50 protein-coding genes and 1 tRNA gene (2 of these 51 cut by a window edge) are annotated in these 57196 nt (G+C 64.6%); 30 read left to right on the top strand and 21 right to left on the bottom strand.

The window, feature by feature from the left end:
* Nucleotides 1-1595: the 3' portion of an isoleucine--tRNA ligase gene (ileS, locus tag QGV54_RS15645; RefSeq protein WP_281019775.1), read on the top strand. Its footprint begins 1192 nt before the window's first position; only the last 1595 of its 2787 coding nucleotides appear in the window; the start codon falls outside the window, past its left edge; it ends in the stop codon at nt 1593-1595.
* A 131-nt stretch (nt 1596-1726) separates the two neighbouring features.
* Nucleotides 1727-2314 carry a LysE family transporter gene (locus QGV54_RS15640; RefSeq protein WP_281019776.1) on the top strand — a complete coding sequence of 196 codons (588 nt, stop codon included), beginning with the start codon at nt 1727-1729 and terminating at the stop codon, nt 2312-2314.
* Nucleotides 2315-2455: 141 nt separating this feature from the next.
* On the opposite strand, the gene QGV54_RS15635 is transcribed toward QGV54_RS15640, so the two are convergent.
* The 3 genes from QGV54_RS15635 to QGV54_RS15625 are packed head-to-tail and all read right to left on the bottom strand — an operon-like array spanning nt 2456 to nt 5105.
* Nucleotides 2456-3805 carry an ATP-binding protein gene (locus QGV54_RS15635; protein WP_281019777.1) on the bottom strand — a complete coding sequence of 450 codons (1350 nt, stop codon included), beginning with the start codon at nt 3803-3805 and terminating at the stop codon, nt 2456-2458.
* A gap of 34 nt (nt 3806-3839) precedes the next feature.
* On the bottom strand, nt 3840-4532 hold the full coding sequence (locus tag QGV54_RS15630) for a response regulator (RefSeq protein ID WP_281019778.1): 693 nt from the start codon (nt 4530-4532) through the stop codon (nt 3840-3842).
* A gap of 24 nt (nt 4533-4556) precedes the next feature.
* Nucleotides 4557-5105: a MarR family transcriptional regulator gene (locus tag QGV54_RS15625; protein ID WP_281019986.1), complete on the bottom strand. Its 549-nt coding sequence runs from the start codon at nt 5103-5105 to the stop codon at nt 4557-4559.
* Between the two features lie 72 nt (nt 5106-5177).
* Between QGV54_RS15625 and QGV54_RS15620 the strand changes: the two genes are divergently transcribed.
* Together QGV54_RS15620 and QGV54_RS15615 are read left to right on the top strand one after the other, a co-directional pair.
* The gene (locus QGV54_RS15620; protein WP_281019780.1) at nt 5178-6065 is read left to right on the top strand and encodes a branched-chain amino acid aminotransferase; all 888 of its coding nucleotides are present in this window, start codon (nt 5178-5180) and stop codon (nt 6063-6065) included.
* A complete protein-coding gene (locus QGV54_RS15615) occupies nt 6062-6655 on the top strand; it encodes a hypothetical protein (protein ID WP_281019781.1) in 594 nt (197 codons plus the stop codon). Before QGV54_RS15620 ends, QGV54_RS15615 begins: the two co-directional genes overlap by 4 nt.
* 112 nt (nt 6656-6767) lie before the next feature.
* Here the strand turns inward: QGV54_RS15615 and clpB are convergent, their stop codons facing one another.
* On the bottom strand, nt 6768-9362 hold the full coding sequence (gene clpB / locus QGV54_RS15610) for an ATP-dependent chaperone ClpB (protein WP_281019782.1): 2595 nt from the start codon (nt 9360-9362) through the stop codon (nt 6768-6770).
* Nucleotides 9363-9617: 255 nt separating this feature from the next.
* On the opposite strand from clpB, the gene QGV54_RS15605 reads away from it, so the two are divergent.
* The 3 genes from QGV54_RS15605 to rpsU all read left to right on the top strand — a co-directional run bounded on the left by QGV54_RS15605 (nt 9618) and on the right by rpsU (nt 12069).
* The gene (locus QGV54_RS15605; protein ID WP_281019783.1) at nt 9618-10388 is read left to right on the top strand and encodes an MOSC domain-containing protein; all 771 of its coding nucleotides are present in this window, start codon (nt 9618-9620) and stop codon (nt 10386-10388) included.
* Nucleotides 10381-11568 (top strand): acyl-CoA dehydrogenase family protein, encoded by a 1188-nt coding sequence (locus QGV54_RS15600; protein WP_281019985.1) that lies wholly within the window; start codon nt 10381-10383, stop codon nt 11566-11568. The genes QGV54_RS15605 and QGV54_RS15600 overlap by 8 nt, the downstream gene beginning before the upstream one ends.
* A 297-nt stretch (nt 11569-11865) precedes the next feature.
* Nucleotides 11866-12069, top strand: a complete 204-nt coding sequence (gene rpsU / locus QGV54_RS15595; RefSeq protein WP_109794465.1) for a 30S ribosomal protein S21 — start codon at nt 11866-11868, stop codon at nt 12067-12069.
* Between the two features lie 229 nt (nt 12070-12298).
* Here the strand turns inward: rpsU and QGV54_RS15590 are convergent, their stop codons facing one another.
* Complete coding sequence (locus QGV54_RS15590) at nt 12299-13369, bottom strand: MBL fold metallo-hydrolase (RefSeq protein ID WP_281019785.1); 1071 nt, start codon at nt 13367-13369, stop codon at nt 12299-12301.
* 142 nt (nt 13370-13511) lie between these two features.
* Here QGV54_RS15590 and QGV54_RS15585 point away from each other — a divergent pair, with 142 nt between their 5' ends.
* The 3 genes from QGV54_RS15585 to QGV54_RS15575 are packed head-to-tail and all read left to right on the top strand — an operon-like array spanning nt 13512 to nt 15829.
* Nucleotides 13512-13805, top strand: coding sequence for a cupin domain-containing protein (locus QGV54_RS15585; RefSeq protein ID WP_281019786.1), 294 nt, complete (start codon nt 13512-13514; stop codon nt 13803-13805).
* A gap of 9 nt (nt 13806-13814) precedes the next feature.
* Nucleotides 13815-15014, top strand: coding sequence for an MFS transporter (locus QGV54_RS15580; RefSeq protein ID WP_281019860.1), 1200 nt, complete (start codon nt 13815-13817; stop codon nt 15012-15014).
* Nucleotides 15015-15040: 26 nt separating this feature from the next.
* Complete coding sequence (locus QGV54_RS15575) at nt 15041-15829, top strand: enoyl-CoA hydratase/isomerase family protein (protein WP_281019787.1); 789 nt, start codon at nt 15041-15043, stop codon at nt 15827-15829.
* Nucleotides 15830-15988: 159 nt separating this feature from the next.
* Here the strand turns inward: QGV54_RS15575 and QGV54_RS15570 are convergent, their stop codons facing one another.
* On the bottom strand, nt 15989-16360 hold the full coding sequence (locus QGV54_RS15570; RefSeq protein ID WP_281019788.1) for a zf-HC2 domain-containing protein: 372 nt from the start codon (nt 16358-16360) through the stop codon (nt 15989-15991).
* On the bottom strand, nt 16357-17007 hold the full coding sequence (locus tag QGV54_RS15565) for a sigma-70 family RNA polymerase sigma factor (RefSeq protein ID WP_281019789.1): 651 nt from the start codon (nt 17005-17007) through the stop codon (nt 16357-16359). Before QGV54_RS15565 ends, QGV54_RS15570 begins: the two co-directional genes overlap by 4 nt.
* Before the next feature lie 182 nt (nt 17008-17189).
* On the opposite strand from QGV54_RS15565, the gene QGV54_RS15560 reads away from it, so the two are divergent.
* Nucleotides 17190-19388: an FAD-dependent oxidoreductase gene (locus tag QGV54_RS15560; RefSeq protein ID WP_281019984.1), complete on the top strand. Its 2199-nt coding sequence runs from the start codon at nt 17190-17192 to the stop codon at nt 19386-19388.
* A gap of 48 nt (nt 19389-19436) precedes the next feature.
* Nucleotides 19437-19955, top strand: a complete 519-nt coding sequence (locus QGV54_RS15555; RefSeq protein WP_281019791.1) for an L-2-amino-thiazoline-4-carboxylic acid hydrolase — start codon at nt 19437-19439, stop codon at nt 19953-19955.
* A gap of 9 nt (nt 19956-19964) precedes the next feature.
* On the opposite strand, the gene QGV54_RS15550 is transcribed toward QGV54_RS15555, so the two are convergent.
* From QGV54_RS15550 to QGV54_RS15540, 3 genes are all read right to left on the bottom strand, one after another.
* The gene (locus QGV54_RS15550) at nt 19965-22265 is read right to left on the bottom strand and encodes a xanthine dehydrogenase family protein molybdopterin-binding subunit (protein WP_281019792.1); all 2301 of its coding nucleotides are present in this window, start codon (nt 22263-22265) and stop codon (nt 19965-19967) included.
* Nucleotides 22266-22276: 11 nt separating this feature from the next.
* The gene (locus QGV54_RS15545) at nt 22277-22726 is read right to left on the bottom strand and encodes a (2Fe-2S)-binding protein (RefSeq protein ID WP_281019793.1); all 450 of its coding nucleotides are present in this window, start codon (nt 22724-22726) and stop codon (nt 22277-22279) included.
* A gap of 69 nt (nt 22727-22795) precedes the next feature.
* Nucleotides 22796-23473: a TetR family transcriptional regulator gene (locus QGV54_RS15540; RefSeq protein ID WP_281019794.1), complete on the bottom strand. Its 678-nt coding sequence runs from the start codon at nt 23471-23473 to the stop codon at nt 22796-22798.
* A 175-nt stretch (nt 23474-23648) separates the two neighbouring features.
* Between QGV54_RS15540 and QGV54_RS15535 the strand changes: the two genes are divergently transcribed.
* Both QGV54_RS15535 and QGV54_RS15530 read left to right on the top strand, forming a co-directional pair.
* Complete coding sequence (locus QGV54_RS15535) at nt 23649-24656, top strand: DMT family transporter (protein WP_281019795.1); 1008 nt, start codon at nt 23649-23651, stop codon at nt 24654-24656.
* A gap of 83 nt (nt 24657-24739) precedes the next feature.
* Nucleotides 24740-25027 carry a hypothetical protein gene (locus tag QGV54_RS15530; RefSeq protein ID WP_281019796.1) on the top strand — a complete coding sequence of 96 codons (288 nt, stop codon included), beginning with the start codon at nt 24740-24742 and terminating at the stop codon, nt 25025-25027.
* 94 nt (nt 25028-25121) lie between these two features.
* Here QGV54_RS15530 and QGV54_RS15525 read toward each other — a convergent pair whose 3' ends face one another.
* Together QGV54_RS15525 and QGV54_RS15520 are read right to left on the bottom strand one after the other, a co-directional pair.
* A complete protein-coding gene (locus QGV54_RS15525; RefSeq protein WP_281019797.1) occupies nt 25122-26045 on the bottom strand; it encodes an OmpA family protein in 924 nt (307 codons plus the stop codon).
* A gap of 138 nt (nt 26046-26183) precedes the next feature.
* Complete coding sequence (locus QGV54_RS15520; protein WP_281019798.1) at nt 26184-27152, bottom strand: OmpA family protein; 969 nt, start codon at nt 27150-27152, stop codon at nt 26184-26186.
* Between the two features lie 236 nt (nt 27153-27388).
* Here QGV54_RS15520 and QGV54_RS15515 point away from each other — a divergent pair, with 236 nt between their 5' ends.
* The 4 genes from QGV54_RS15515 (at nt 27389) to QGV54_RS15500 (ending at nt 31470) form a co-directional block, all read left to right on the top strand.
* A complete protein-coding gene (locus QGV54_RS15515) occupies nt 27389-28612 on the top strand; it encodes a serine hydrolase domain-containing protein (RefSeq protein WP_281019799.1) in 1224 nt (407 codons plus the stop codon).
* Nucleotides 28609-30231, top strand: a complete 1623-nt coding sequence (locus QGV54_RS15510; protein ID WP_281019983.1) for an AMP-binding protein — start codon at nt 28609-28611, stop codon at nt 30229-30231. The genes QGV54_RS15515 and QGV54_RS15510 overlap by 4 nt, the downstream gene beginning before the upstream one ends.
* 60 nt (nt 30232-30291) lie before the next feature.
* Nucleotides 30292-30927 (top strand): peptide-methionine (S)-S-oxide reductase MsrA, encoded by a 636-nt coding sequence (msrA, locus tag QGV54_RS15505; RefSeq protein WP_281019801.1) that lies wholly within the window; start codon nt 30292-30294, stop codon nt 30925-30927.
* A gap of 138 nt (nt 30928-31065) precedes the next feature.
* Nucleotides 31066-31470, top strand: a complete 405-nt coding sequence (locus tag QGV54_RS15500; RefSeq protein WP_281019802.1) for a hypothetical protein — start codon at nt 31066-31068, stop codon at nt 31468-31470.
* A gap of 131 nt (nt 31471-31601) precedes the next feature.
* Here the strand turns inward: QGV54_RS15500 and gatB are convergent, their stop codons facing one another.
* The 3 genes from gatB to gatC are packed head-to-tail and all read right to left on the bottom strand — an operon-like array spanning nt 31602 to nt 34851.
* Complete coding sequence (gene gatB, locus QGV54_RS15495; RefSeq protein WP_281019803.1) at nt 31602-33080, bottom strand: Asp-tRNA(Asn)/Glu-tRNA(Gln) amidotransferase subunit GatB; 1479 nt, start codon at nt 33078-33080, stop codon at nt 31602-31604.
* On the bottom strand, nt 33077-34564 hold the full coding sequence (gene gatA, locus QGV54_RS15490) for an Asp-tRNA(Asn)/Glu-tRNA(Gln) amidotransferase subunit GatA (protein WP_281019804.1): 1488 nt from the start codon (nt 34562-34564) through the stop codon (nt 33077-33079). Before gatA ends, gatB begins: the two co-directional genes overlap by 4 nt.
* Complete coding sequence (gene gatC / locus QGV54_RS15485; RefSeq protein ID WP_281019805.1) at nt 34564-34851, bottom strand: Asp-tRNA(Asn)/Glu-tRNA(Gln) amidotransferase subunit GatC; 288 nt, start codon at nt 34849-34851, stop codon at nt 34564-34566. Before gatC ends, gatA begins: the two co-directional genes overlap by 1 nt.
* 202 nt (nt 34852-35053) lie before the next feature.
* Between gatC and QGV54_RS15480 the strand changes: the two genes are divergently transcribed.
* Nucleotides 35054-36970, top strand: a complete 1917-nt coding sequence (locus QGV54_RS15480; protein ID WP_281019806.1) for a nucleoside-diphosphate sugar epimerase/dehydratase — start codon at nt 35054-35056, stop codon at nt 36968-36970.
* A gap of 58 nt (nt 36971-37028) precedes the next feature.
* On the opposite strand, the gene QGV54_RS15475 is transcribed toward QGV54_RS15480, so the two are convergent.
* The 4 genes from QGV54_RS15475 to QGV54_RS15460 form a co-directional block, all read right to left on the bottom strand.
* Nucleotides 37029-37691, bottom strand: coding sequence for an MIP/aquaporin family protein (locus QGV54_RS15475; protein ID WP_281019807.1), 663 nt, complete (start codon nt 37689-37691; stop codon nt 37029-37031).
* A 15-nt stretch (nt 37692-37706) separates the two neighbouring features.
* Complete coding sequence (locus QGV54_RS15470) at nt 37707-38219, bottom strand: arsenate reductase ArsC (protein WP_281019808.1); 513 nt, start codon at nt 38217-38219, stop codon at nt 37707-37709.
* Nucleotides 38220-38364: 145 nt separating this feature from the next.
* Complete coding sequence (locus QGV54_RS15465) at nt 38365-39087, bottom strand: transglycosylase SLT domain-containing protein (protein WP_281019809.1); 723 nt, start codon at nt 39085-39087, stop codon at nt 38365-38367.
* Between the two features lie 229 nt (nt 39088-39316).
* Nucleotides 39317-40192, bottom strand: coding sequence for an N-formylglutamate amidohydrolase (locus QGV54_RS15460; RefSeq protein WP_281019810.1), 876 nt, complete (start codon nt 40190-40192; stop codon nt 39317-39319).
* Between the two features lie 159 nt (nt 40193-40351).
* Here QGV54_RS15460 and QGV54_RS15455 point away from each other — a divergent pair, with 159 nt between their 5' ends.
* The 4 genes from QGV54_RS15455 (at nt 40352) to QGV54_RS15440 (ending at nt 43111) form a co-directional block, all read left to right on the top strand.
* Nucleotides 40352-40744 carry a response regulator gene (locus QGV54_RS15455; protein WP_281019811.1) on the top strand — a complete coding sequence of 131 codons (393 nt, stop codon included), beginning with the start codon at nt 40352-40354 and terminating at the stop codon, nt 40742-40744.
* A gap of 95 nt (nt 40745-40839) precedes the next feature.
* Nucleotides 40840-40914 (top strand) — tRNA-Gly (locus tag QGV54_RS15450).
* A gap of 223 nt (nt 40915-41137) precedes the next feature.
* Nucleotides 41138-42205 carry a hypothetical protein gene (locus QGV54_RS15445; RefSeq protein WP_281019812.1) on the top strand — a complete coding sequence of 356 codons (1068 nt, stop codon included), beginning with the start codon at nt 41138-41140 and terminating at the stop codon, nt 42203-42205.
* Between the two features lie 21 nt (nt 42206-42226).
* Nucleotides 42227-43111 (top strand): IS1595 family transposase, encoded by an 885-nt coding sequence (locus QGV54_RS15440; RefSeq protein ID WP_281019982.1) that lies wholly within the window; start codon nt 42227-42229, stop codon nt 43109-43111.
* Between the two features lie 99 nt (nt 43112-43210).
* Here QGV54_RS15440 and QGV54_RS15435 read toward each other — a convergent pair whose 3' ends face one another.
* Entirely contained in the window at nt 43211-44077 is an 867-nt protein-coding gene (locus tag QGV54_RS15435) for a hypothetical protein (RefSeq protein ID WP_281019981.1), read from the bottom strand.
* 122 nt (nt 44078-44199) lie between these two features.
* Between QGV54_RS15435 and QGV54_RS15430 the strand changes: the two genes are divergently transcribed.
* The 5 genes from QGV54_RS15430 (at nt 44200) to QGV54_RS15410 (ending at nt 50054) form a co-directional block, all read left to right on the top strand.
* The gene (locus QGV54_RS15430) at nt 44200-44628 is read left to right on the top strand and encodes a hypothetical protein (protein ID WP_281019980.1); all 429 of its coding nucleotides are present in this window, start codon (nt 44200-44202) and stop codon (nt 44626-44628) included.
* Nucleotides 44629-44792: 164 nt separating this feature from the next.
* Nucleotides 44793-46757 (top strand): acetyl-CoA carboxylase biotin carboxylase subunit, encoded by a 1965-nt coding sequence (locus QGV54_RS15425; protein WP_281019814.1) that lies wholly within the window; start codon nt 44793-44795, stop codon nt 46755-46757.
* Between the two features lie 96 nt (nt 46758-46853).
* Nucleotides 46854-47330 carry a MarR family transcriptional regulator gene (locus QGV54_RS15420; protein WP_281019816.1) on the top strand — a complete coding sequence of 159 codons (477 nt, stop codon included), beginning with the start codon at nt 46854-46856 and terminating at the stop codon, nt 47328-47330.
* A complete protein-coding gene (locus QGV54_RS15415; RefSeq protein ID WP_281019817.1) occupies nt 47327-48493 on the top strand; it encodes an HlyD family secretion protein in 1167 nt (388 codons plus the stop codon). The genes QGV54_RS15420 and QGV54_RS15415 overlap by 4 nt, the downstream gene beginning before the upstream one ends.
* Nucleotides 48477-50054 (top strand): DHA2 family efflux MFS transporter permease subunit, encoded by a 1578-nt coding sequence (locus QGV54_RS15410; RefSeq protein WP_281019818.1) that lies wholly within the window; start codon nt 48477-48479, stop codon nt 50052-50054. The genes QGV54_RS15415 and QGV54_RS15410 overlap by 17 nt, the downstream gene beginning before the upstream one ends.
* A gap of 4 nt (nt 50055-50058) precedes the next feature.
* Here QGV54_RS15410 and QGV54_RS15405 read toward each other — a convergent pair whose 3' ends face one another.
* Nucleotides 50059-51492, bottom strand: a complete 1434-nt coding sequence (locus QGV54_RS15405) for an MFS transporter (protein WP_281019819.1) — start codon at nt 51490-51492, stop codon at nt 50059-50061.
* Nucleotides 51493-51633: 141 nt separating this feature from the next.
* Here QGV54_RS15405 and QGV54_RS15400 point away from each other — a divergent pair, with 141 nt between their 5' ends.
* Both QGV54_RS15400 and QGV54_RS15395 read left to right on the top strand, forming a co-directional pair.
* Nucleotides 51634-53835 carry a hypothetical protein gene (locus QGV54_RS15400; protein ID WP_281019820.1) on the top strand — a complete coding sequence of 734 codons (2202 nt, stop codon included), beginning with the start codon at nt 51634-51636 and terminating at the stop codon, nt 53833-53835.
* Nucleotides 53836-53842: 7 nt separating this feature from the next.
* A protein-coding gene (locus QGV54_RS15395) for a hypothetical protein (protein WP_281019821.1) crosses the window boundary here: on the top strand, nt 53843-57196 show its 5' portion. 1491 nt of this gene lie beyond the right edge of the window; only the first 3354 of its 4845 coding nucleotides appear in the window; its start codon is at nt 53843-53845; its stop codon lies beyond the right edge, outside the window.

The raw sequence follows: 57196 nt of genomic DNA, 5'->3' as shown, positions 1-57196 counted from the left end.
GCGGCCTGCTGGCGCATGGCAAGATCGTCCATTCCTATCCGCACAGCTGGCGCTCCAAGGCACCGCTGATCTTCCGCAATGCGCCGCAGTGGTTCATCTCCATGGAGAAGAACGGCCTGCGGGAGACCGCGCTGAAGGCCATCGACGAGACCGCCTTCTATCCGGCCTCGGGCCAGCGCCGCCTGCGGGACATGATTGCGCGCCGGCCCGACTGGCTGCTGTCGCGGCAGCGTGTCTGGGGCGTGCCGATCACCGTGTTCGTCGACAAGCGCACCGGCGAGCCGCTGCGTGACCCGGCGGTGAACGCCCGCATCGTGGAGGCGATTGCCCGCGACGGCTGTGACGCCTGGTTCGAGTCCGATCCGTCCGTCTTCCTCGGTCCGGACCATGATCCGGACAACTTCGAGCAGGCGCGTGACATCCTGGATGTCTGGTTCGATTCCGGCACCACGCATGCGTTCTGCCTGGAGAAGCGCGACGACCTGCGGTCCCCGGCGGACCTCTATCTGGAAGGCTCCGACCAGCACCGCGGCTGGTTCCATTCGTCCCTGCTGGAGAGCTGCGGCACCCGTGGCCGCGCGCCCTACAAGGGAGTGCTGACCCACGGTTTCCTGCTGGACGAGAAGAAGGAGAAGATGTCGAAGTCGGTCGGCAACACGATCTCCCCGCAGGACGTCATGAAACAGTATGGCGCCGATATCCTGCGGCTCTGGGTCGTGGCGGCGGACTTCTCGGAGGACCTGCGGTTCGGGCCGAACATCATCAAGTCGACGGCGGATTCCTATCGTCGCCTGCGCAACACCATGCGGTTCCTGCTCGGCAATCTGGATGGCTGGTCGGCGGAGGAGGAACTGCCGGTCGCGGAGATGCCGGAGCTGGAGCGCTATATCCTGCACCGTCTGGCGGTGATGGACCGCGACCTGCGACGCAACCTGGATGTCTATGATTTCCACCGTATCCATGTGGAGCTGTTCAACTTCTGCACCGTCGAGCTGTCCTCGTTCTACTTCGATGTGCGCAAGGACGCGCTCTACTGTGATCCGGCGGGTTCCGTGCGCCGCCGCGCGGCCCGTACCGTGCTTGACCGGCTGTTCCATGCGCTGGTCACCTGGTTCGCGCCGATCCTCAGCTTCACGGCGGAGGAGGTCTGGCAGAGCCGTTTCAACGACCCGTCCGACAGCGTGCATCTGAAGCTGTTCCCGGAGATCCCGGCGGAATGGCTGAACGACAATCTGGCGGCCCGCTGGGACCGCATCGCCCGCATCCGCCGCGTCGTGACCGGCGCGCTGGAGGTGGAACGGCGGGAGAAGCGGATAGGTGCCAGCCTGCAGGCCGCGCCGGTCGTGCATGTCTCGGCGGAGGACGCGGCACTGCTCGATGGCCTCGACGTGGCCGAGATTTGCATCACCTCCGACATCCACATCAGCACTGATCCGGCACCGGAAGGCGCCTTCACGCTGGACGATGTGGAAGGCGTCGCCGTGGTCCCGGCCCTGGCCGAAGGCGGCAAGTGCCAGCGCTGCTGGATGGTGCTGCCCGAGGTGACGGAGACCCAGGACATCTGCAACCGCTGCACGGATGCCGTGGCGGCCTGACCGGGCCCGGCTTAGAAATCCTGTGCGACGGTCGAGTTAAACTCGTTTGTCCCACGGCTGTTGCCGCACTCCCTTGAAGCTGCCGGCCGGACTGATCCGGTCGGCAGCATTCATTTCGGGACGTGTCTGCCATGGAAATCCTCTCGGCCCTTGTTCTCTTTGCCGTCGTCACGACCATCACGCCCGGCGGCGCAACGACGCTCTCCACCGCTTCAGGGATGAACTTCGGCGTGCGCCGCAGCCTGCCGCTGATCGCGGGCATGGTGTCGGGACTTGGGACGCTGGTCTTCTGTGCCGGGTTCGGGCTGGCCAGCCTGATCGCGGCGGCGCCGGCGCTGGAACTTGCGCTGCGGCTCGCCGGATCGGCCTATCTGCTCTGGCTGGCATGGCGGACGGCCCGCAACGGTGCGCCCGGCGCGGCGGGCGATGTGGAGATCAGACCCTACAGCTATGTGGCAGGACTGATGCTTGTCTCGGTCAATCCGAAAGCCTGGGCCATGGCCTTCGGGGCCAGTGCCGCCTTCGCCGGGGGGATGAGCAATCCGGTACTCGCGGCCCTGGTCATGGCGCTGGTGTTCATGGTCTGCGGCGCGTCGGCGCTGACCCTCTGGTGCGGCGCCGGGGCGATGCTGGCGCGGTTGCTGAAGACGGAGAGGCAGTGGCGCCTGCTGAACGGTATGCTCGGCATGCTGCTGGTGGTGTCCATCGTCCCGATGTGAGTCCGGGTGTGGACCGTGCCTCCCCTCTCCCCCTCCCGGCCACCCACAAGGATCATCCCATGGGTGGTCGGGAGGGGGAGAGGGGAGGCACGGTCTACAAACGACTCAGGAGAGGGATGGAACAGGCAGTGAAAGAACGCGCTATACCGGCAACCGAAGCTCCACCCGTAACCCGCCCATCTCGGAGGCCCCCAGCCTGATCTCGCCGCCGTGGCGGCGCACCACGTCGCGGGCGATGGTCAGACCCAGCCCGGCGCCGCCCGTGTCCGGCCCGCGCGCGTCATCCATGCGGCGGAAGGGGCGGAACATCTCGCTGCGCCGCTCTGCGGGGATGCCGGGTCCATCGTCGTCGATCTGGATGTAGATCTGGTTGGAGCGGCGCTCCGCCAGCAGACTGATGCTGTCCGCGTGGCGGCGACTGTTCTCCATAAGATTGGTCAGACAGCGCTTCAGCCCGTTGGGCCGTCCGATCATATGCAGATCACCTGCGATGCTGTCCGTGACAGTGGCACCCTGACGCCGTGTGTCGTCGGCAACCGCCCTGACCACGTTGGCAAGGTCCAGTGGCTCCGCCGGTTCCTGGTCCTGGCCGCGGGCATAGGCCAGATAGCCGTCGACCATGCGCTGCATGTCGTTCACGTCGCTGCGCAGATCCTCGATCTCCGGGTCCTCGCCCAGCATGGCGAGCTGCAGCTTCATCCGGGTCAGTGGCGCGCGCAGGTCGTGGCTGACACCCGCCAGCATCTCGCTGCGCTGCTCGATCTGCCGCGTCATGCGGTTCTTCATCTCCAGCAGGTTGCGGGCGGCCTTTCGTACTTCCAGCGCGCCGCTGGGTCGGAAGTCCGGGGCTTCCTGGCCCTTGCCATAGCGTTCCGCGGCGGAGGCGAGCCAGCGGATCGGTCGCACCTGGTTGCGCAGGAACAGTACCGCGATGAACAGAACCACGATTGATGTGGCGATCATGGAGATGATCAGGATGTTGATGGTCAGCGAGTACAGCCGCTCGTCACGCGTCGAGACATGCAGCACCCCGTCGGGCAACTGGATGCTGACCCCCAGCCGCCGGGCCTCCGACCCCGTGTCGATGACGAAGGGGTAGGTGACGCTGCGGGCGATGAACTGGGCGAACATCCGGTCCTTCAGCGAGTAGTCACCGGGATCGATATCGGCGCCGCGCACCGGGTTGCTGAGTTGCGCGCCGCCGACGAATTCGACGCGCAGGCGCAGCTTGTCCTGGGCCGCCTGGGCCAGCCAGGCCCGCTCCGCCCGCTTCTCCGCCGTGGACATGCTGTCCAGCACCAGCATGATCTCGCCCACGACGCCGGACGCCATGTGCGCGGAGACCGACTTCCAGTGCCGCTCATAGAAGAACCAGGCGACCATTGCCTGCACCAGGATCAGCGGCAGGATGATGATCAGCAGGGCGCGGGGAAACAGCCGCTTGGGCATCAGTTGCCGCATCCGGCCCAGCAGAGGCAGGGTTACGCGCATGTGCGGGACCTGCTGGCCTTGATGCCCTGTCCGGTCATGCGTTCACCGCAGTGGCCCAGAGGACATAGCCCTCACCCCGGACGGTCTGCAGGTGTGTCGGCTGGCGCGGATCATCCTCCAGCTTGCGCCGCAGGCGCGTGACCTGCACATCGATGGCGCGGCCCGCCGGGTCACCGGCTTCGCCTGCCAGCATCTCCCGGCTGATGGTTTCACCGGGGCGGGCGGCCAGGGTCTGCAGCAATGCCGCCTCACCGCTGGTCAGCCGCACCGGGGCATCGTCACGGGTCAGTCGGTTGGTGGCCCGGTCGAAACGGAAATCGCCGAAACCAAGGACCTGCGTGGCCGGACGTCGCGTGCCGCGCCGCAGCACGGCCCGGATGCGCAGCAGCAGTTCCTTTGGCTCGAACGGCTTGGTCAGGTAGTCATCGACACCGGTTTCCAGGCCCGCGATCCGGTCATCCGCATCGCCGAGGGCGGTGAGCATCAGGATCGGCACCTGCCGACCGGTGCCGAGCAGGCGACTGGCGAACTGCCGGCCATCCTCCCCCGGCAGCATGACGTCGAGGATCAGCAGGTCGAACTCGATCCCTGCCAGACGGCTTTCCGCCTCCGCCGTGTCCGCGGCCTCGCTGATCCGGAAGCCGTTGTCGCCGAGGAAACGGCGCAGCAGGCCGCGCAACCGGCTGTCATCATCAACGATCAGGATATGCGGGCTGTCATCGGTCATGCGGGGCTTTCATGTATCCGGTGCTCACTTGCGGATCTGGGCGAGGATGGTGTCGCGGCTCTCCTGGTCGATCAATTCCGAAAGTACCCGGCGATAGCCCTCCACGGCCTCCGGCCCTGCGCGACGAAAGGCGCGGGCAACCCGTTCCTGCTGCGGCTCGGAGCAGGCGGCCTCCAGCGCCTGGCCGCTTTCGGTCAGGGACAGGTGCCGCAACCGGCGATCCCGTGCCCCCGGGGTCTGGGCCACATAGCCATCGCGCACCATGGCCCCCAGCACACGGGCAAGCGATTGCTTGGTGATGTTCAGGATCTTCAGCAGGTCCTGCACCGTGATGTCGGGATTGCGGCCAACGAAATGCAGCACCCGGTGATGCGCGCGCCCATAGCCGACGGTGGCCAGAACCTGATCCGGATCTGACGTAAAGTCCCGGTAGGCAAAGAAAAGCATCTCGATGGCCTGACGCAGGTCACGACCCTGCGGATGATTCTGTCCGTCAAACCATGCTTCCCAATTGGCGGTCGCAGGGTCATCATCATCGGGCTTTGGGGAACTGGAAAAAGATACGTCAACCATGTTGACTTAGTTTCCTTACAATGTTACTCACAACGCGCATTAGGCGACACATTTGTATAAACGAGGCAGGCAATGAGCAACTTCGCGGACCAGGATGGTCTGATCTGGTACAACGGTGAGATGGTCCAGTGGCGAGATGCAGATGTACATGTGCTGACGCATGGGCTGCATTATGCCAGTTCCGTGTTTGAAGGCGAGCGCGTCTATGGCGGCGAGATCTTCAAGCTGACCGAGCACACGGAGCGGCTGGTTCGGTCCGCCGCCCTGCTCGACTTCGAAATTCCCTATTCCGTCGCGGAAATTGATGCCGCCTGCCGCAAGGTCGTGACCGACAACAAGATCGTCGACGGCTATGTCCGCCCGGTTGCGTGGCGCGGCAGCGAGATGATGGGCGTGTCAGCGCAGGCCAACCGGATCAACCTGGCCATCGCGGTCTGGGAGTGGCCGAGCTACTTCTCGCCGGAGGAGCGGCTGCAGGGTATCCGCCTGCAGATCTCCAAGTGGCGCCGGCCCGATCCGGCCACCGCGCCCGTCGAGTCCAAGGCTGCGGGCCTCTACATGATCTGCACCCTGTCGAAACATGCCGCGGAGAAGGAAGGCTATGCCGATGCGCTGATGCTGGACTGGCGCGGTCAGGTGGCCGAGGCAACGGGGGCCAACATCTTCTTCACCCGCAACGGCAAGATCTACACGCCGACGCCTGATTGCTTCCTGGACGGCATCACCCGCCGGACGGTGATCGCACTGGCTAAGGAACGCGGCTACGAGGTCATCGAGCGGCGGATCATGCCGGAGGAGATGGCGGATTTCGAGGAATGCTTCCTCACCGGTACGGCGGCGGAAGTGACGCCGGTGCGGGAGATCGGACCCTATGCCTTCACACCGGGTGGGATCTGCGAAGCCCTGATCGCGGACTATGATGCGGTGGTGCGGCGCAAGAACAGCAAGGAAGCAGCGTGAACCCAGAACGCCCCAAGGGTGGTCGCCGGTCGGGCGGTGGTGACAGCAGTCGCCGCCGCCCTGCCGCGTCTGGCGGCCCCGCCCGTCGGCATGGCGAGATCACGGTCCCTGCAGAGGCCCTGAAGATCTGGGTCGAGCGGGGCCTGACCCAGTTCAAGGTCGCGGAGGTCAGCCTGACCGAAGCCCGCGACAATGCCCGCCTGGAGCAGGAAGCGCGTACCCGCGCCCGCAGCGTCCAGGGTCAGATCGTCTACAACTACCTGCTCGACCGGAAGGGCAGCACGGCCTGGTGGCAGGAATGGGGTGGCTTTGATCTGGAGTCGGAGATTCTGACTGAAGCGGTGCTGAGCATTCCGTCCGTGAAAGCGCGCATCGACGCCTTCGACCCGAAGGACAATGAATGGGGCCTCGATACGGTCGAGGATTACCGGGACGTGCTGTTGCAGGCGCATCACGGTGATGTGGAGGAGGACGACCTGCGTCGCGGCCTGCGCCGCTGGCTGGGCCACCTGTCGCCGGACGCCCGCCGCCTGTTCGCCCGCGACATCAAGAGCTGGCTGAAGGAACCCGCACCGAAGCCGGAAGGCTGACGCGCGGCCCCGCTGAGCGACCGGACAGCCGACCAGATTCACCGCCAATACGAATGTCCCGACATTCCCCTGTCAGAGGGAACGCCGGGACTGTTCGTCATCACCCGTCGTTTCAGGCGGCTTCGACGGCTTTCGTCTTCTCGAACGTCAGCCCGTCCGGTCCGACATGGACTTCCACGGTGGTCCCGTCGGCGATCTCACCGGCCAGGATGCGTTCCGCCAGCGCATTCTGAAGTTCGCGCTGGATGACGCGCTTCAGCGGGCGGGCACCATAGACCGGGTCGTAACCGGCATCGGCCAGCCAGTCGCGGGCGGCGTCGTCCAGTTCCACTTCGATCTTCCGCTCCGCCAGCAGGTCCTGCAGGTGGCGCAACTGGATATCCACGATACCGCCCATGTGCGCCCGTGCCAGACGGTGGAACAGGATGATCTCGTCCAGCCGGTTGACGAACTCGGGCCGGAAGTGGTCCCGCACCGCCTTCATCACCTGAGCCTCGGCCAGGACAGTGTCATCTTCGGGGCCCAGTGCCGCCAGATGCTCGCTGCCCAGGTTCGAGGTCATGATGATCAGGGTGTTGCGGAAATCGACCGTGCGACCCTGACCGTCCGTCAGGCGGCCATCGTCCAGCACCTGCAACAGCACGTTGAAGACATCCGGATGCGCCTTCTCGACCTCGTCGAACAGGATCACCTGATAGGGCCTGCGCCGGACGGCCTCGGTCAGGGCACCGCCCTCGTCATAGCCGACATAGCCCGGCGGGGCACCGATCATGCGGGCCACAGCATGTTTCTCCATGTACTCGGACATGTCGATGCGGACCATGGCCTGGTCGTCGTCGAACATGAACTCGGCCAGCGCCTTGGTCAGTTCGGTCTTGCCGACACCGGTGGGGCCCAGGAACAGGAACGACCCGATCGGCCGGTTGGGGTCCTGCAGACCGGCACGGGAACGACGGACCGCGTGGGCCACGGCCCTGATCGCCTCTTCCTGACCGATCACACGCTCGCCGATCCGCGCTTCCATCTGCAGCAGCTTCTCGCGCTCGCCGGCCAGCATCTTCTCCACCGGCACCCCGGTCCAGCGGCTGACGATGATGGCAATGTCTTCCTCCGTCACCGATTCGCGGACACCGGCCGGGGCACACTTGCCTTCCGCTTCTGCCAGTTTCTGCTCCAGTTCCGGGATCAGGCCATAGGTCAGTTCACCGGCACAGGCCAGATCGCCGCGCCGCTTGGCGTCCTCGACGTCGTTGCGGGCATGGTCCAGCTCTTCCTTGACCTGCTGCGCCTCGCCCAGCTTGTCCTTCGCAGCCTGCCAGCGCGCGGTCTGCGCCCGGCTCTGCTCCTCCAGATCCGCCAGCTCGGTCTCCAGCTTCTGCAGCCGGTCCTTCGAGGCCTGATCGCTTTCCTTGGTCAGGGCCTCGCGCTCGATCTTCAGCTGGATCACCCGGCGGTCGAGCAGTTCCAGCTCCTCCGGCTTCGAATCCACCTGCATGCGCACACGGCTCGCCGCCTCGTCCACCAGGTCGATGGCCTTGTCGGGCAGGAAACGGTCGGTGATGTAGCGGTTCGACAGGGTGGCGGCGGAGACAAGCGCGGCGTCGGCGATACGGACGCCGTGATGCACCTCGTACTTCTCCTTCAGGCCACGCAGGATGGAGACTGTGTCCTCCACCGTCGGCTCCGAGATGAAGACCGGCTGGAACCGCCGCGCCAGCGCCGCGTCCTTCTCGATATGCTTGCGGTATTCGTCCAGCGTGGTCGCGCCCATGCAGTGCAGTTCACCGCGCGCCAGGGCCGGCTTCAGCAGGTTGGAGGCATCCATGGCCCCGTCCGCCTTGCCTGCACCGACCAGGGTATGCAGCTCGTCGATGAACAGCACGATCTCGCCGGCCGCCGACTGCACTTCCTGCAGCACGGCCTTCATCCGCTCCTCGAACTCGCCACGGTATTTCGCACCGGCGATCATCGCGCCGAGATCCAGTACCAGCAGGCGCTTGTTCTTCAGACCCTCCGGCACGTCACCGTCGATGATGCGGCGCGCCAGGCCCTCGGCAATGGCGGTCTTGCCGACACCGGGTTCACCGATCAGGACAGGATTGTTCTTGGTCCGGCGCGACAGCACCTGGATGGCGCGGCGAATCTCGTCGTCGCGGCCGATCACAGGGTCCAGCTTGCCTTCCCGCGCTGCCTCGGTCAGGTCGCGGGCATAGCGTTTCAGCGCGTCATAGCCATCCTCGGCGGAGGCACTGTCCGCCGTGCGTCCCTTGCGCATGTCGTTGATTGCCGTGTTCAGCGCCTGCGGGGCGACACCGGCGCCCTTCAGGATCTTCGCCGCTTCGGCATCATTCGCCATGGCCAGGGCCAGCAGCATCATTTCCGCCGTGACGAACTTGTCACCGGCCTTGGTCGCCAACTGGCCAGCCTGTTCGAAGACCCGCGCCAGTTCCGGGGCAAGATAGACCTGCCCGGCACCGGAACCCTCGACCCTGGGCAGCTTGCCCAGCGCCATTTCGGTCTGCTGCAGCGCCTGCTTCGCGTCACCGCCAGCGGCGGCGATCAGCGATGCGGCCATGCCCTGTTCGTCATCCAGCAGCACCTTCAGCAGGTGCTCCGTGGTGAAACGCTGATGATTGGACCGGACAGCCAGCCCCTGGGCGCTTTGCAGAAAGCCGCGCGCCCGTTCCGTGTAGTTCTCGAAGTCCATGCTTCCCTCTTTCCAAAGCCCGCGTCCGACACCCCGTTCCGGGCCTGTCATCGGCGTCTCACTAGAGTTTGCCTGTCATGATGCGCGTCGCCGCGCGGTTCGGATGTCCGGTCCCCGGCTGGGCAACCCGACACCACATATGTTGTTATTGTGCAACGCTTGCGCAAGACAGCGGCAAGCCAGATTTCGCATTCAATTGGCTTGTCCGTGTGCCAGCCACTTGATCCGTGGGGTGGGTCGGGACACTCTCCCGCCATGACACGCATCACCAGACTCTGCCGCTATCCGGTCAAGGGCCTTGCCGCCGATGACCTGACCGCCATCGACCTGACCGCAGGCCAGCCCATTCCGTTCGACCGCAAGTGGGCGATCGCGCATGGCTCGACCACCTTCGATCCTGCTGATCCGAAGCATCTGCCCAAGACCAGCTATCTGCAACTGATGCAGCATGAGCGGCTGGCGACGCTGGATGCGCAGTTCGATGATGCCGAACAGACACTGACCCTGCTGCGGGACGGCAGGCAGGTGGCGCGGGGCAACCTGTCCCTGCCTATCGGACGCAGCCTGGTCGAGCAGTTCCTGTCTGCCTGGGCGAAGGAGGAACTGCGTGGCGCGCCGCGCATCGTCACCGCGCCCGGCGCGGAACTGAGTGATGTCGGCCTGCCGGTGCTGTCCCTGATCAACCTGAACAGCGTGCGCGATATCGAGCGGGTGGCCCGCAAGCCGGTCGATCCGATGCGGTTTCGCGGCAACATCTACGTCGACGACATGCCCGCCTGGGCCGAGTTCGATCTGGTCGGCAAGGCCGTGAGTGCCGGCGGCGCGCGGCTTCAGGGCCTGGCACGGATCGACCGGTGCGGCGCGACGAACGTGAACCCGGAAACGGCGGAGCGTGACATGCAGATCCCGAAAGTGCTGCAGTCGGGCTTCGGCCATGTCGACTGTGGTATCTATCTGTCGGTTACGGGAGATGGCCGCATCGCGGTCGGAGATTCGCTTGGGGAGGGCGATGATGGAAATGGGTGACAATCTGTCGGGGGCGCAGGCCTTCGACCTCAGTCCGGAACAGGTCGAGATCCTGGACACGGCGGATCGCTATGGCCGGGAACAGCTCGCGCCGCTGGCGTCGCGGATGGATGACGAGGAATGGTGGCCGGACAAGGAATTCCGGGCACTGGGCCAGATGGGCTATCTGGGGGTCACGGCACCGTCGGAATTCGGCGGGGCGGAACTGGACGTCTTCGGTTCCGGTCTGGTGCTGCAGGCCTTCAGCCGCTGGAACCCGGCGCTGGGGCTGGCCTGGGTGGCGCATGACAATCTCTGCATGAACAACATCCTGCGCAACGGCAATGACGACATCCGCAAGCGCTACATCCCCGGTCTGGTGGACGGCAGCCTGGTCGGCGCGCTCGGCCTGACGGAGCCGGGGGCAGGGTCGGATGCGCTGGGATCCATGGCCACCACCGCCCGGCGCGACGGCGACGACTATGTGCTGAACGGGCGCAAGCTCTACATCACCAACGGCCCCATCGCCGACGTGCTGCTGGTCTACGCCAAGACGGACCGCGACCGCGGCGCCAAGGGCATTTCCGCCTTCGTGGTGGAGAAGGACTTTCCCGGTTTCAGCGTGGCGCAGAAGCTCAACAAGATGGGTTTCCGAGGCAGCCAGACCGGTGAACTGGTGTTCGACGACTGTCGTGTCCCCGCTGCCAACATGGTTGGGGAGGAGAATCGCGGCCACGTCGTTGTCATGTCCGGGCTGGATCTGGAACGGGCGATGATCTCCCCCATCTGCCTCGGCATCTCGGAGCGCGCGCTGGAGCTTTCCGTCGAATATGCGCGGGAGCGCAAGCAGTTCGGCAAGCCCATCGCCAGCTTCCAGATGGTGCAGTCGCACGTCGCCGACATGTACACCTATGTGGAGGCCATTCGCCTGTTCACCTATCGCGGCCTCTCCGCCGTGAACAACCTGGTGGAGGGCGAGGGCGGGCGCGGCGACGTGCACAAGCTCAGCGCCGCCTCCGTGATGTTCACCGCCAACATGATGAACCGGGTGCTCGACCTGGCGGTGCAGGTCCATGGCGGCATCGGCTACATCTGGGAAAGCGAGATCAACCGGCTCTACCGGCACACCAAGCTGCTCGAGATCGGCGCGGGCACGACCGAGGTCCGCAAGATGATCATCGCCGAGGAAGTACTGAAGTAGGGGCGCTGCGCCTGGGATCTCTTTGGTCCCCCGGCCAGCCCTCTCCCCCTCCCGACCACCCATCAGGATACTCGCGTGGGTGGTCGGGAGGGGGAGAGGGCTGGCCGGGGTCAGCACATGAACCGCGAGAGGCCAGGCCGGGGACCACGAACGACTCGGCCACATACACCTTGGCCTGCCGGAATGACCATGTTATAGACCCCGCGACTGGCGAACGCGGGTTCGCCGGACCGGTATCTATTTCTCTGGTCATGCCCGTTGGGGGTCGGCCATTGCTGAAGACGAAAGAGGAACGCCTTGGAAGTCAGCGTACGCGACAACAATGTGGACCAGGCACTGAAGGTCCTGAAGAAGAAGATGCAGCGGGAAGGCATCTTCCGTGAGATGAAGCTTCGTAACTATTACGAGAAGCCGTCCCAGCGCCGGGCGCGGGAGAAGGCCGAAGCGGTGCGTCGTGCCCGCAAGCTGGCCCGCAAGCGCGCGCAGCGCGACGGGCTCTGATCACACCCTGACGGGAACGCGATCGCACAGGACGACCCGGTGGCCCCGCCGCCGGGCGTTTTTGTGTGTCTGGAGCAGATCGCCGGCCGGGTGAAAGGCTGGTTCTCCATTGCGTCGGTCAATCGACCGATCAGGGAAACCGACCCGCAGTCCGTTCCTGCGACCGCCCATGCGATCCTGACGACAGATCCAACCCTGTCGGCGCCGCCTGCAGTGGCTCGACGCCGAGTTACGCCGCCTGCGCCTCCAGGCCGATGGAGCGGTAGCGGTAGACGCCGTCGTCGCCGATCTTGCGTTCCATGCGGCCCTGGCCGATCAGCATGTGGATGTGGCTGATCCCCTCCGACATCGCCAGGCCCATGTCGTCCGGGCCGAGCTTGCGCAGGAACATGGTGGGCAGCAGTTCCTGCACCGATGACCATTCGCCGGCACCTTTCCAGAGCGATTTCAGGCGGGCGCGGTGGTGGTCCTGCAGATAGTTGATCCGGGCGTGCAGGCTGCGGAACGGATCGCCATGCGCGGGCAGGATCAGCACGTCATCGGGCAGCGGGCGGAAGACGTCGAGGGTTTCGAGATAGAGTTTCAGCGGGTTGGCGTCCGGTTCCGCGGGATAGACGCCGATGTGCGGCGTGATGCGCGGCAGGATCTGGTCGCCGGAGATCAGCACGTTGAGATCCTCGCACCAGAGCGAGGCATGTTCCGGTGAGTGGCCGCGTCCGATCAGCACCTGCCAGTCATGGTCGCCGATACGCACCTTCTGATCCTGGTACAGCCTGCGGAAACTGCGCGGGATCGGCGTCATCATCTTGGCGACGCGGTTGTAGCCGCGCTCCCGCAGTGCCTCCAGCATCTCCTCGCTGTAGCCGATGCGACGATAGTGCTCGATCACGTCCTCCGGCACCCGCTCCGCCACGTCCAGCGCCATGGTGCGCCCGAAGGCCCATTCGCCGAGCGTCATCCAGAGCTGGCAGCCCCAGCGTTCCGTCAGCCAGCCCGCCTGCCCCACGTGGTCGGTATGGAAGTGGGTGCAGAGGATGCGGGTGATGGGCTGCCCCTCCAGGTGCTTCTCGAAGATCTCCTCCCACCAGGCCATGATCTTGCGGCTCTTCAGCCCGGTATCGACCATCGCCCAGCCGGCGCCGTCACGGATCAGCCAGAGGTTGATGTAGTCCAGACCGGGGATCGGGATCGCCATGCGGACCCACAGCACCCCGGGCGCCACTTCCATGACCTCTGCCCCCTCGGGGCGCTGGTCACCAAAGGGATAGTCGAGCTCGGGCCGTGCCGGGAAAGCGTCCACCGGGAATCTCCGCCAATGCAGCTGATGTCTGATCTGTCGTCTGAATCTCCCGGAGGGCTCGGCAAACGTCAACCTGTTGTGCAACACTGTCGGCGCGCACCGGCCATGCCGGTCCCTGTCCCCACAGCCGGAGTTGATGCCCGTGAGTGATACCGAACGCCCCCTTGCGACTGGCACGAAGCAGCTTGAGACGGATCGAGTCGTGGTGACGGAATGGAGTTTTCCACCCGGCGGCCATACGGGCTGGCATCGCCACGAGATGGACTATGTCGTGGTGCCCGTGACCACCGGTGACCTAACCATCGAGACCTCGGACGGCCTGTCGAAGGCACCGCTGCAGACCGGCGTGTCCTACACCCGCGAGGCCGGGGTGGAGCACGACGTCATCAACGACAACGACTTTGCGTTCCGCTTCATCGAAGTCGAGCTGAAGTAAGCCGTCTTGATGCTCAAGACCGGCCCGATGCCGGTCCTGCTTGTCACCATCGCGATCGACATGCTGGGCTTTGGCCTGATCATCCCGCTGCTGCCGTTCTACGCCACGGACTTCGGGGCAGGTCCGGCGCTAGTGGCGCTGCTGTTCGCCACATATTCGCTGGGTCAGCTGGTAGGCACGCCGCTGCTGGGCCGGCTTTCCGACAGGATCGGGCGACGTCCGATCATTCTTACCTGTCTGGGTGTCAACGTCATCGCCTACCTCGGGTTCGGACTGGCCGACAGTCTACTGACCCTGTTCGTCGCCCGTGTCATCGGTGGCATGGCGGCGGGCAAGATCGCGGTGGCGCAGGCCTATGCGGCAGACATCAGTTCCGGGTCGGGCCGGACAGGGGCCATGGGGCTGACGGGTGCGGCCTTCGGCTTCGGCTTCGCCTTTGGTCCTGCACTGGGCGGCCTCATCCTGGGAGCGGATCCGAGTCCGGCGGAGTATGGCATGCCCGCGTTCGTTGCGGCCGGGCTGAGCCTGCTGGCGCTGGTCTGGGGCCTGTTCGCGCTACCCGAGAGCCTGCCGCGTGAGAGCCGGGACAGCGAGGATCGTGTCCCATTCCGGCAGCGGCTGCAGATTGTCCGGTCGCGACCGGAGCTGCTCGGGATGGTCGTCATCTTCTTCGCGATCAGTTTCACCTTCAGCCAGGTGGAGGCGACCTTTCCGCTGTGGACCGCTGTCAACCTGGGCTGGGGACCGCTGCAGGTCGGTTATACCTTCACCTACATCGGCATCCTGATCATCATCTGTCAGGGGTTTCTGGTGGGGCGCATTGCACCGATGGTCGGAAACTTCAGACTGCTGGTCGCGGCGCTGTGCAGCCTGACCGTCGCGCTGACGGCGATCATCCTGGCGGTGGATGCGGTGACGCTTCTGATCTCTGTGACCTTCATGTGTCTCGGCATGGCCTTTTCTTCCCCCACCCAGTCTGCCATTGCCAGCAATCTGGTGCCCGCGACCCGCGTCGGCGCGTTCCTCGGCCTGTGCCACGGGGCATCGTCGCTTGGACGGGTTCTTGGCCCGGCATGGGGTGGGCCGATCTTTGAAACGCTCGGGCCGGACTGGCCTTATCTGATCGGTGGCGGCATCATGGCACTGACACTGTTGCTGACACTGAAACTGCGCGGGGTATTGCGCCCCGGCGACGGTGATCCGGCCTGAACAACTATCCTGGGGAGGACAGACAGATGAACGAAGACATGCGCTATGAGGTCAGGAACGGGGTTGCGTGGGTGACCCTGAACCGGCCCGAGGCCCTGAACGCCATGAACCAGAACATTCTGGACGGCTACACGCAGGTGGTGCGCAAGGTGGAGGCGGATCCGGAGGTCAAGGTGCTGGTCTTCACCGGATCCGGGCGGGCGTTCTCCGCCGGTGCCGATCTGAAGTATGTCCTCAGCTTCATGGGGCAGGGCGACCCGGAGAAGGTCCGGACCTTCATGCGCCAGGCCTACGAGGCCTTTGCGGTTGTCGGCGAATGCGAGAAGCCGACCATCGCCGCCGTGAACGGCATCACCGCCGCGGGCGGGATCGAGCTGCTGCTGGCCTGTGATCTGGCCTTTGCCGTGGAAAGCGCGAAGATCGGTGACGGACACATCAATTTCGGCATGCTGCCCGGTGGCGGCAGTTCCATCCGCCTGCCGCGCAAGATCAGCGAGACCCGCGCCAAGTACCTGCTGCTGACCGGGGAACTTCTGCCCGCCCGGACGCTGCTCGAATGGGGCCTGCTGAATGACGTGGTGCCGGACGATGAACTGATCCCGACAGTGGAACGGGTTGCGGCCCGCATTGCGGAGAAGAGCCCGCTGGCGACGCGCCTGATGAAACAGATGGTGGATCAGGGCCTCGACATGCCCCTCGACCGCGCGCTGCGCACCGAGATGGAAGTCTGGGAAGGCTATGGCCGTTCCGCCGATGTGGTGGAGGGGCTGACCGCGTTCAGCGAGAAGCGCAAACCGGCCTATACGGGCAGGTAGGATTTCGTCTGCGTGCTGACCGTGCCGCCCCTCTGGAGAGGATTCTGTCGGTAGACCGTGCCGCCCCTCTCCCCCACCCGGCCACCCAGGGGAGTATCCTGAATGGGGGGCCGGGTGGGGGAGAGGGGCGGCACGGCCCACGAACAGTCCGGCCAGCCTTCAGCCTTCGCCCTGTTCCTTCGCCCGCATGGCGCTGAGGACGGCGCCAACCAGTTCCGACGGAACCTCCTCGGGCAGGGGACCGGTTTCGGTCTCGAACAGCCGCTGGCCCAGTTCGATGCTGCGGACATAGCCCTGGTAGCTGGCACGGCAGAGCCCGCACATGGCCAGATGGCGTTCGAAACGCTTCCGGGATGGTTCCGGCAGGGTGCCTTCGTGGTAGTCCATCAGGAAACTCTCGAAGGTCTGGCAGTTGATCAGTCCCGGATAGTACCGGAACATCAGACCGACCATCCGGTGACGCCAGCCATGCCGTTCCTGCGCGTGGCCGCGCGCCAGCCGAAGCAGGATGGCGAGCAATGGGTCGTTCATAGCTGTCCCCCCGCGATCAGGGGTTCCAGGTGCTTGCGCAGCGCCGACCGGGCGCGGTGGATGCGCACCTTTGCCGTGCCCTGCGTGATCTCCAGCTTCTCCGCGACTTCGCTGATGCTCAGCTCCTCGATATCGCGCAGCAGCAGCACGGTGCGGTGGCTCTCCGGCAGCGCCTGAATGGCGCTGGTAACCGCCGCGCGGGCATCGGCCCGTTGCAGGATGGTCTCGGCGCTGTCGTCACTCACCACCAGGCTGTCATTCAGGATGCCACTGTCATCGAAGGTCGGCATCAGGTCGTCGATGGAAACTTCCTGCCTGCGCCCGCGCCGCCGCAACTGCTCCAGGGCGCAGTTGACGGCAATGCGGTGCAGCCACGAACTGACGCTGGATCGCCCCTCGAAGCCGTCGAATGCATTGACGGCCCGGATCAGGGCATCCTGCGCGCAGTCCATGGCCTCATCATGGTTCTCGACGTAACGCATCGCGACACCGGCCATGCGCGCCAGCGCCGCCCGGATGACCTGTTCCTCATCCATGTCGCAAGTGGCGCCAAGTGCTGCCGCGAGGCTGCCGACACGCCGGGCCGTGCCGACGGGGTCATCTGCCTTTGCGAGGCAGAGCAGCAATAGGGAACTTGTCCAGCGCATGTGGTGTTCTGGCCCAGGTGGGGAGCATGGCGTAGCATCCTGCGACGGCTGGATTCTGTCAAACGGCACTTCTGGCGGACTTTCGTGACCCTGTTGCAACGGCTGGTGTGTAACCGAACCTGTCTCTGTGACGTCTGAAGGGAGACAAAGGTTACAGAACCCCCGCAGCAGGAGGCCGCGCCATGGCTGAACTCGATTTCGTGCCCGTAGCAAGAGCGCCTGCCTGGCTGGCGCCGGTCCATCGCCGGATCGCACGGATCCAGGATGTGCTGGGCAACATCGGCTGGCCCGTGCTCGAGCTGGTGCTGCGCATCTGGATCGGCCAGACGTTCCTGCTTTCCGGCCTGGTCAAACTCGCGAACTGGGACAGCGCGGTCTTCCTCGCAACCCATGAATATCCGGTCTCCTGGCTGGCACCCTGGCTCGCGGCACTGCTGGGGGCGGCCATCGAGATCGTGGGTGGCGGGGCGCTGATGCTGGGATTGGCAACGCGGCTGGTGGCGCTGCCGATGGCCATCCTCAGTCTGGTGATCCAGTCCGTCTATCTGGAACTGAACGTCCACATCTTCTGGGCGCTGTTCCTGGGCTGGTACGTGGTGGCAGGGGCCGGTCCGATCGCGCTCGACCGCCTTCTGGGGCGCGGCTTTGCGACCCTGCCGCTGCCGCTGGTCGGAACCTTCCACCGGTTCTGGCAGTGGTCGGACAGGTTCCTCGCACCACTCTGGCTCGTGCTGTTCAGGGCCTGGATCGCCTGGATATTCTTCGCCTCCGGTCTGACCAAGATCGATGACTTCGGGAACACCATCCTGCTGTTCCAGTACGAATATGCGGTGCCGCTGATCCCGCCTGCGCTCGCGGCCTGGCTGGCGACGTTCTTCGAGCTGGCAGCCCCGGTGGCGATCCTGCTGGGTCTCTTCTGCCGCCTCGCGACCCTGCCCCTGATCGCGATGACCCTGGTGATCCAGTTCACCTATCTTGATCATGCGGATCACTTCTGGTGGCTGGCGATCCTGGGCCTGATTGCGCTGCGCGGGCCGGGACCACTGGCGCTCGATACCCTGTTGCAGCGGTTGCTGGTGGCACGCTACCCCGCCGCGCTGAAGCCTGCCCGCTGGGATGATGGTGAACTGCCGCATGTGGTGGTCGTGGGCGCGGGCTTCGGTGGTGTCGCCGCCGTGCAGGGACTGAAGCACAGCCCCTGCCGGATCACCCTGATCGACCGTCGCAACTATCACCTGTTCCAGCCGCTGCTGTATCAGGTTGCAACGGCCGGACTGTCCCCCGCCGACATCGCCAGCCCGATCCGGGAGATCTTCCGCGACCAGCCCAATGTGCGGGTCCTGATGGGGCGGGTGACCGATGTGGACACGGCAGGGCGCCAGGTCCTGATCGGCGGGACGGCCATTGGCTACGACCATCTGGTCATCGCCACCGGGGCGCGCCATGCCTATTTCGGCAAGGACGGGTGGGAACAGTTCGCTCCGGGTCTGAAGAAGATCCCGGACGCGACAGAGATCCGGGGCCGGATCCTGGGTGCCTTCGAGGCGGCAGAGGAGTGCATGGACCCGACCGAACGCGCCGCCTGGATGACCTTCGTTGTCGTCGGCGGCGGCCCGACCGGCGTCGAGTTGGCCGGGGCGATTGCCGAACTGGCGCATCACGGCATGCGCGGGGAGTTCCGCAATGCCGACCCCGCCAACGCGCGCGTCATCCTGGTGCAGAGTGCGGATCGCCTGCTGCCGCCGTTCCCGCCGGAGCTTTCCCGCCGCACCAGGGAATCGCTGGAAAGGCTCGGCGTCGAGGTGCGTCTGGGCAGCCGGGTCACCGGGATCGATGCGGAGGGTGTGACGGTGGGGGAGGAGCGGATTGCCGCGCGCACGGCGCTCTGGGCTGCGGGGGTCATGGCCTCCCCTGCGGCGCGCTGGCTGGGGGCGGAAGCGGACCGTGCCGGGCGGGTGAAGGTGGACGCGAACCTGTGCGTGCCCGGACATCCGGAACTGTTCGTCGTCGGCGATACGGCTGCCAGTGATGGCTGGGACGGTCAGCCGGTGCCTGGCCTGGCCCCCGCCGCAAAGCAGGGTGGCGCCCATGTGGCCAGGGTCATCAACGCCCGCCTGACGCGGGCGAAGGCCCCTGGCGCCTTCCGCTATCGCCATGCCGGGAATCTGGCCACCATCGGCCGGGCCTCTGCAGTGGCGGACCTGGGACGGCTGAGGATCTCCGGACCTGTTGCCTGGTGGTTCTGGGGCGTGGTCCACGTGATGTTCCTGACCTCGAAGCGCGATCAGCTCTCCGTGGCGCTGGAATGGGCCTGGGCGTACCTGACCTTCCGCCGCTCGACGCGTCTGATCGACGACCGGCATGCCCCGACAGTTGATTGACGCCGCCGCCGCCCCGACAATGCAGGCTCATGGCAAGGGGAGGCGGAGATGAGTGACGAGAATGGCAAGACGGAAATGCCCGATACGCTGACACAGCGCATCGGGGTGCTGGCCCGGCGGGAGACGGAGGCGCGGGTCGTCGCGCCGGTGGTCGAGGCGCTGGCCGACGCCTTCGGGCGGGAGGAAGTGCTGTCCATCGTGCGCGACACCATCGTGAAGATCGCGCAGGAACAGGGGGGCGAACTTGCGGAGGCCATGGGCGGCAACGATTCCGCCACCTTCATGGAGTCGATGAAGTACTGGCGGCAGGACGGCGCGCTGGAAATCGACGTGCTGGACCAGTCCGACACGGCGCTGAACTTCAACGTCACCCGCTGCCGCTATGCGGAGATGTACCGCGCGCTCGGCATCCCGGAACTTGGCGCGATCCTGTCGTGCAATCGCGACTATGCGCTGATGGAAGGCTTCAACCCGGATGCGGAACTGACCCGCACCCAGACCATCCTGTCAGGGGCCAGTCACTGCGACTTCCGGTTCCGGTTCGGTCCCGAGGGCGGCAACGACTGACGCGCCGCCTCAGCTTCCCGTCGTGGTCCAGTCATGGCGGGACAGGGGCAGCTCGCGGGCGCGCTGGCCGGTCAGGGCGAACAGGGCATTGGTGACGGCGGGTGCAATGGGCGGTGTGCCGGGTTCGCCGGCACCGCCCGGCGCCTCCGTCGAGGCAATGATCTCCGTCTCGATGGTCGGCATGGTGGAGAGGCGGATCATTTCGTAGTCCGGGAAGTTGGACTGCTGCGGTGCGCCGTCCGCGAAGGTGATTTCGCCATAGAGCGCGGCGGTCAGGCCGTAGACGATGCCGCCCTGCATCTGGGCGACGATGGTGTCGGGGTTGATGACGATGCCCGCATCGACCGCGCACCAGACCCGGTGAACCCGGGGCTGACCGTCGTCCAGCGAGACCTCCGCTACCTGGGCAACGATGCTGCCGAAGCTCTCGTGCAGGGCGATGCCCCGCGCGCGGCCTGCCGGTGCGCCGGCTTCCCAGTCGGCCATCCGTGCCACGGTCTGCAGCACCCTGGCGTACCTGGGGCTGTCTGCCAGCAGATGCATGCGATAGGCGTAGGGGTCCTTGCCTGCGGCATGGGCCAGTTCGTCGATCACGGCCTCCGAATAGAAGGCATTCTGGGAATGGCCGACGGAGCGCCAGAAGCCGATCCGCACCGGCACGCGTGACAGGATGTGTTCCACCCGCATGTTGGGAATGGCATAGGGCAGCCATGCGGCGCCATCGACCGTGGTCCGGTCGGGTCCGGAATCGGAGCCGAAGGGAATGTAGCGCATGGTCGCCTGGCCGGAGGTTGAGGGGCCGACAAGCTTGTTGGCCCAGGCAACGGGATAGCCTTCGCCGTCGGTGGTGACACGGAAATGCGCCAGGGTCGCCGGGCGATAGGTGTCCTGACGGATGTCTTCCTCCCGCGACCAGACCACCTGCACGCCGCGTCCGGGCACGGCCATGGCGCAGGCGACGGCCTGGCGGATGAAGTCCGGCTCCCCACGACGCCCGAAACCGCCACCCAGATAGGTCACGTTGATGGTCACCCTGTCCTCGTCCATGTCGGCCTGGCCGGCCGCGATCCAGCGGCTGACGGACGGTGCCTGGGTCGGCGCCCAGACTTCCAGCCTGTCGCCGTCCATGCGCGCGGTACAGTTCATCGGTTCCATCGGCGCGTGGGCCAGGAACGGCGTGCGGTAGGTCATCTCCAGCACGTTGCTGCCCGCGGCCTCCAGCATCTCGACCGCTTCGCCGTCATCCTGATAGCCGAAGCCATCTTCGGAAAGCGCGGCCTCGTAGCTGTCGAACAGCGCGTCGGTGGAGAAATCGGGCGTCTCGCCCAGGTCGTACTCGATATCCAGTGCGTCGATGGCCTGCTTCGCCCGCCAGGTGCTGTCGGCAATGACGGCAACGCCGCCGGGAACAGCCACGGTCTTTACGACGCCGGGCATCCGCTGCACCTGCGCCGGGTCGAAGCGTGTCACGCTTGCGCCCACCACAGGTGGATGTTTCACCGCCGCGAACAGCATGTCCGGCAGGCGGACGTCGATGCCGAAGGTCGCGGTGCCATCGACCTTGGCGGGAATGTCCAGCCGCTGCTTCGGTTGGCCGATGATGCGGAACTGCGAGGGCGCGCGCAGGGGCGGGACCTCGGCCAGTTTCACGCCGGCCGCGTCGGCGGCAAGCTCGCCATAGCCGATACGCCTGCCCGACGCCGGGTCCACGACTTCGCCGCGTTCGGTCTTCAGGCTGGCCACAGGGGTGCCGAGGCGCGTTGCCGCCGCCTGTTTCAGCATCTCCCGGGCCATGGCGCCGGCTTCCCGCATCGGCTGCCACCCGGCACGCACACTGGTCGAACCGCCGGTGGCCTGGACCGCGATCACGCCGGACAGCCAGCGTCCGGTGGCGCGGGCCTGACGGGCAATGAAGCTCTCGTCGTGCGGGCCGAAGGGAAAGCCTTCCGGCAGCATGACGTCATTGACGTAGATCCTGTCGACCTTCGCGTCGATGATCTCGACCCGGTCGAAGTCGGCGTCCAGTTCCTCCGCCAGGATCATCGGCAGGGCGGTGTGGATGCCCTGGCCCATCTCGCTGCGGGGCACGGCAATGGTGACCGTTCCGTCGCGGGCGATCTTCACCCAGGCATTCAGCGCGGCCTCGTCCGCGCCGGGGTCCAGCAGCGTGGCGGGATCGGTGGGGGCGCCGCCGCCCAGCAGCTGCCAGCCGACGAACAGGCCGCCTGCGGCCACGGTGCTGCCGATCAGGAAACGGCGGCGGGCGCGGCTCTTCGGCTTGCCTTCGGTGCTCTTCCTGTTGCGTGCCATGCTGACCTCCCTCAGGCGCGTGCGGCGCGATGGATCGCGCTGCGAATGCGGCTGTAGGTGCCACAGCGGCAGATGTTGGTGATGGCATCGTCGATGTCGGCGTCGGTGGGGGACGGGTTCTCGGCCAGCAGCGCGGTGACGGCCATGATCATGCCCGACTGGCAGTACCCACACTGCGGTACCTGTTCATCGATCCAGGCCTGCTGCACACGGTGGCGGGTTCCGCCGTCCGTGATGCCTTCGATTGTCGTGACACTTGCCCCCGCCACGGCCTCCACGGGCAGGACGCAGGTCCGCGTTGCCACCCCATCCACATGCACGGTGCAGGCACCACAGGCGGCAACGCCGCATCCGAACTTCGTGCCGGTCTGTCCGAGGGTATCGCGAATGACCCAGAGCAGGGGCGTATCCGGTTCCACATCAACGGAAACCGTCTCGCCGTTGAGAACGAAGTCGATCATGCGCAGCCTCCCGATCCGCAGGGTTCAGAAGTCCCCCTGAACAAGCTTCAGGATATAAATGACCCGTGGTCAGTTATCAAGGGCGCCGCTGAGAATCGCCGTCATTCCGCCGGTCAGCGCATGCTCGAAATCCGGCTTCAGATTGCTGAATTCCGGGCGCTCCAGAATGGCGCGCGCGGACTTCGGCGGTTCTGCCAGTTGCCAGAGACCGACGATCAGGGCGTAGAGCTGAAGCAGCAGGGTCGGCCCGTCGCCGGGTTTCACACCGGGAAACCGGTCCTCCACCATGCCGCCCAGTTCGACCAGCCCGCCTGCGGTCACCTGCTTGAAGGCCAGTACGGCGTCCTCCGCCACATTGCGTTCCAGGGTGCCGTGGCACTGCACCGCCAGACGCAGCATGTTGCGCCGTTGTGCCAGGTCCCGGACAAGTGACTTCGAGACGGCGGCGGCACCGGAACGCACCAGTGCCTCGTCCTGCATGATGCCCGTCAGGGCCTGAAACCAGCCGCCGAGCTCCTGCGTCAGCAGAGCCAGGAACATCTCCTCCTTGGCGCGGAAGTAGAGATAGACGGTGCCCTTGGCCAGTCCGGCGCGGCGGGCGACCTGATCGACCGACGGCAGTTCACCCCCGGTCTCATCGAACAGTTCCCCCGCTGCGGCAAGGATGGTCTGTCGACGCGCGGCCTTGTCGGCGGCGCCCCTTGCGCGGCGTGGCGCTGTTCCAGAATGTATCGCTGTATCCGGCATCTGTATCCTGTTTCGGGCGTGATCGTATCCGCCCGGCGAACACGCAACTGCTGACCTACAGTCAGAAACAGCCGTCACCCTGTCAAGGGGCCAGCCCGGCAGCGTGGCTTGCAGCATGGCCGGGTTGTTGAGGATCATCATGGAATATCCACGAATGCAGTCGTAGTGTCCGCACATGACAAATGTGGCAGAAAGCGAGATCGCGCCCGGCGGGCCGGAACCTTCCGGTGGTCCGTCGGGAAAGGTCATCAGTGACGGTGCGCTGATCGGCATGGCCTGGCTGGCGGCATCCGGCGTCATCTTCGCGATCTTCACGGGTATCATTCGTTATGTCTCCAGTGACCTGCACCCGGCGGAGACGGCGTTCATCCGCTATTTCTTCGGGTTCCTGTTCATCCTGCCGATCTTCCTCGGCGCGCGGCGCAGCGAGTTGCGGACCAAGCGTCCGGTCATGCACCTGTTCCGTGGGTTGGTGCACGGCTGCGGGGTCATGCTGTGGTTCTACGCCATCTCCAAGATCTCGCTGGCGGAGGTCACGGCGCTGGGCTTCACCTCGCCTGTCTGGGCCACGCTCGGGGCGATCCTGATCCTGGGCGAGGTGGTGAAGCTGCGCCGCATCGTGGCCGTGGTGCTGGGTTTCACCGGCGCGCTGGTGGTGCTGTTCGGCCTGCCGGGGTCAATGGCGGAGCTGCAATCGAACTTCAGTGCGCTAGGATACGGGCAGGCGGCGATGCTGCTGGCGGCGCCACTGTTCGCGGCGTCGAAGATCATCACCAAACGCCTGACGGATACGGAAACAACGACGGCCATTGTTGCCTGGCTTTCAATGCTGGTGACCATCGTGCTCGCCATCCCGGCGGCGATGGTCTGGCGGACACCGACACTGGAGGAGGTGCTCTCCCTGGCGGCAGTGGCCGGGCTGGCCACCCTGGCCCACATCTGCATGACCAAGGCGTGGCGCGCGGCGGACCTGTCGGTGACCCAGCCGGTGGAGTTCCTGCAACTCGTCTGGGCCTCCCTGATCGGTATCTACATGTTCGGCGAGGATCCGGCACTCGGCACCTGGATCGGCGGTGCGATCATTGTCGGCTCGGCGACCTATATCGCCCATCGCGAAGCGCAGACCCGCAGGCAGATGCGTCGGGCCGCGGCGGCTGATTCCGCCGCCCGGCACCCGAATTGATTGCCTGGGATCCTGAATTTCCGCTATTCCTCAATGGTCTTTCAGTCGGGGCATGGCTCCCGGGAACCAAGGGGAAACAGCATATGGCTGACCAGAATCAGGTCTTCGTCGACGGCGTCTTCAATGTCGGGATCCAGGACGGTGCCGTTCGCATCGACTTCTTCACCCATTCTCCGACCCAGCGGGACGCGGAGGGCAAGCCGGCACGTCAGTTCTCCCAGCGCCTGGTCAGCAGCCCGCAGGGTTTCCTGCAGATCTACTCCTCGCTGGACCGTCTGGTGACCCAGCTGGAGGAGCGGGGACTGGTACAGCGGCGCGAAGGCGGTACGCCCGAGACCACGTCCGACGCCCTGCCCAATACGGAAGACTGACGAACCCGGTTCCGGCCCCGCCGGAAAAGCGAAGGCCCGCCCCGTGAATGCACGGAGCGGGCCTGTTCGTCGGGATTTACGTGGCGGTCGCGGATCAGCGATCGTCGATCATGATCTCGACCCGACGGTTCTGCGGTTCGGCAACACCATCGGGGGTCGCGATGGCCGGATCGCTCTCGCCAGCCGGAATCTCGTCGATGCGGGCAAGGTTGAGACCGCGAAGGCGCAGTGCCTCGGCAACATTGGCGGCGCGCTTCTCCGCCAGTATTCGGTTGTAGGTGGCGTCACCTGCCCGGTCCGTGTGGCCCGTTACCCGGATATCGGCCTGGGGATAGGCCGCCGCCTGGCGCGCGATCTCGTCCAGCTTCGCATGTGCGTCATTGTCCAGCTCGGCGCTGTCGAAACCGAACAGCAGGCGATGGCTGACGGGCAGCACGGGAACAGCCTTGGCAACCGGTGCCGCGGCATCGGAGGCGGTCGCGACGCGGCGGTCACCGGAACTGGCGACAGGCGCAACGCCGGTCTCAGGGCCGGACATGCGTGCCAGGGTCTCTGTCACGCGTGCCTTGCAGATCTCGGCACGGCGCAGGTTCGTGCCCTCTTCCACGTCATTCATCCAGCAGTCGAAGTTGACCTGCGCATCGGCCAGTTCGCTCGCGGCACTGCCAGGCACACCGGCCCGATAGGCCTTCAGCAGACGGGTGTAGACCCGCTGCGCAAAGGCCATGTCTTCCGGCTTCAGGTCGCGGCCTGCGGGATCATCAGGCAGCACCAGGTAGCCGTCGCGGGCATCGACCGCCTTGTTCCAGTAGGCCCATTCGTCGGTCGAGTCGTTCTCACGGGCTTCCATATCGGACAGCGCCTCATAGCGAAGCTGCAGCGCCGCGTCATAGTTGGCATAGGGTGACTTGATCGGTGCACCGCCATAGCCCGCTGCACTTGCCCCACCAGTCACTGCCAGCACACAGGCCGTCGCGACACCACTCATCAGAAGCGTACGGATCCGGGTCGTGGTCATGATCGATCTCCTTGCGGTTGCTCTGTCGGGCCGCATGCTCCTGCGCCCGTCCTCCCAAGCTGGGGCATCCCGAATGACCCGTCAGTGATGTCACTGTGACCGAGTCGTGTCGGGTGAGGACGGGCGTGTGACCGCTGTTCAGTATCCGAGGCCGATCTCGATCTCGACGCGCCGGTTGCGGGGTTCCGCGACATTGTCAGCCGTCGGGTAGGCCTGTGCGGTTTCGCCGATCGCCACCTCATCGACGCGAAGGACGTCGATCCCCCGCTCACGCAGCGCAAGCGAGACGGCAGCCGTCCGGCGCAGGGAGAGTTTCCGGTTGTACTCGTCGTCGCCGGTCCGGTCCGTGAATCCGGCAACCCGGATGTCCGCAGACGGGAAGGCTGCAGCGTCGCGGGCCGCGGAGTCCAGGACTTCCAGCGCTTCCGGCGTCAGCTCGGCGCTGTTCAGCCGGAAGAAGAGCAGGTGACGTAAAGGCAGGGCAGCGGCAGCCACACGCTGCGGCTGTCGCGCCGGTGTGTCGGTGGTCGTCGTCGCGTTGATCGCCGCGACCTGCTTGACCGGCTTCGGGACCGGTTTCGGTGCCGGTGCCGGCCAGATCTGCGGATCGATCTTGGCCATCGAATCCTCGAAACGCTGGCGGCAGGCGTCGGCGCGTGCCGGGTTCCTGCCTTCCTCGGTATCGTTCAGCCAGCAATCGAAGTTGGCCTGGGCATCGGCCAGCGTCGTGGTGCGGGTGAGCGGCATGCCCGAGCTGTAGGCCCGCAGCAGCCGACGGTAGGCCGTGCGCGCATAGTCCCGGTCGCCCTCTGCCAGTTCGCGGCGGGCCGGATCCTCCGGCAGCACCAGATAGCCGCCGTCGGCATCACGGGACTTGTACCAGAAGTGCCATTCGTCGCTGCTGTCACCGTCGGCGGATTCCATATCAGACAACGCGGCATAACGGGTTGTCAGCGCGGAGTCATAACTCGCATAGGGCGACGGTATCGGTGCCCCGCCCCAGGATGCGGCAAGGCCCGGGCCCGTAGCCACGAAGACGGCCGCGAACAGGGCGGCAGCCATGGTCGGCAGCCTGCCCGATGAAACAGTCATTCGATTGTCTTGCATCTCTTGATCCCCCGATCTGGCCCACCGCCCGGGAAACGCCCGTGCGGCATGGCAAACCTGGACAGGATGAACCTCCGGCGATGGTCGTGGCGTGGTACACCTGTGACACGTCTGTGGCATTGGTGATCTGCCAGACGCAGGAGCCGCAGTGATTCCTGCAGTGATCTCAGCGTGATTTCATCTGGCACCGGAGCGCTGTAGACTGTTCGCTCATGCGTTTCGGGGGAGGGAACCGGATGTCGGATACGGCTGTTCATGGGCAGGTGGCGGACCAGTTCGCGCCTGTCAGGGAAGCGTTCGCGCGCAATTTCTCCGAGTTCGGAGAGGTCGGCGCCAGCCTGCGCGTGGCCCTGCACGGAGAGATCGTGGCGGACCTGTGGGGCGGGATCGCCAATCAGAAGACGCAGGCACCCTGGCAGGAAGACACGGTATCCGTGGTCTTTTCCTGCACCAAGGGGGCCACGGCGATCTGCGCCCACACGCTGATCAGCCAGGGGGCCTTCGACCTGGCCACGCCCGTGGGCGATATCTGGCCGGAGTTCGCGGCGGGCAACAAGCAGGATGCCACCGTGCGCATGATGCTGGACCATTCGGTCGGGGTGCCGGTGCTGCGGGAGAAGCTGAAGACCGACGGCATCTATGACTGGGACTACATGTGCGAGCGCCTGGCGGCGGAGGAACCGTTCTGGCGACCGGGTGACCGCAACGGCTATCACGGGCTGACCTTCGGCTGGACGGTCGGCGAACTGGTGCGTCGGGCGTCGGGCAAGTCGCTGGGCGAGTATTTCCGGGACGTGATCGCCGAACCCCTTGGCCTCGACTTCTGGATCGGCCTGCCGGAGGAGATCGAACCGCGCGTGGCGCCGATGATCTTCCGCAGGCACGAACCGGGCGATGCCCAGCCGCCGTTCCTGGAGGTCGGGCTGAACCAGCCCGGTTCCATCCCGCACCTGTTCCTGTTCAATTCCGGCGGGTTCCTGTCGAAGGGCTGCAACAGCCGCGAGGGACATGTGGCGGAGCTCGGCGGCGCGGGAGGCATCACCAATGGCCGGGGGCTGGAGGGTATGTATCGACCCTTCGCCAATGGCGGCTCATGGGACGGCGTGGATCTGGTGGATGCGGCAACGCTGGCGGACATGGAGGCCATTTCCATGGCCACCGGTCGTGATGCCACCCTGCAGATCCCGACCCGCTTTGCACCGGGCTTCATGAAGTCCATGGACAATCGCGCGCTGGGGATCGAAGGCGCGATCATCGGGCGGCGCGCCTTCGGCCATGTCGGCGCGGGTGGCTCCCTCGGGTTCGCCGATCCCGAGACCGGCATCAGTTTCGGCTACACCATGAACCGGATGGGAGAGGGGCTGTTGCTCAACGAGCGCGGTCAGGGGCTGGTGGACGCGGTCTATCAGGCACTGGGCGGCATGGAACAGGCCGGTGGCGCCTGGCGGCCCGCGGCATGACGGGTGGAGACGGGGCGGCCCGTTTCCCGCTGCTGCAAGCCCGGTCGCGTCGCTATGACGTCACCCCGGATGATTTCGTGGCCGAGATGCGGGATCGCTATGGCATCAACGGTGACCTGACCTTCACCGACCTGGTCGCGCGCGCGGCGGCACATGCCCCGGACCGGACCGCGATGGAGTTCCAGGGGCGGAAGACCAGCTATGGCGCGATGATGCGCCGGATCCAGGCCACACGCGCGCTGCTGACCGACCAATGCGGCGTGCGGCCCGGTGATCGGGTGGAACTGCTGGTCGACAATTCGGATCACTATGCGGTCTGGTACCTGGCGATCCTTGGCGCGGGGGCGGTCGCGGTGCCGATCAACCCGAAACTGGTACCGCGCGAACTGGCCTTCATGGTGCAGGACTCGGCACCGGTGCTGTTCGTTCAGGAAAGCCGCTTCGACGATCTGATCGATGCGGCGCTGGTGCTGGCGGAGCGGTCTCCGCCGCGCTTCGTGGTGGACCGTGACCCGCCGCCGCCCGATGCCGGTGACTGGCAGCCGAGCAGTGGCATCGATGTGCATGACCATGCCGCGATTTATTACACCTCCGGCACCACGGGCACCCCCAAGGGCGTCATTCATACCCATCACAGCCTGATCGCCGGTGCGCTGATGATGCCGGAGGCCTGGGAGTATCCGGGCACCGACATGCGGTTCCTCGCCTGCACACCCATGTTTCATATCGCCAGCCACGTCTTCTTTCTGGTGACCCTGACCCTGGGTGCGACCCTGGTCATCGACAGCTATCAGACAGAACAGACGATGCGGGTGATCGCCGAAGAGCGGATCGACGCCTTCTTCGCCGTGCCGAGCCAGTTACTGATGATGGAACAGCACCCGCTGAAGCAGGAACTGGACTTCAGTCATGTGCGGATGATCGGATTCGGTGCAGCGCCGATGGCCATGGACCGGCTGCAGGCGGTGCAGGACATGTATCCGAATGCCGGGCTGGTCCACTGCATGGGCCAGACGGAGAGTACGGGGATGCTGGTGGCGCTCTCCTCGGCGGAAGCCTTCAGGAAGATCGGGTCCGTCGGTGTCGCGATCCCGGGCAGCGAACTGCGTGTGGTCGATGAACTGGACCGCGAGGTGCCGCATGGTACGGTGGGTGAACTGGTCAGCCGGGGGCCGCAGAACATGGTCGGCTACCTCAACCGACCGGAAGCGACGGAGGAGACCCTGCGCGGTGGCTGGCTGCATACCGGCGACCTGGGCTATCGCGACCCGGACGGTTACCTGTTCCTGGTGGACAGGGCCAAGGACATGATCATCCGCGGCGGGGAGAACATATACTCCACCGAGGTCGAGGACGTTCTCTACATGCTGCCGGAGGTGTCACTCTGTGCCGTCATCGGTGTGCCCGACAGGCTGTTCGGGGAGGAAGTGGGCGCCTTCATCCTGTGCAGGCCGGGCGCGTCCCTGACCGTGGAAGCGGTGCAGGAACATTGCCGCGCCAACATGGCCGGCTACAAGACCCCGCGCCTTGTCCGCTTCGTGACCGAGTTCGCCATGACAGCCACGGGCAAGATCCAGAAGGGTGAACTCAGGAAGCTGCTGGACGACGGAACGGTTTGACAATCAACCCGGCGGGGACCACCTGCAGGGGACACGGAAACGCCAACGGAGGAACGGATCATGGCTCTATTCGGCAGCAAGCGCGACGACGGTGCCTTTGGTGTGGTGTCGAAGGACTTTCCGGATCCCGCGATCGATGTCGCACCGACTGAGGAGGAGCAGATCGCGATCCTCGCCGGTGGCTGCTTCTGGTGCGTGGAGGCGGTCTATCTGGAACTGAAGGGCGTGCATTCGGTGGTCTCCGGCTATGCGGGCGGCACGGCGGAAACCGCCGACTACCGCAGCGTCTGCACCGGCCGCACCGACCATGCGGAAGTGATCGAGGTGCGCTACGACCCGAACCTGATCAGCTATGGCGAACTGCTGAAGATCTTCTTCGCCGTGGCCCACGACCCGACCCAGAAGGACCGGCAGGGCAACGACATCGGCCGTCAGTACCGCTCCGCCATCTTCTGGCTGGACGAGGAGCAGAAGCGCGTGGCGGAGGCCTATATCGCCCAGATCAACGAAGCCGGTGTCTTCGACAAGCCCATCGCCACGGTGCTGGAGCCGCTGGACACCTTCTTCGACGGGGAGGACTACCACCAGAACTACGCAGCCCGGAATCCGACCCAGCCCTATATCGCCTATCTGGCAGCACCCAAGGTGCAGAAGCTCTACCAGCTCTATCGCGACAAGACGAAGGCAGCGGGGTAGCCGTATCGCACACGAGGTGCCCGACACGTAGCTGGTTCGGAAAGAATGCGCGCGTCAGGTGATGTTTTTTGCTCTCTGCCTGACTTTCTCCTGTATTCCGGTGCCTGATATTCAACATTACGGGTACTGGAATCAAAAATGCGCGCATCCTTTGCGGTCTCGACGGTCGTTGCTTCGTCACTCCTGCTGGCAGCCTGTGGTGGTTCGTCGCCGAATCCGGTTGTTCAGTACCAGCCGGGTGACGAGGGGCGGACCTGCGAGGGACTGCGCCACGAGATCGCCGCGAACGAGGCCGAGATCATCCGTCGGCTGCCTGGTGAGGATGCAACCGGCAAGAACGTCGCTCTCGGTATTGCGGGCGCCTTCCTCCTGGTGCCGCTCTTCTTCATGGACTTCAAGGACGCGGAGCGGATCGAGATCGACTCCTATCGCCGCCGCAATCTCTGGCTGCGCGAAGTCGCGGCCAGGAAGGACTGCAGCCTTCCCGAGCCGAAGGTGAAGTTCGAGGAGAAGGCCGCCGCCACCCCGACCACCAGCGAATGAGGTGACAGCGGTCGCGCAACGGACCGCGATCTGCCTGTTCACGCTACTCGCAGACCTGATCTGCGAGCCCGGCGTGCGGCACCGCTGGGTACCCGGGGCAAGCCCGGGCACGGCATCGACAGAGGTACGGGTCAGTCGCCCAGGATCTTCTCGCGCAGGATCTTGTTGACGGCCTGCGGGTTGGCCTTGCCGCCTGACAGCTTCATGACCTGACCGGTGAACCAGCCGAGCAGCTTCTCCTTGCCGCCCTGCACGTCCGCCACCTTGTCCGGGTTCTCCGCGATCACCTGATCGACGACCGCCGTGATCGCGCCTTCGTCGGTGACCTGCTTCAGCCCCTTTTCCTCGATGATCGCGTCCGGGTCCTGATGGGTTTCGCACATCACCTCGAACACTTCCTTGGCGATGCGGCCGGAAATGGTCTTGTCGACGATGCGGTCGATCAACTGGCCGAGCTGCGTTGCCTTGATGGGGCTTTCGGCGATGTTGATGCCGGTACGGTTCAGATATCCGAACAGGTCCGTCGTCACCCAGTTGGCCGACAGCTTCGGGTCACGCCCGCTGGCCACGGCTTCGTAGTAGTCGGCGGATTCCCGGTCCGAGACCAGCGTCCGGGCGTCATATTCGGACAGGCCGAAGTCGGCCATGAAGCGGGCCTTCTTTGCGTCCGGCAGTTCCGGCAGGCTGGCGCGGATCGCGTCCACCCATTCCTGTTCCATTTCCAGCGGCAGCAGGTCGGGATCGGGGAAGTAGCGATAGTCGTGCGCTTCCTCCTTCGACCGCATGGAGCGGGTGACACCCTTGTTCGGGTCGTAGAGCCGGGTTTCCTGGTCGATGGTGCCACCATCCTCCAGGATCTCGATCTGGCGGCGGGCCTCATGTTCGATGGCCTGGCGGATGAAACGCATGGAATTGACGTTCTTGATCTCGCAGCGCGTGCCCAGCGGGCCGCCCGGACGGCGCACGGAGACATTGACGTCCGCGCGCAGGGACCCTTCCGCCATGACGCCATCGCAGGAACCGACATAGCGCACGATGCGCTGCACCTTCTCCACATAGGCGGAGGCTTCCTCCGCCGAGCGCATGTCGGGGTCGGAGACGATCTCCATCAGCGCCACGCCGCAGCGGTTCAGGTCGACATAGGTCTGCGAAGGATGCTGGTCGTGCAGGCTCTTGCCCGCATCCTGCTCCAGATGCAGCCGCTCCACGCCGATTTCCTTGGTGGTGCCGTCCGACAGCTCGATCGTGACGGAACCACGCCCGACGATGGGCTGCTTGAACTGGCTGATCTGATAGCCCTGCGGCAGGTCGGGATAGAAATAGTTCTTCCGGTCGAACACGGAATAGAGATTGATCTCCGCATTCAGGCCCATGCCGGTGCGCACGGCCTGCTCGACGCAGCGTTCGTTGATGGTCGGCAGCATGCCGGGCAGGCCCGCGTCGACGAAGCTGACCTGGCTGTTGGGATCGGCACCGAACTCGGTCGAGGCGCCGGAGAACAGCTTGGCGTTCGAGGATACCTGGGCATGGATCTCCAGACCCATGACGATTTCCCAGTCACCGGTCTCGCCCGCAATCAGGTTGTCGGGATTGGTCGGGATGTCTCTCATGCCAGCCACCACTTGTTGGGCCGTGCGGAGAAGGCGGCGGCACTTTCCAGCACACCCCCCACACGGAACATGGTCATCTCGTCGAATGCCGGGGCCAGCACCTGCAGCCCCAGCGGCATGCCGTTGTCCGACAGGCCCGCCGGTACCGACATGCCCGGCAGCCCGGCCATGGAGGCAGGGACCGTGAACACGTCGTTCAGGTACATGGCGATCGGGTCACCTGATTTCTCCCCTGCCGCGAAGGCGGCGGAGGGTGCGGTTGGGGTCAGGATCGCATCCACCTGCCCGAAGGCCTGCTCGAAATCCTGTCCGATCAGGGTCCGGACCTTCTGCGCCTTCAGGTAATAGGCGTCGTAGTATCCCGCCGACAGCACATAGGTGCCGATCATGATGCGGCGCTGGACCTCCGCCCCGAAGCCCTCCGCCCGCGTCTTCTCGTAGGTCTCCGTCAGGTCCTGGCCATCGACGCGCAGGCCGAACCGCATCCCGTCGTATCGCGCCAGGTTCGAGGAGGCTTCCGCCGGGGCGACGATGTAATAGGCCGGCAGGGCATACTTCGTGTGCGGCAGGCTGATCGGCACGATCTCCGCGCCCGCGTCCCGCAGCCAGGCTTCACCCTGCTGCCACAGTTTCTCGATCTCCGGGGGCATGCCGTCGATGCGGTATTCCGCCGGAACGCCGATCTTCAGGCCGCGGATGTCCCCGGTCAGGGCGCTCTCGAAATCCGGGACGGGCATGTCGACGGAGGTGGAATCCATCGGGTCGAACCCGACCATGGATCCCATCATGATCGCCGCATCCCGCACGGTGCGTGTCATCGGTCCGGCCTGATCCAGCGAAGAGGCAAAGGCCACGACGCCGAAGCGTGAACAGCGGCCATAGGTCGGTTTCGCACCAACGATGCCGGTGAAGGACGCGGGCTGGCGGATGGAACCGCCGGTGTCCGTACCGGTTGCCGCCACCACGATCTCCGCCGCGACCGAACTGGCCGATCCGCCGGACGAGCCACCGGGCACGAAGGTGCGGTTGTCGCCCTCCGGCCGCCAGGGATTGGCGACGGGGCCGTAGTAGCTGGTCTCGTTGGACGAGCCCATGGCGAATTCATCCATGTTCAGCTTGCCCAGCATCACCGCGCCTGCGTTCCACAGGTTCGTGGTCACGGTGGACTCATAGGGCGGCTGAAACCCGTCGAGGATGTGGCTGCTGGCGGTGCTCAGCACGTCCTTCGTGCAGAACAGGTCCTTGATGCCCAGCGGCAGGCCCTCCATGGCGCCGACCGTGCCCGACGCACGCCGCGCGTCGGAGGCCTTCGCCATCTCCATCGCCTTCTCCGGTGTCTCGGTGACGAAGGCATTCAGCGACCGCGCAGCGGCGACGGCGTCGATATAGGCCTCGGTCAGTTCGACACTGGTCGTCTCGCCCTTCGCCAGCGCATCGCGCGCCTGGGCCAGTGTCAGGCCGGTCAGTTCACTGTTCGCTGCCATTACTCGACCACCTTCGGCACAACGAAGAAATTCATGTCGGATGACGGTGCATTCGCCGTCACCTTTTCCGCCTGTCCGCCGCTGGTGACCTCATCGGCCCGCCAGCGCAGTTTCTGCTTCGCGACCGACGTCATGGGCGCGACCGCGGACGTGTCGACTTCGTCCAGTTGCTCGACAAAGCCGATGATCTGGTTCAGCTCCTGGCCCAGGGCCTCCAGCCGATCCTCCGCCACCTCGATCCGCGCCAGTCTGGCGACGCGCCGCACGGTGTCCTTGTCTAGCGACATGGCATTCTCTTCCCGGTCATGAAATCAGGCCTGCGCCGGAACAGTGCCGACGCGCGGTGTACCTATCATCGGGACAGAAAGGCGGCAAGCGATGCGGCGTTTGGCCTCCGTCGACGCGCTGCACCATGTGGCTGATGTTTCACCAATCACATTTCGCGTGATAAGAAGCGTGAATCGCCCCTTTTCCGGGATATCCGCGCTGATGCGTCTGCGTTTCAAACCCTACATGAGTCTGGCCTGGGATGTGGCCGCCGCGCCGATGGCCTTCATCGGGGCGATGATCCTGCGCTACGGTCTGGGCGGGTACGAGATCACGTCGCACATGTGGCTGGAGGCGACGCTGGTCCTCGTGCCCCTGTCGCTGGTTGTCTTCGCCCTGTTCGGGCTGCACCGCGGGGTCTGGCGCTATGTCTCGATGCGGGATCTGGTGAGGATCCTGCAGGCGACCGCCATCGTGGTGCTCTTCTCCTATCTCGCGCTGTTCGCCTACAACCGGCTCGACACGCTGCCGCGCACGGTGCCGTTCATCAACTATATCCTGCTGGTGGCGCTGCTTGTCGGACCGCGGCTGCTGCTGCGCCTGCGGGTGGAGGGGGGACTCGGCTCCCTCGGCCTGGCGCGCAAGGCGCGTGGGGAGGCCGTCCCCGTGCTGCTGATCGGCGCCGGATCAGGGACGGAGCTTTTCCTGCGGGAGGTGGATCGCGGCACGACCAGCTATCGCCCCGTCGCCATCCTGGACGAGTCGGGAAAGCGGGTCGGGCGGGCCATTCGCGGGGTGCCGGTGATGGGCGGGCTGGACGACATGGCCTCCGTCGTCTCCACGCTGGAGGCCAGGCACCGCCGTCCGCAGCGCGCCATCGTCACCAAGCGCGAACTGAACCCGGACCTGCTGCACGATCTGCTGGAACGGACGGAGAAGATCGGTCTGCCGCTCAGCCGGGTGCCGGACATGGGCGCGCTGGAGACCGGGGTCGGCGTCAACCGGATCGAAGTCCGCCAGGTCCAGGTGGAGGATCTGCTGGGCCGACCGCAGAAGCGGCTGGATCGCGCGGCGATGCAGGGGCTGATCACGGGCAAGCGCGTGCTGGTGACCGGCGCGGGGGGCTCGATCGGCAGCGAACTGGTGCGACAGGTTGCGGAACTCGGCCCGTCAGAACTGTCGCTGGTCGATCTGTCGGAGTTCGCGCTCTATACCATCGACATGGAGGTGTCCGAGCGCTGGCCGGAGCTGCGCCGCCACATGACGCTTGCCGATGTGCGCGATTCCGAGCGGATGAACGGCGTCATCGCCGGTTTCAGGCCGGATATCGTGTTTCACGCCGCCGCGCTGAAGCATGTGCCGCTGGTGGAAGCCAATGTCGAGGAAGGTGTGCTGACAAACGTCATCGGCACGCGGAATGTGGCCGATGCCTGTCGCGCGCATGGCGTTGGCGTGGTGGTGCTGATTTCGTCCGACAAGGCGGTGAATCCGGCAAATGTGATGGGCGCGACGAAACGGCTGGCCGAGGCCTATGCGCAGGCTCTGGATATCGAATGCGCCGGCGCCGGCGGTACGCCGCGCTTCGTCACGGTTCGCTTCGGCAATGTCCTGGGGTCCACCGGTTCCGTGGTGCCGCTGTTTCAGCGCCAGCTTGCGGCGGGCGGGCCCCTGACCGTCACCCATCCGGAGATCACCCGCTATTTCATGACCATCCGCGAGGCGGTGGAACTGGTGCTGGCAGCGGCCGCGCACCGGGGCACCGGCAGCACGGAGACGGGGCGGATTCATGTGCTCGACATGGGGGACCCGGTACGCATCCAGGACCTGGCGCGGATGATGATCCGCCTCGCCGGTCTCAGGCCGGACCGGGATGTGGAGATCGCCTTCACCGGCCTGCGTCCCGGCGAGAAGCTCTACGAGGAGCTGTTGCACAACTCCGAGACCGATGATGCGACCGCCGTGGAGGGTGTCTTCCTTGCCTCCCCGCGCGCGGTCGATCTCGCCATCCTGCGTCGTGCCCTGGACGAACTCAGGTCCCATGCCCATGCCCGGCGGACGGATCGCACCCTGACCCTGCTGAAGGAACTGGTGCCGGAGTTCAAGGCAGAGCTGGAGCGCAGCCGGTCGGACGCCTCCTGATCCGGCTCCGGCAGTGTCCGGACCCGTGACGGCACCGCGCGTCACCGTCCGGCTGGTCTCAGTCGTCGTCGAAGAGATACCTGCCCACGGCCCAGGCAATGGCCGCTCCGGCAACCTGTGACAGGATGAACCCCGGAACATCGGCGGCACCGATGCCGGCAAAGCTGTCGGTCAGGCTGCGGGCAATGGTGACGGCGGGATTGGCGAAGCTGGTGGAGGCGGTGAACCAGTACCCGGCGGTGATGTAGAGGCCGACTGCCGGTCCCACCCAGGCCGGCCGATGGCGCACGGTGCCAAGGATCGTCAGCACCAGTCCGAAGGTTGCCACGCCCTCCGCGAACCACTGTCCGATGCCGGTACGGGGGCGGGCAAAGGCGCTGATCATGTCCATCTCGAACATGACGTGCGCTGCCATCACGCCGGCAATGCCGCCCGCCACCTGGAACACGACGTAGACCGCCGCGATGAGCGCCGTGATTTCCCCCCGCAACAGGAACACCAGGGTGACGGCAGGGTTGAAATGCGCACCGGACAGCGGACCGAACATCACGATCAGCACCACGAGAATTGCGCCCGTGGCGATCGTATTGCCAAGCAGGGCAATGGCGTCGTTTCCCTGGGCCAGGGTCTGGCCCATGATTCCGGACCCGACGACGGTCGCCAGCAGGATCGCGGTCCCCAGGGCCTCCGCCACGAGGCGCTTGCCGGTCGTAGCTGTCATGTCAGTCGCTGTCCCTCAGGCGGTCTTCGTCTTGTCCTTGCCGATTTCGGTGAGCCTGGACTGCAGCCGCGTCCGGTCCAGACTGCTCAGCGGCAGGTTGACGAAGATCGAGATCCTGTTGTTCAGCATGCGGTAGGTCTCGGTGAATGCCTGTCGCTTGACGGCCTCCACCCCTTCGACGCCTGCCGGGTCCGGCAGACCCCAATGGGCTGTCATCGGCTGCCCGGGCCAGATCGGACACACCTCCTGCGCCGCGTTGTCACAGACCGTGAAGACGAAATCGAGCTGTGGTGCGTCCGGTGCGCCGAATTCGTCCCAGTTCTTGGACCGGAGCCCGCTCACGTCGTGATTGAGATTGCGCAGCAGTTCCTCTGCGTAGGGATGGACCTTGCCCGCAGGGTTGCTGCCCGCCGAGTAGGCATTGAACCGCCCCATGCCTTCCCGGGCGAGTATCGCTTCCGCGATGATGCTTCGCGCTGAATTGCCCGTGCACAGGAACAGCACGTTGTAGGGTTTCGGATCAGCCATGGCACCCTCCCGCTGGCGGAACATACGGGTGTCTTATGGCGCGGCAGTATTTCAGAACGAAGACAGTGTCATCTTCCTGCAATCAGGGGCAGATATGCCGTGGCGACGGTTGGATCACAGCCTGACCTGGCAGCCTGTGGGACACTCAATAGCCGCGAATGCGCGGCTGGCCGGATTTCACACTGATATAGGGTGACGGGCGCAGGCGCAGGTTGCGCACCTGGCTCGAACTGGTGCGGAACCTGATGCCGGTGGCGGGCTTGCTGGCCAGCCGGATCTGGTTCACGGCGTGCTGACGTTCCCCGGCCCAGGCGGCCATGACCTTGCGGCGGTAGGCATTGGCGCGCTGCGGCTCGCGGTTGTGGTAGAAGGAGATCGCCCGTGACCACGACCGGGTCTCCGCAAAGAGCTGTTTCACGAAGGTCGCGGCATACTCGACGTTCGTCGCCGGGTCGAACGCGCCTTCCAGATCGTCGAAGGCTTCCGGGTGATAGCGCAGGTTCACCTGCATGCAGCCGACATCAATGTTCTTCACGCCCTTCGCCTTCAGCGCCTGCACAGCGGCAACCGCTTCGGACTTCGCGTCGTGCCAGCGGCCCCGACCCTCGGCATGGATCGTCCAGGGCCAGGCAGAAATGTCCGCCCCGGCATGAATTGCCCGGCCTGATTCGACCACGGCGACCGCAGCCAGCAGTCCGCTGGGGATATTGTGGCGACGCTCCGCCGCCAGCGCCGCGTCACGGCAGATGGACGCACGGGTCTCTGTTTCCACGGGTTTCGCCGCAACAGGCACGGCAAGCGCGAGCATGATGAGGCCGCAGAACAGGGCCAGGGGGGCGCGGTCGGGGATGTGGCTGAATATTTTCATGGGTTTCTGAAAAGCAAGCACCAGGCCAGTTCGGGCAGACGGAAACGGGCGCGAATTCCCTGACGGAAATTTTTCCCTTGTTTCTTTTCGCAATTGCGAGATATGCTCGCTCCTGCGGCATGAGAGTCTGCTCTCTGCCGTGGCCCTGATTGGGCGTTTCCTCCCTAGACTTGGGCCGTCCCGGCAACGGGGCGGCCTATTTTTTTTGCCTGGTGCCGGTATCCGAATGTCAGGTGAACGAGATGCTGGACATGATGCGCCGCACCATTTCCGCCATGTCCTGACTGATCCTATGCAGTTCCGGGCGGCGGGTGAACCGGGCCTCATCCATGTAGAGGGCGCGGTTGATCTCGATCTGCAGCGCATGCAGTCCCATGGCGGGACGTCCGTAGTGTGCGGTGGTGAAACCGCCGGCATAGGGCGCGTTGCGACCGACGCGATAGCCGAGGGCGCTGAGTTCGGTCTCGACCCTGTCGGTCAGATCGCGGTGGCAGGAAGTCCCGAACCGGTCACCCAGCACGATATCCGGCCTGTCACCAACCCTGCGCCCGGCCACCGGCAACGCGATGGAGGGCATGGAGTGGCAGTCGATCAGGATGCACTGCCCGAACTGCGCCAGGGTGGTGTCGACAAGCTCCGCCAGCGCAGCATGGTAGGGGCGGTAGTAGTGTCGGATGCGACGCTCCGCCTCCGCGTAGGGCAGTTTGGCGCGATAGATGTCCTCGCCCCCCGCCACCACCCGGGCAATCGTGCCCAGACCGCCGGCCACGCGCACCGAGCTGGTGTTCGCGTGGGCGGGCAGGTCGTCGTCGAACATGGTCGGGTCCAGTTCGTAGGGTTCCCTGTTCACGTCGCAATAGGCCCTGGGAAACCGGGCCCGCAGCAGCGGGGCGCCCAGACGGCTGGCGGCCAGGAATATCTCCTCGACAAAGCTGTCCTCCGATTTTCGCAGGGCCAGCGTGTCGAGACGGGAGGCCGCCTGAAACTGTGCCGGATAGTCGCGACCGGAATGCGGAGAGGTCAGCACCACGGGCAATGTCTGGCTCGCTGGCTGGTGAATGGCCAGCGGCGGGTCGATCAGGACGAGGCGCGGGTCGATCTGCATGATGTTCAGCTATCCGGCAATCTGTGAGCAATGCAACGCTTTCTTCGCAAATTGGCCTTAACGTGAGTTGAACAGACGCGGTGGACAGTTGTGCAGGACTGGATGGTTCTGCCACCCTGTCGACCGTGACACGGTACAACGGCTCGGGGCGATCAAGGCATGGCGCGCATACTGCTGGCGGAAGATGACAACTCCCTCCGTCCCTATCTCGCACGTGCGCTGCGGCGCGATGGTCATGAGGTCATTGCCGCGCGGGACGGGATCGAGGCCCTGGTGCATCTGGGACCGAATCGTTTCGACCTGCTGCTGGCCGACGTCGTGATGCCGGAGATCGACGGAATCGAGCTGGCGCGCCGGGCCGAGCGGGCGGACCCCAACATCAAGGTCATGTTCATCACCGGTTTCGCCGCCGTCGCGATGCAGTCCAACCGCCGCCATCGCGCCCCCGCGAAAGTGCTCTCCAAGCCGTTCCACCTGAAGGATGTCGTGGCGGAGGTGCGGGAGATGCTGGCGGAAGCGGGGATCGAGGACACGACAAGCCCCACCGGTTGACGCCGTCGCCGGTCGACCCGGCAATCCAGTTGTTGAATGGCTGAAATTGGGGGTTGCCAGTCCCGCCGAACTGGCTTAAATCCCCGACCTCGCGAGCGGGCGTAGCTCAGGGGTAGAGCATAACCTTGCCAAGGTTAGGGTCGTGAGTTCGAATCTCATCGCCCGCTCCAGTTTTCCAGAACATTGGCGTTCTTGCGGTGGATGACCCCGTCCACCCGGAAGTCCAGCTGTCTGGGTGGTGAGGATCTGCAATTTTTAGGCGTGTTGGCTGAAGAAGAAGCGCCCAATGGCGTTAATTCGCTCCGGCTTCATTGAGCCCACTGGCAAGATCCCCGATAGTCTCATATGCTTTGTGACATGGCGTTGGATCATGTCGCTCCGAACCCACAGCTCATGCGTGAACTGGAGCAAGTTGCTAGGGAAGCTGAAGCGGCAGCAGACACTCTGCGCGGTGTCAACCTGCTTCCGCGCGAATTCCCCATTGAAGCGCTGCAGGAAATCTCCAGTTCGCTCAGGCACCTCAAGGATGGAACTGCCGAGGGGTGTCTCGAGCCCCTGAACTTCGCTCGTCATATGCTCCCGCTGGTTCGTCGTGATCACTTCTATTTGGAGGGTGCAGAACCGGATTCGCAGGATGATGACGAAGTATACTTCACGCGTGATTGCCCTTTGGACCTCGCAATCATGCGACTTTACGGAGCGGTTGGAACTGCGCTCGACGAATATAGATCTCAGGCGCAGGAGAAGTATGACGACGCCGTCGTTGCAGAGGAAACCCTCCGGTTCGGAAATGACGGTGCATTTGCCAACATCTCGAGAGGTGCGGAAAATGTTGTTGCCGGATCGCTGTCAGCACGCGCAGATCTCGATCAGATGGCGATTCCAGGCTCCAGGGAGGTCGAAAAGCTTCATCGTCAACTCCAGGATAGTGCCAATCTCGGCCACTCGATCCAATCCCAGATCCGTATCAGACCTGTCGTTGCGCGCTGGTACCATTCTGCGAGCAAGGCGATGTCCATGCTTCCGGACATACTGGTCAAGACGGCTGACGGCATAAGAATTGGCGCCGATGTTGCTCAGATTTGGCACAAGGAATGGAGCGCATTCAATGGGCGCGTTCGGGACCTTGCCTATGATCAGATTCGTGGGCTCGCATCAGCACTTGAGGCTACAAGCGAGCGTCTGAAGGTTTCTCGGCGAAAGCCTGGAGAAGTGGGCGTGCGGCAGAGAGATCCGGATGTGGTCGAAGCCGAGAAAATTGTGCTTGAAATGTTGTTGTCCGGGAAAAAACTTGAAAGTAATTTTGCCCGGAAAGTCGAGATTTTGGATTTTACTGGCGCAAGTGCGGAAATTCAACGTCCGGAAGATTTGGCCCTATTGAAGAATGTCAAAAGCCTGGTGTTTTTCGGGACAAATTTGGGGTCTATCCCCTTGACATACGGTAGGACGGTCACCATCTAAAGGGCATAGGAGAAATGATCCATGCCCAAGCCGACGACAGTCCGTGAATTCTTCAAGCAGTTCCATGATGACGATGCCTGCTTGGCGCACCTGTTCGACGTTCGGTTCGGCCAGGATCACGTCTGCCCCAAGTGCGAGCGTGAAGCCCGCTGGTATCCGATCAAGGCCGAACGCGCCTTCTCCTGCCAGTGGTGCGGTCATCATATCCATCCTACAGTTGGCACGATCTTCGAGAAGTCCCGCACGTCGCTCCAGACGTGGTTCTATGTGATCTTCCTGTTCACCACGACACGACACGGGGTCTCCGCGAAGGAGATCCAGCGTCAGACTGGCGTGACCTACAAGACGGCATGGCGCATGGGCCAGAAGGTCCGTGAGCACATGGCCGAGATCGACGGCGAAGCCCCCTTGGGCGGTGCCGGTCACACGGTCGAGATTGACGAAACCATGGTTGGCGGTGTCCGCAAGGGCAAACGCGGTCGTGGTGCCGCTGGCAAGACGGTCGTATTTGGTATGCTCCAGCGTGAAGGCAACCTGATGCTCAAGGTTGTTCCCAATGTCCGCCGCGCCACTCTCCAGCCGATCATCGAGGCCAACGTTGCCAAAGGCACGATGGTCGATACCGACGAGCTCAAGTCCTACAATGGGCTGTCAGAAGCCGGTTACGACCACGGGACGGTCAATCATTCGACCGGGCAGTACGTTGCCGAAGACGGCACCACGGTCAACGCCATTGAGAACTTCTGGCGTCACCTGAAATGCTCCATCAAGGGAACGCACACCAGCGTATCCCCGGAGTACCTTGAGCGCTACGCCAAGGAATTCGAGTACCGCTTCAATCGTCGGATGCGCCCCGAGACGATGCTTTCGGAGTTGCTTTCGACTTATCCGAAGCAGGACGCTTGATGGCCTTGTCCAGCTTCTCCAGATCGCCGGGGGCGTCCTTCTCATGCTCTCGGATGAACTCTTCCAGCTTGCCTTCTTTCAGAGCCTTGCGAAGCGAGATCATTTGGCCCGAGCATCGCTGACGTACAGCCGCGAAATCTCTCCGTCTTTCAAGACCGGTTTCGCAGTTACGGCTATCGGGATTTGCCCATCCAAAGATCCACTGTAAACGTTCTTTGGCAGAGCCAGTGCGGGATCAGTAACTTTGATCGAAATTCGGCCACCTTCTTCCCCGTCCCAATCCGCAGAACCAGTACCAGTATCGAGGTTCAGTGACCGAATGGTCATTGTTGTTTCCATCTCGTCCGCAACCTCCATTTCACCCTTCGACCTTAACGCTTGAGCAACCGGCTCATCAATGATCGTCGGCGACACTGAATTCTTGTAAATCACCTGATCGTTGCACGAATGCCCTACCGGAGCCGGAAGTTCGCGAAGCGCCGTCCGGTTAACGTGCGTCAGAGCGGTTATTTGCTCCTGCATCCATGCCTTGTCGCGCATCTGGCCCGCGTGAACCACGTTTGCGAATGCATCGTGCCGTTCAGCTTGCTTGTCCAGCATATCAAGCGCCTTCTCGGTCAATTTAGCGTCTCCACTTCCGCGACCAACCACAGCCGACCATATCCACGGCAAAAAACTCTCACCCACTTCAACTAACATAGGGGCATATAACGGCAACTGCGACGAATTCATCAACGCGAATATTTCAAATAATACACCATTCTCTTGGGGTGGGCCAGTGTAAATGCGAAAATCTTGCGCCCTATAATCCTTTCTAACCTCACCTTGAAGGTAAAATCCTAGTATTGATGAAGAAAGACGCCCGACACCGTCAAGTGACTTCGCCAACTGGCGAATCTCAATATGATGGTGGTCAGCATCACGGCCCGTGCAAGAAACCTGCAAAGGCGGCACAATTGAGACCATCATTCCCTCCCCTTATCCGGGAAGGCTGTCACGGTCACGCAACCGCGTCAATCGTTACGTATGCTGAGGGGATAGACCCCACAAATTTTGATATGCTTAGGTGGGGAGCTCACCTTGCTGGTTTGGACAATCTGGAAAGTCTCAAGCTTCCTGAGCAAACAAGTATTCGACCTCTTGAGGAATTGCGGCATCTCACCAGCCTCACGGTGCACGCAAATCAGGTGAGTGACCTGACGGCTCTCGGCAACCTCACCAGCCTCACCAGCCTAAGGGTGCAGGCAAACCAGGTGAGTGACCTGACGGCTCTCGGCAACTTGATTGATCTGAAGAGTTTCTCTATCGCAGGCAATCGACTGTTGGATATCAGCGCTCTTGCCGCATTGAAGAGTTTGCAGGAGCTGGTAATCAGTGATTTTGAGGCCGTCGATCTGGCGCCGTTGGCAGGCTTGCGCCAACTTCGAACAATAGTGATGGGAAATACAACTTTCAGAAACAGTAATATTCTTGATAATGTAATGTTGACTTTGCGCGGCAATAGTTATGAAATTTGATTGATTTCGTTAGAAATCTGTCTTTTGAGAATTTTTTCTCATCATTTTCGATGTCATCCATTTTGGCGTGGTGAGGTCGCCTATGCGTTACGGAGGCTTCCCGACGGCAGAACATTGTTCTAGCTTCCCCGGGGTAGCTCACGACGGCCTTGGGGAGGGCGCAGATGACGATCCGGACCTTGCTGGTTGCCAACCGTGGCGAGATCGCCTGTCGGGTCATTCGCACCGCGAAGCGGCTGGGAATTCGAACCGTGGCCGTGCATTCGGCCGCCGATACCGGCGCGCCGCACGTGGCTATGGCGGATCAGGCCGTCCTGATCGGCCCGGCCCCCGTGGGCGAGAGCTATCTTTCCGTGGAACGGATACTGGCGGCAGTGGCGGCAAGCGGGGCGGATGCCGTGCATCCCGGCTATGGCTTCCTGAGCGAGAACGCCGGGTTTGCCAGCGCCTGTGCCGATGCGGGGCTGACCTTTGTCGGCCCCCCCATCGAGGCGATTGACCTGATGGGGGACAAGGCGCGGTCGAAGCTGCGCATGATCGACGCGGGCGTGCCCTGTGTGCCGGGCTATCAGGATGCGGAGCAGGACGACGCCCGCCTGCTGGCCGAGGCGGAACGGATCGGTTTCCCGCTGATGGTGAAGGCCAGTGCCGGTGGCGGCGGGCGCGGCATGCGTCTGGTCGACGATCCGGCGAAGCTGGAGCGGGCGCTGAAGACCGCGCGGTCGGAGGCGAAGAATGCCTTCGGCGATGATCGCCTGATCCTGGAGCGTGCGGTGGTGCGGCCCCGGCATGTGGAGATCCAGGTCTTTGCGGATTCCCATGGCAACGTCATTCACCTGGGGGAGCGTGACTGCTCCGTCCAGCGCCGCCACCAGAAGGTGATCGAGGAAGCGCCGAGCCCTGCCGTGACGCCGGAGATCCGCGCGGCCATGGGGGAGGCGGCCGTGCAGGCTGCGAAGTCCATCGGCTATCGCGGAGCGGGCACCGTGGAGTTCCTGCTGGACGAGAGTGGGGCCTTCTATTTCCTGGAGATGAACACCCGCCTGCAGGTGGAGCATCCGGTAACGGAGATGATCACCGGCACCGACCTTGTCGAATGGCAGATCCGGGTGGCGGAAGGTGCCGAACTGCCGCTGACGCAGGAACAGGTGAGCCTGAGCGGGCATGCCATCGAGGTCCGGCTCTATGCCGAGAGTCCGGCCAAGGGATTCCTGCCGCGCACCGGCACTGCCCACCGCTGGCGGGTGCCGGAGGGAGAGGGTGTGCGTGTCGATGCCGGCCTGTCGGAGGGGCAGGAGATCACACCGTTCTATGATCCGATGATCGCCAAGATCATGGCGCATGGACCGGACCGGGATACGGCGCGCATCCGTCTGGCGAACGCCTTGCGCCGGACCGAGCTGCTGGGGCTGGAGACCAACCGTCGCTTTCTGATCGATGCGCTGGAGAATGCCACCTTCGCCGCGGGCGGTGCGACAACGGCCTTCATCGAGACCGAGTTTCCCAAGGCCAGTCTGGCCCATGCGGAAGCGACGGATGCGGATCTGGCTCTCGCCGCGGTGATCCTGTTCCGTCACCATCTCGGCGATGTGCCGCCCGCCTGGCAGGGCTGGCGCAGTTCCGGCCAGACCCCCCGCAGCCCGATGGTGCTGGAGGTGGCTGGGGAGAGCACGGAACTGTCCGTGATCTGGCACGGTGGAGATGATTGCCAGGTGAGTATCGGCGAGGCGTCCCTGGCGTTTGACGGCTGCTGCTTCGGTGAGGGCGAGATTGTCTGGCGTCAGGACGGGGCCAGCCATCGTGCCATCTTCGCCATCGTGGATGACCGGCTGCACCTGCAGACCGAAAGGGCGGATCTGATTGCGGAGGAGACCACGTGGCGGGACCGCGCGGCAGCGGCGGCGGACAGCGATGGTGCCATCGCGGCACCCATGAACGGGCGGGTGCTGAAACTGCTGGCGAAGACGGGTGACCAGGTGAAGAAGGGCCAGGTGGTCGCGATCCTGGAAGCGATGAAGATGGAGCACGAGATCGTCGCGGGCGCATCCGGCAAGGTCACGGAAGTGACGGTCGAGGAAGGCGCGCAGGTCGCACCCCGCACGTTGCTGATGTCCGTCGATGCCGGGTGAAGGCCTGCAACGGTGACTCCCAGGTGTCGGAAGTCCGCATGGCCGGTGCCGGTGAAACGCATTGGTGAAAATTGATTAGCTTGCTAATGATTTCCGATGAGCACACAGGAAGACGAGATCAGGATCGGCTTCGCGCTGGCCATGGTGCGCATGTCGCGTCGCTGGCGGTGGAAGCTGGATCAGCGCCTGCGGTCAACCGGACTGACCCAGGCGCGCTGGACGGCATTGCTGCAGATCGCGCGCGGTGGTGACGGCATGCAGCAGACCCAGCTTGCCGATCATATCGGGATCGAGGGACCGACTCTGGTGCGCCTGCTGAATTCGCTCGAAGCGGCTGATCTGATCCAGCGCCGGGCAGATCCCCGTGACCGCCGGGCCAAGACAGTTCATCTGACGGAGCGTGCGATCCCCGTGCTGGCGGAGATCGAGGCCATAGCCGACGGATTGCGCCAGGAAGTGACGGAAGGATTCGCGCCGGCCGAACTTGCCCGCTGTACCGAGATCTTCGACATCATGCGGGCACGCCTCGACGGCGAAAGTGCCGGAGAACCGGCTCAGGGCAGGGCCGCATGAACGCCCCCACGACCCCGGAACTGACCATGTCGGAGCAGGGTGGCCGTCGCGAAGGCCGCCGCGGACGCATCGTCCGCCTTGTCGTTCTGGCCGTGGTGCTGGGGGCGGGCCTGTGGTTCGGTGCCAAGTGGTTCCATGACCGTCAGGTGCATGTCTTCATCATTGATTCCCGTATCGCCTCCGACATGGTGACGATCAGCGCGCAGGAGGCCGGGCGCGTGGTCGATCTGCAGGTCGGGACAGGCGATCTGGTGAAACCCGGTCAGGTGCTGGTCAGCATGGACAAGCGCACCGTGCGCTTGCGGATCCTGGAGGCGCGGGCGGAGATCGACCGGATCGTGGCCCAGCGGGCCCGGCTGGAGGCGGAGCGCAGTCTGATCATCCGGCGCAACAGTTCCGCCCTGAAGGTGGCGAAGGCCCATATCGATGTCGCCGTTGCCGCCGAGAATGCGGCCAGCGCCACGCGCGCCAGCGCCGAGACCGAACTCAAGCGCGGTGAGAAGCTGTTCCAGCGCAAGGTGATCGCGGCGCAGCGCCTGGACGGGCTGCGTACCACCTTCACCAATGCCGACCGGCAGTTGCTGCAGGCGCGCGCCGCCGTGCGGGAGGCCGAGGCGGAACTGGGCGAGGTCGAGGCCGAGGAGATCCGGGTCGCGGTGATCGAACAGGAACTCAGCGCCCTGACCGCCGAGGCCGCAGCCTTGCAGGCGCGCCTGGAGCAGCATGAGGTGCAGCTCTCCGATCTGGATATCATCAGCGGAATCAACGGCATCGTGGACCGGACCTTCGTCGAGGAAGGCGAATATGTCCGGCCCGGCACGCGCCTGCTGATGCTGCATGATCCGGAGAATGTCTGGGTTGCGGCGAACGTGAAGGAAACCGAGATCAACCGCTTCGCGGTCGGTTCGACGGCTGCGATCACCGTTGACGCCTATCCCGACATGAAACTTTCCGGCCGTGTCACCTGGATCGGCCCGGCGGCCACCAGCCAGTTCGCCCTGCTGCCCAATCCGAACCCGTCGGGCAACTTCACCAAGGTGACGCAGCGGGTGCCGGTTCGCATCGACATTCAGGGGCAACGGTCGCTGTTGCGTCCGGGCATGATGGTTGAAGTCGTCATTGATACCGGTGAGCCCGGTGCGGGTGATGCCGGAAACAACTGAGGTCCTTTTCCAGCGTTTCGGCCCCGGCTATCGCTGGCTGGCCATGCTGACGGCCATGTCGACGACGATTTCGGCAGTGCTGGCCGCCACCATCGTGAATGTTGCCATTCCTGACATCATGGGCGCTTTCGGTATCGACCAGATCACGGCCCAGTGGCTTTCCACGGGCTTCCTGGCCTCGATGACCGGAACGATGCTGCTGGTGGACTGGTGCATGAAGTCCTTCGGACAGCGGGCAACGATGCTTTTCTGTCTGGGACTGTTCCTGCTGGGTGGCCTGCTGGGCGGTCTCAGCACATCCACCGACGCCCTGATTCTCAGCCGTATCCTGCAGGGGGCGGCCGCCGGCGTGATCCAGCCCATGGCCATGGTCTCCGTCTATCAGGTGTTCCCGCCGGAAAAGCGCGGCACGGCCATGGGCCTCTATGGCGTCGGCGTCGTGATGGCCCCGGCGGTGGGACCTTTCATCGGCGGCCTGCTGGTGGATGGCTTCGGCTGGCGCTACGTCTTCTTTGCCGGGGTGCCGATGGCCATGATCGGCATCCTGCTGTCATCCATCTTCCTGCCGTCGGGGGCCACGGCGGACGAGCGGCCGAAGTTCGACTGGATCGGATTCGGCCTGCTGGTGGGATTCCTGATCAGCCTGCTGACGGCCTTCACGGACGGCCAGATCGATGGCTGGCGTGACACATGGGTCATCGGCCGCTTCGTCCTGGCCGGTGCGGCCTTTGTCATCTTCGTGTGGTGGGAACGGATAACACCGCTGCCGATGCTGCAGATCCGCATCTTCCTGCAACCGGGCTTCATCGGGGCCGGGATCATCAGTTTCGTGCTGGGCGCGGGCCTGTTCGGCTCCACCTACCTGATCCCGCTGTTCGTGCAGACGATCCAGGGACTGACCCCGACCCAGTCGGGCCTTCTGCTGGTGCCAGCCGGTCTCTCGATGATCTGCCTGATCCCGATCACCGGCCGCCTGGCCGACCGTTACGAGCCGGGCTACATCACCGGTTTCGGGCTGACCCTGTTTGCCCTGTCCTTCTATCTGCTCTCGTCGGCGGACGTGAACACCGACTTCCTCACCCTGGCCGGGCTTATCATGATCAGCCGCATGGGCATGGGCTTCATCTTCCCCTCGCTCAGCGCCGGGTCGCTGCGGCTGCTGCCCATGCACCTGCTGGCACAGGGCTCATCCACCATGAACTTCACCCGCCAGCTCGGCGGGGCGTTCGGCGTCAACCTGCTCGCCATCCTGCTGGATCAGCAGACCGGGTTCTTCCAGGACCTGCTGGCAGCGACACAGGAACCGTCCAATCACGTGACGGAGGCCTACCTGGCACAGATCGCCGAGATAGCGGCTGCCGCCGGGCTCTCGGATGTGCAGCAGGCCGCTGTGGCGACAGAGCATCTCAGCCGTGCGGTACTGTTGCAGGCCAGCCAGCAGGGGTTCCACGTCTCGTTCCAGGCCAGCGCCTTCAGTTTCCTGATTGCACTGTTCGGTGCCTGGCACATGGTCAGGGGACGGAAACGGTCGCTGACGGCGCCCGCACCGGCGACGGCCTGAGCGGTCAGGGTTTCCGGCCGTCGTCCCCGGTTTCGGGTTGCGCGTCATCCGTCGTGGCGGATTCCGGCTCCCCGATCCCGTCCGCATCAGCCCCATCGGCATCAGCCCCATCGGCATCAGCCCCATCGGCATCAGCCCCATCGGCATCAGCCCCTGACCCTTCCGGGACATCATCCCCGGTCTCGCTGGTCTCCGGCACCTCCGAATCGTCCTGGGTCGAAAGGCCGGTATCCATCGGCAGGATGGTCAGGCCTGCGGTGGCAGCCTCGACGAAATCGCCCCGCTCGGCCTCGGGCACCGGATCCCGGCGGCGGATACGGAGGATGACAAACCCGGCAAAGATCACATGGATCGCCGCGGTAAAGAAGAACAGCCCGCCTGTCCCGGCCTGGGAAATCACGATGGAGGCCAGGATCGGGCCGACGACCGCCCCGGCGGCGTAGGTCAGCAGCAGACCGCTCGCCGCCTCCACGAAGCTCTTGCCCTCGACGAAGTCGTTGGCATGGGCGACGCACAGCGAATACAGCGGGAAGGCGAAGACGCCGAAGATGAAACCGATGATCATCAGCAGTGTCTGGCCACTCGCCCCGAATATCCCCAGCCCGATTCCCGACAGGGCCGCGAGCCCGGCGACGACAACGATCAGCCGTCGCCGGTCCATCCGGTCGGAAATCTTGCCCAGCGGGTACTGACCGGCGGCACCGCCGATCACGGCCACGGCGATGAAGATGGCCGCCAGTGCGGTATTGCTGGTGCCGCCCTGTGCGACGACAGGTGCCAGCGCCCAGAATGCGCCATTGGTGACACCGACGACGAAACTGCCGATGAAGCCCACCGGTGACAGGCGCAGCAGGTAGCGGATGCGGACCCCGATCTGTTCCGGCGGTGCCGGACTCTCCGATTTGGTCATGGCCACCGGAACAGCGGCCCAGGAGATCAGGATCGAGGCCATCAGGAACAGCGGGAAACCTTCCGGGTTGCCGAAGGCGATCATCAGCTGGCCAATCGAGATCACTGTCAGGTTGATGGCGGTATAGACGGAGAAGACCAGCCCACGCGTCTCGTTCGTGGATTTCTCGTTCAGCCAGCTCTCGATGACCATGAACAGGATCGCGACACAGGCGCCGGAGAGCAGCCGGACCGCCCACCAGACCATCGGTTCGGTCACCAGGGCGTGGACAAGGGCGGAGGTGGAGGAGATGGCGACGACAGCGGCGAAGGTGCGGATGTGTCCGGCCCGGCGGATCAGGATGGCCCCGCGCCAGCAACCCAGCGCAAAGCCAACGAAATAGGCGGAACCCAGGACACCGATCTCGACGGAACTGTAGGCTTCCAGCTGCGCGCGCATGGGCAGAAGGGTCGATTGCAGGCCGTTGCCCATCAGCATGAAGGCGACACTGAGCAACAGGGCTGCTACAGGGGCAAGGGCGCGCAGCATGGTTGGTTCCTTCCGCATCGGATCGGGCCAGCCAAACAGATCATGCGCGGCATGGCAATTGCTTGATTGACCTGTGTTATCCTGATTCGCCTTCGGGCAGACAAACGATGCCGTCACTGCCTGGTGACGGGGGAGAGTAGGTTGCGTTTCATCCTCACAATGCTGTTCACCCTTCTGACCCTCACCGCCAACGCGGCTGAGGCGCCACGGACGGTGCTCGCCTTCTACAACCAGAATGGCGACGAACTGCGGTCCAATCCGCTGCACATGCTGGCCGAGATGCCGTTCAACCACCTGGGCCTGAAGCTGGAGTATCACGATATCGAGGATCCGTTGCCCCTCGATGCCGTGACCGACCCGTCCATCGCCGGTGTGATCACCTGGTTCGACAATGGTGCCATCCGGCGGCCGGCGGCTTTCCTGGACTGGCTCGAAGAGATGGTCATTGCCGGCAAGAAGTACGTCTCGTTCGGCGACATGGGCTTTCTCGGCGCCAACGACGGTTCCCCCGTGCCGACGCGCGCCAGGACCAACCGCTTTCTGGAGCGCATCGGCGTACGCATCCTGGGTGAATGGACGAATGTCACCTTCGATACCGAAGTTGTGATGCGCGATCCCGACATGGTGGATTTCGAACGGGTGATGGCCGGAAAGCTGCCACCGCACGAGCGCTATGAGGTCGTGGAGGGGGTCGGTACGTCCCACCTGCGTGTCCGCCGGAAACAGGATGGGTCGACCAGCGATGTCGTCGTCACATCGGACAATGGTGGCTTCGGGGAGATCGGCTGGGTCAATTATCGTGATCCGGTCTTCTTCAGGACCCAGTGGTACATCAACCCCTTTGCCTTCATCCGTCGCGTGTTCGACACGGACAAGCTGCCCAAGCCCGATACCACGACCCTGAGCGGCCGCCGTATCTACTTCAGCCACATCGACGGCGACGGCTGGCGCAACGTCTCGCTGGTGAAGGGATACCGCAAGGACCAGATCTATTCGTCCCGGGTTGTACTGGAGCAGGCCATCGCACCCTATCCCGACCTGCCGATCACGGTCGGCCCCATCGCGGCTGACCTGGACCCGGAATGGTCGGGTGATCCGGAAGCGCAGCAGCTCGCGCGGGAGATCTTCGCACTGCCGCAGGTCGAGGTGGCGCACCACACCTACAGCCATCCGTTCGAGTGGGGTTTCTACGAGGACTACACGGCCCTGAAGGAAGCGCCCTTCACCGGGCTGTACAAGCATCTTGATCGCGCTGCCTGGACCGAGGAGGTGCTGGAGAGTGATGCAGCCAAGCCGTCGGGTCTGCTGGCCGCTGTTTACGATGTGCCGCGCGGCTTTGGCAGCAAGCCGTTCGTCCTGGAGCGGGAGTTCGGCGAGGCATCGCGCTATGTGGAGCAGTTCGCGCCACCGGGAAAGAAGGTGGAGGTCGTCCTCTGGTCGGGCAATACATCCCCGACACCGGACATGATCGCGGCTTCGCGGCAGGCCGGGCTGCTGAACATCAACGGCGGTGACTCCCGTTTCGATCCGGAGTTTCCGTCCGTAAGCTATGTTCCGCCCGTGGGCCGAACCTTCGGCGGGCAGGTGCAGATCTTCGCCGTCAACAGTAACGAGAATACCTATACCGATCTGTGGACCGGCCGCTACTTCGGCTATCAGGATCTGATCCTGACGCTGCGCAATACCGAGAGCCCGCGTCGCCTGAAGGGGATCAACGTCTACTACCACATGTATATCGGGGAGCGCCCGGCGGCGCTGCAGGCCCTGCTGAAGAACCTGGAGTTCGCCCGCAGCCAGCGTATCACCCCCATCACGACGAGCCATTACGCCAGCATCGGAGAGGGGTTCTATACCACCCGTTTCGAAAGGCCGGGACCCGACCACTGGCGGGTACTGGATCGCGGTCGGATGCAGACGATCCGTCACGACAATGCCGATGACCGCGTTGTCGACATGGGGTCGGCAGTCGGGGTTCTGGGCTACACCCACTATCAGGGAAATCTCTATGTCGCGCTGGATGAAGCGGTCGCGGAGCCGGAATACAGGCTGGTCGCGCGCGGGACGCTGCCCGTGGAACCATCACTTGTCGATGCGCGCTGGCATCTGTGGGATCTGACCCGGGACGGCAACGCGCTGCGCATGACGGGGGAGGGGTTCGGCCATGGCGAGATGCAGTGGCGTGGCATGAAGCCTGGCCAATGGCGGGCCGAAGCGACCCTGCCGGACGGTTCCATTGTCAGCGACGAACAGACGGTCGGCTCCGATGGTGTGCTGATCGTGGAACTGCCGACCCATGCCTACGCGCCGGTGGCCATCGTGATCCGCCCGGCGGAAGCAGGCTGACGATACCGTGCGCCTGAACCTGATCCTGCTGGTTGTTGTCGTTGTCCTGGGCGTCGGGCTCAGCCTGTTGCTGATCCCGAGCAAGAAGGACGTGGCACTGCTGCAGTTGCGGTCGGACAAGGTGGACCTGGCGCGGGACACGCTGCAGGAACGGCTGGATGCGGGCGACACCTCCGTCGTGGTCGTGGCTTCGCTGGCCGATATTGCCCTGCATGACGGGGACATCGGAAAGGCGATACGGGTGATGGAAGCCTATATTGCCCGCCGCCCCAAGGACATCGGCGCGAAACGGAAGCTGGCCGAATTCTATCGGTTCGCCCAGCGTCAGGATGATTTCGTGCGGACGCTGGCGGAGGTTGTTGCGGCGGAGCACAAGCCGGAGGAGGAGCGACAGCTCGTCGATCTGTATCGCTACCGTGGTGACTACGCGAAGCTGGAGGCGGGCCTTGCGCAACTGATCGACGACGGCAATGCCCGGCCCGCTGACTTTCTCGAGGCCGCCGAACTTGCTGCTGCTGATCAGAAACCGCTGAAGGCCCTGGCGTATCTGGAACGCATGTGGCGCAGCAACCCGACTGCTTTCGAGATCCGCTCCGTGAAGCTCTACGCCATGATCGCCGGAACCTATGGTGAGGATGACCGGGCTGCCGACGTTGTCGCCCGCTTCGCGGAGGCCAAGGGCAATCGGGCCGCCATCCTGCCGATCATCCGCGAGGCCGCCGAGCGCGATCAGAACGCGCTGGGGATTCGCCTGCTGCGCGCGTTCGAGGGCGAGCTGTATCTCTCACCGCCGCTGCTGGTGTTCTGGGCGCAGATGCAGGATGGTCTCGATCGCGCGACCGTGGCGCTTGAACGTCTCGTGGCGCTGGACAAGGCGGACAGGCTGCCGGACCTGGCGTTCCCGGTCTTCATCGACCTTGCAATGCAGGGGCAGGAGATCGACCTGCTGGAGCAGGTGTCCCTGCGGCGCGACCACTCCGGGCTGACCGACTTCCGTCTGCGTGCCCTGGGTGATGTTGCCGTGGCATACCGTCGGCAGGCGCTGGCGCAGAAGCTGCTGGGGGAACTGGAAGCACCGTTCCGGACCGCCCACCCGGCACTGATGGCGGAGTTGCTGTTGAGTGTCGGGCGTCGTGACGATGCGGTGGTCGAGGTGCAGCGGGCAGCGGCAGAGGCCGATCTGCCCGCACATGAGCAGTTTCGCCTGGCGCGCGCCTGGCTGAAGCTGGGCGAGGACCAGAAGGCCGCGCAGTTGCTGGACAGGATCGCGGCACGTCCCGACCTGAACGCGGCGATGATCCGCGCACTGACGCAGCTCTATATCGACACGGAACGGCTGCAGGCCGGGCTGGCCGCCTTCAACAGTCTGCGGCGCACCAATCCCTCCCCTGCGGCAGAGGCAGGCTGGGCGCGGATCGCGGCGAAGGCGGGCAAGGACAAGGCCCTGCTCGCCTGGCTGCAGCAACAGGGACTGGTCGATCGTGATGTCCTGACGGACATCGTCGCGCTCGCCACACCAGGACTTGCACCCGTCTCGGCCCTGTTCGCGGCCGAGCGGCTGTTCCGGGACCATCCGGATCGTGAATCCCGCCGCCTCTATGGTCAGGCGCTTACTGCCAACGGGCGTACAGGCCAGGCTCTTGCGGTACTCGAAGTCCTGTTGCCGGGGGATGCGGAGGATGCGGAAACCTGGGTGGAGGCCCTGAATGCCGCCAACCGCAGGGCGGATGCGCTGGCCTTCCTGCTGGAGCGCGGCGCAGATACGGCCCTGCCGCCCCAACTGGCGGACGACCTGATCACCCTTGCCATCGATCAGGGGCAATCCGCACTGGCATTCGCGGAGTTGCAGCGCCAGGACCCGACCCGTCTGCCGGGGGATACTGTCGCCTATCTGGCGGAGACCGCGGCACTGGAAGGCCGGTTCGAACTCATCGACAAGCTGCTGTCCACGCTCGGTCCGGCGTTCCTGCAGGCGCGACCCGTCACCGCCGCCCGTATCGCCATCGCGCGCAATGACCGCGAGGCTGCAGCGGAATGGCTGGCCAGGGCCAGTGCCCTGCCGGACCTGCGCCTGAATGACCGCATCGATCTGGCGCGGGTGCAGGCAGAGCTTGGTGATCAGGCGGGTGCCCTGAAGCGCCTGGAAGGTCTGGCCCGCGATCCGGACACACCGGCATGGGCAATCGGCAATCTCGCCGCCCTCTATCTGGAACTGGATCGCGCCCGCGATGGCCTGCCGCTGATGCGGTCCCTGGCCGAGCAACGCTCCGAGACCCAGGTTCAGGCTGGCTGGGCACGGCTGGAGACCCGTGCCGGTGATCCGCGAAAGGTGCAGGAGTGGCTGACCCGTGCCCGCGTAACGAACCGGCAGTTGCTGGAGGACATCTACTTCCTGGCGGCGGAGAGCGGGGCGGAGCCCCTGGCCTTCGATGCCGCGACGCGCCTCTACCAGCTGCAGCAGGATGAGCGCACGCGCCGGATCTATGCCAATGCCCTCATCGCGCGCGGTCGGGCGGAGGAGGCCTTGCCGATCCTGAAGGAATTGCTGCCCGGTACACCGGAGGATGCGGAAGCCTATGTCGCCGCACTTTCCGCAGTGGGACGGAAGCCGCAGGCGCTGGCCTTCCTGCAGGATCGCGCGGCAGGCGAGCCGCAGCCATTGCTGCTCGCCGACGACCTGATGGCGCTGGCCATCGAACTGGACCAGCCGCAACTCGCCTTTGCCGAAGCGCGGCGGCAGAATCCGCGCCTGCTGCCGGAAGACACGATTGCCTCGCTGGCCGAGAATGCGGCGGAGGAAGGCGACTTCGCCCTGATCGACTGGCTGCTGGCGGAAACCGGCCAGGACTTCCTGGCCAGACGGCCGGCCATGGCGGCGCGTATCGCGGTCGCACGGGGTGACAACAAGGCCGCGCGGGAATGGGTCGAGAAGGCGCTGGCTGTTCCGAACCCGCCCCTTGCCACGCGACTGTCCATCGCGCGGACGCTGACCGATCTGGGCGAGAATGCGCGTGCGCTGGCGTTGCTGGAGACCGTGGTGCGTGATCCCGCGACACCACCCTTTGCCATTGCCAATCTCGCCAACCTCTACCTCGAACTCGGCAAGGCGAGGGAGGGGCTGCCGCTGCTGCGGAGCCTGCGGGAACAGCGGCCCGCGCCGCAGGTGCAGGAGGGCTGGGCGCGACTTGAGACCCAGTCGGGCACGGCCGAACCGGTGCTTGCCTGGCTGAAGGCGACACCGCAGCCCGGCCGTCAGGTGCTCTCCGACATCTATTATCTCGCCGCGCAGGGGGCGAAACCCGATCTGGCGTTCGCGGCAGCGGAGAAGCTGCAGCGGCTCTATCCGGGCAACGAGGCATCG

Origin of the sequence: Minwuia sp. IMCC3060 (assembly GCF_029909435.1) — a bacterium.
In the GTDB taxonomy this organism is placed as follows: domain Bacteria; phylum Pseudomonadota; class Alphaproteobacteria; order Minwuiales; family Minwuiaceae; genus Minwuia.
The sequence above is the reverse complement of the archived record's forward strand: the minus strand, read 5'-3'. Positions and strand labels throughout refer to the sequence as shown.

Coding starts and splice junctions, on each gene's coding strand:
- QGV54_RS15640 (WP_281019776.1), top strand. CDS start 1,727: ATGGAAATCCTCTCGGCCCTTGTTCTCTTTGCCGTCGTCACGACCATC.
- QGV54_RS15635 (WP_281019777.1), bottom strand. CDS start 3,805: ATGCGCGTAACCCTGCCTCTGCTGGGCCGGATGCGGCAACTGATGCCC.
- QGV54_RS15630 (WP_281019778.1), bottom strand. CDS start 4,532: ATGACCGATGACAGCCCGCATATCCTGATCGTTGATGATGACAGCCGG.
- QGV54_RS15625 (WP_281019986.1), bottom strand. CDS start 5,105: ATGGTTGACGTATCTTTTTCCAGTTCCCCAAAGCCCGATGATGATGAC.
- QGV54_RS15620 (WP_281019780.1), top strand. CDS start 5,178: ATGAGCAACTTCGCGGACCAGGATGGTCTGATCTGGTACAACGGTGAG.
- clpB (WP_281019782.1), bottom strand. CDS start 9,362: ATGGACTTCGAGAACTACACGGAACGGGCGCGCGGCTTTCTGCAAAGC.
- QGV54_RS15605 (WP_281019783.1), top strand. CDS start 9,618: ATGACACGCATCACCAGACTCTGCCGCTATCCGGTCAAGGGCCTTGCC.
- QGV54_RS15600 (WP_281019985.1), top strand. CDS start 10,381: ATGGGTGACAATCTGTCGGGGGCGCAGGCCTTCGACCTCAGTCCGGAA.
- QGV54_RS15580 (WP_281019860.1), top strand. CDS start 13,815: ATGCTCAAGACCGGCCCGATGCCGGTCCTGCTTGTCACCATCGCGATC.
- QGV54_RS15575 (WP_281019787.1), top strand. CDS start 15,041: ATGAACGAAGACATGCGCTATGAGGTCAGGAACGGGGTTGCGTGGGTG.
- QGV54_RS15570 (WP_281019788.1), bottom strand. CDS start 16,360: ATGAACGACCCATTGCTCGCCATCCTGCTTCGGCTGGCGCGCGGCCAC.
- QGV54_RS15565 (WP_281019789.1), bottom strand. CDS start 17,007: ATGCGCTGGACAAGTTCCCTATTGCTGCTCTGCCTCGCAAAGGCAGAT.
- QGV54_RS15560 (WP_281019984.1), top strand. CDS start 17,190: ATGGCTGAACTCGATTTCGTGCCCGTAGCAAGAGCGCCTGCCTGGCTG.
- QGV54_RS15555 (WP_281019791.1), top strand. CDS start 19,437: ATGAGTGACGAGAATGGCAAGACGGAAATGCCCGATACGCTGACACAG.
- QGV54_RS15550 (WP_281019792.1), bottom strand. CDS start 22,265: ATGGCACGCAACAGGAAGAGCACCGAAGGCAAGCCGAAGAGCCGCGCC.
- QGV54_RS15545 (WP_281019793.1), bottom strand. CDS start 22,726: ATGATCGACTTCGTTCTCAACGGCGAGACGGTTTCCGTTGATGTGGAA.
- QGV54_RS15540 (WP_281019794.1), bottom strand. CDS start 23,473: ATGCCGGATACAGCGATACATTCTGGAACAGCGCCACGCCGCGCAAGG.
- QGV54_RS15535 (WP_281019795.1), top strand. CDS start 23,649: ATGACAAATGTGGCAGAAAGCGAGATCGCGCCCGGCGGGCCGGAACCT.
- QGV54_RS15530 (WP_281019796.1), top strand. CDS start 24,740: ATGGCTGACCAGAATCAGGTCTTCGTCGACGGCGTCTTCAATGTCGGG.
- QGV54_RS15525 (WP_281019797.1), bottom strand. CDS start 26,045: ATGACCACGACCCGGATCCGTACGCTTCTGATGAGTGGTGTCGCGACG.
- QGV54_RS15520 (WP_281019798.1), bottom strand. CDS start 27,152: ATGCAAGACAATCGAATGACTGTTTCATCGGGCAGGCTGCCGACCATG.
- QGV54_RS15515 (WP_281019799.1), top strand. CDS start 27,389: ATGTCGGATACGGCTGTTCATGGGCAGGTGGCGGACCAGTTCGCGCCT.
- QGV54_RS15510 (WP_281019983.1), top strand. CDS start 28,609: ATGACGGGTGGAGACGGGGCGGCCCGTTTCCCGCTGCTGCAAGCCCGG.
- msrA (WP_281019801.1), top strand. CDS start 30,292: ATGGCTCTATTCGGCAGCAAGCGCGACGACGGTGCCTTTGGTGTGGTG.
- QGV54_RS15500 (WP_281019802.1), top strand. CDS start 31,066: ATGCGCGCATCCTTTGCGGTCTCGACGGTCGTTGCTTCGTCACTCCTG.
- gatB (WP_281019803.1), bottom strand. CDS start 33,080: ATGAGAGACATCCCGACCAATCCCGACAACCTGATTGCGGGCGAGACC.
- gatA (WP_281019804.1), bottom strand. CDS start 34,564: ATGGCAGCGAACAGTGAACTGACCGGCCTGACACTGGCCCAGGCGCGC.
- gatC (WP_281019805.1), bottom strand. CDS start 34,851: ATGTCGCTAGACAAGGACACCGTGCGGCGCGTCGCCAGACTGGCGCGG.
- QGV54_RS15480 (WP_281019806.1), top strand. CDS start 35,054: ATGCGTCTGCGTTTCAAACCCTACATGAGTCTGGCCTGGGATGTGGCC.
- QGV54_RS15475 (WP_281019807.1), bottom strand. CDS start 37,691: ATGACAGCTACGACCGGCAAGCGCCTCGTGGCGGAGGCCCTGGGGACC.
- QGV54_RS15470 (WP_281019808.1), bottom strand. CDS start 38,219: ATGGCTGATCCGAAACCCTACAACGTGCTGTTCCTGTGCACGGGCAAT.
- QGV54_RS15465 (WP_281019809.1), bottom strand. CDS start 39,087: ATGAAAATATTCAGCCACATCCCCGACCGCGCCCCCCTGGCCCTGTTC.
- QGV54_RS15460 (WP_281019810.1), bottom strand. CDS start 40,192: ATGCAGATCGACCCGCGCCTCGTCCTGATCGACCCGCCGCTGGCCATT.
- QGV54_RS15455 (WP_281019811.1), top strand. CDS start 40,352: ATGGCGCGCATACTGCTGGCGGAAGATGACAACTCCCTCCGTCCCTAT.
- QGV54_RS15445 (WP_281019812.1), top strand. CDS start 41,138: ATGCGTGAACTGGAGCAAGTTGCTAGGGAAGCTGAAGCGGCAGCAGAC.
- QGV54_RS15440 (WP_281019982.1), top strand. CDS start 42,227: ATGCCCAAGCCGACGACAGTCCGTGAATTCTTCAAGCAGTTCCATGAT.
- QGV54_RS15435 (WP_281019981.1), bottom strand. CDS start 44,077: ATGGTCTCAATTGTGCCGCCTTTGCAGGTTTCTTGCACGGGCCGTGAT.
- QGV54_RS15425 (WP_281019814.1), top strand. CDS start 44,793: ATGACGATCCGGACCTTGCTGGTTGCCAACCGTGGCGAGATCGCCTGT.
- QGV54_RS15420 (WP_281019816.1), top strand. CDS start 46,854: ATGAGCACACAGGAAGACGAGATCAGGATCGGCTTCGCGCTGGCCATG.
- QGV54_RS15415 (WP_281019817.1), top strand. CDS start 47,327: ATGAACGCCCCCACGACCCCGGAACTGACCATGTCGGAGCAGGGTGGC.
- QGV54_RS15410 (WP_281019818.1), top strand. CDS start 48,477: ATGCCGGAAACAACTGAGGTCCTTTTCCAGCGTTTCGGCCCCGGCTAT.
- QGV54_RS15405 (WP_281019819.1), bottom strand. CDS start 51,492: ATGCTGCGCGCCCTTGCCCCTGTAGCAGCCCTGTTGCTCAGTGTCGCC.